At 43.9% G+C, this 57,671-nt stretch carries 44 protein-coding genes (1 of these 44 cut by a window edge); 25 read left to right on the top strand and 19 right to left on the bottom strand.

The features are described from left to right. Together IOD06_RS02035 and IOD06_RS02030 are read left to right on the top strand one after the other, a co-directional pair. Positions 1-595 carry the 3' portion of a CaiB/BaiF CoA-transferase family protein gene (locus IOD06_RS02035; protein ID WP_194618848.1) on the top strand. Its footprint begins 479 nt before the window's first position, so only the last 595 of its 1,074 coding nucleotides appear in the window; its start codon lies beyond the left edge, outside the window; it ends in the stop codon at positions 593-595. Between the two features lie 72 nt (positions 596-667). Further along, complete coding sequence (locus tag IOD06_RS02030) at positions 668-2,356, top strand: AMP-binding protein (protein WP_265087650.1); 1,689 nt, start codon at positions 668-670, stop codon at positions 2,354-2,356. Positions 2,357-2,401: 45 nt separating this feature from the next. Here the strand turns inward: IOD06_RS02030 and IOD06_RS02025 are convergent, their stop codons facing one another. Together IOD06_RS02025 and IOD06_RS02020 are read right to left on the bottom strand one after the other, a co-directional pair. Beyond that, positions 2,402-3,283, bottom strand: a complete 882-nt coding sequence (locus tag IOD06_RS02025; RefSeq protein WP_194618846.1) for an alpha/beta fold hydrolase — start codon at positions 3,281-3,283, stop codon at positions 2,402-2,404. Positions 3,284-3,289: 6 nt separating this feature from the next. Continuing rightward, positions 3,290-4,057, bottom strand: a complete 768-nt coding sequence (locus tag IOD06_RS02020; RefSeq protein WP_194618844.1) for a class II aldolase/adducin family protein — start codon at positions 4,055-4,057, stop codon at positions 3,290-3,292. A 510-nt stretch (positions 4,058-4,567) separates the two neighbouring features. On the opposite strand from IOD06_RS02020, the gene IOD06_RS02015 reads away from it, so the two are divergent. The 4 genes from IOD06_RS02015 (at position 4,568) to IOD06_RS02000 (ending at position 8,930) form a co-directional block, all read left to right on the top strand. After that, positions 4,568-5,215 (top strand): glutathione S-transferase, encoded by a 648-nt coding sequence (locus IOD06_RS02015; protein WP_194618843.1) that lies wholly within the window; start codon positions 4,568-4,570, stop codon positions 5,213-5,215. A gap of 376 nt (positions 5,216-5,591) precedes the next feature. Then, positions 5,592-6,911 (top strand): short-chain fatty acid transporter, encoded by a 1,320-nt coding sequence (locus tag IOD06_RS02010; RefSeq protein ID WP_194618842.1) that lies wholly within the window; start codon positions 5,592-5,594, stop codon positions 6,909-6,911. A gap of 271 nt (positions 6,912-7,182) precedes the next feature. After that, positions 7,183-7,887 (top strand): hypothetical protein, encoded by a 705-nt coding sequence (locus IOD06_RS02005; protein WP_194618841.1) that lies wholly within the window; start codon positions 7,183-7,185, stop codon positions 7,885-7,887. 329 nt (positions 7,888-8,216) lie between these two features. Beyond that, positions 8,217-8,930 (top strand): hypothetical protein, encoded by a 714-nt coding sequence (locus tag IOD06_RS02000; protein WP_194618840.1) that lies wholly within the window; start codon positions 8,217-8,219, stop codon positions 8,928-8,930. 179 nt (positions 8,931-9,109) lie between these two features. Here IOD06_RS02000 and IOD06_RS01995 read toward each other — a convergent pair whose 3' ends face one another. Beyond that, a complete protein-coding gene (locus IOD06_RS01995) occupies positions 9,110-9,883 on the bottom strand; it encodes an IclR family transcriptional regulator (RefSeq protein ID WP_227669842.1) in 774 nt (257 codons plus the stop codon). A gap of 230 nt (positions 9,884-10,113) precedes the next feature. On the opposite strand from IOD06_RS01995, the gene IOD06_RS01990 reads away from it, so the two are divergent. Beyond that, positions 10,114-11,298 carry an acyl-CoA dehydrogenase gene (locus IOD06_RS01990; RefSeq protein WP_010198628.1) on the top strand — a complete coding sequence of 395 codons (1,185 nt, stop codon included), beginning with the start codon at positions 10,114-10,116 and terminating at the stop codon, positions 11,296-11,298. A 216-nt stretch (positions 11,299-11,514) separates the two neighbouring features. Further along, entirely contained in the window at positions 11,515-12,705 is a 1,191-nt protein-coding gene (locus IOD06_RS01985; protein ID WP_320157422.1) for a CaiB/BaiF CoA-transferase family protein, read from the top strand. Between the two features lie 68 nt (positions 12,706-12,773). On the opposite strand, the gene IOD06_RS01980 is transcribed toward IOD06_RS01985, so the two are convergent. Then, entirely contained in the window at positions 12,774-13,544 is a 771-nt protein-coding gene (locus IOD06_RS01980) for an IclR family transcriptional regulator (protein ID WP_194618838.1), read from the bottom strand. A 329-nt stretch (positions 13,545-13,873) separates the two neighbouring features. On the opposite strand from IOD06_RS01980, the gene IOD06_RS01975 reads away from it, so the two are divergent. The 3 genes from IOD06_RS01975 (at position 13,874) to IOD06_RS01965 (ending at position 18,488) form a co-directional block, all read left to right on the top strand. Continuing rightward, positions 13,874-15,340, top strand: a complete 1,467-nt coding sequence (locus IOD06_RS01975) for an NAD-dependent succinate-semialdehyde dehydrogenase (RefSeq protein WP_010198637.1) — start codon at positions 13,874-13,876, stop codon at positions 15,338-15,340. Positions 15,341-15,528: 188 nt separating this feature from the next. Next, a complete protein-coding gene (gene gabT, locus IOD06_RS01970) occupies positions 15,529-16,791 on the top strand; it encodes a 4-aminobutyrate--2-oxoglutarate transaminase (protein ID WP_194618837.1) in 1,263 nt (420 codons plus the stop codon). Positions 16,792-17,045: 254 nt separating this feature from the next. Continuing rightward, positions 17,046-18,488 (top strand): APC family permease, encoded by a 1,443-nt coding sequence (locus IOD06_RS01965; protein ID WP_010198643.1) that lies wholly within the window; start codon positions 17,046-17,048, stop codon positions 18,486-18,488. Between the two features lie 96 nt (positions 18,489-18,584). Here the strand turns inward: IOD06_RS01965 and IOD06_RS01960 are convergent, their stop codons facing one another. From IOD06_RS01960 to IOD06_RS01935, 6 genes are all read right to left on the bottom strand, one after another. After that, positions 18,585-19,958, bottom strand: a complete 1,374-nt coding sequence (locus IOD06_RS01960) for an NAD-dependent succinate-semialdehyde dehydrogenase (protein ID WP_194618835.1) — start codon at positions 19,956-19,958, stop codon at positions 18,585-18,587. A gap of 83 nt (positions 19,959-20,041) precedes the next feature. Next, complete coding sequence (gene aguA / locus IOD06_RS01955) at positions 20,042-21,169, bottom strand: agmatine deiminase (protein WP_194618833.1); 1,128 nt, start codon at positions 21,167-21,169, stop codon at positions 20,042-20,044. A 52-nt stretch (positions 21,170-21,221) separates the two neighbouring features. After that, entirely contained in the window at positions 21,222-22,094 is an 873-nt protein-coding gene (aguB, locus tag IOD06_RS01950) for an N-carbamoylputrescine amidase (protein ID WP_320157421.1), read from the bottom strand. Positions 22,095-22,211: 117 nt separating this feature from the next. Continuing rightward, entirely contained in the window at positions 22,212-23,705 is a 1,494-nt protein-coding gene (locus IOD06_RS01945; RefSeq protein WP_189581273.1) for a Na+/H+ antiporter NhaC family protein, read from the bottom strand. A 195-nt stretch (positions 23,706-23,900) separates the two neighbouring features. Then, positions 23,901-25,277 carry an FAD-binding oxidoreductase gene (locus IOD06_RS01940; RefSeq protein WP_194618830.1) on the bottom strand — a complete coding sequence of 459 codons (1,377 nt, stop codon included), beginning with the start codon at positions 25,275-25,277 and terminating at the stop codon, positions 23,901-23,903. A gap of 1 nt (position 25,278) precedes the next feature. Next, complete coding sequence (locus tag IOD06_RS01935; RefSeq protein ID WP_194618829.1) at positions 25,279-26,622, bottom strand: glutamine synthetase family protein; 1,344 nt, start codon at positions 26,620-26,622, stop codon at positions 25,279-25,281. A gap of 464 nt (positions 26,623-27,086) precedes the next feature. Here IOD06_RS01935 and IOD06_RS01930 point away from each other — a divergent pair, with 464 nt between their 5' ends. Beyond that, positions 27,087-27,827 carry a gamma-glutamyl-gamma-aminobutyrate hydrolase family protein gene (locus IOD06_RS01930; RefSeq protein ID WP_194618828.1) on the top strand — a complete coding sequence of 247 codons (741 nt, stop codon included), beginning with the start codon at positions 27,087-27,089 and terminating at the stop codon, positions 27,825-27,827. Next, positions 27,802-28,551, top strand: a complete 750-nt coding sequence (locus IOD06_RS01925; RefSeq protein WP_194618827.1) for a cupin domain-containing protein — start codon at positions 27,802-27,804, stop codon at positions 28,549-28,551. The genes IOD06_RS01930 and IOD06_RS01925 overlap by 26 nt, the downstream gene beginning before the upstream one ends. Before the next feature lie 127 nt (positions 28,552-28,678). Here the strand turns inward: IOD06_RS01925 and IOD06_RS01920 are convergent, their stop codons facing one another. The 8 genes from IOD06_RS01920 to carA all read right to left on the bottom strand — a co-directional run bounded on the left by IOD06_RS01920 (position 28,679) and on the right by carA (position 40,174). Beyond that, positions 28,679-30,001 carry a glycosyltransferase gene (locus tag IOD06_RS01920; protein WP_227669841.1) on the bottom strand — a complete coding sequence of 441 codons (1,323 nt, stop codon included), beginning with the start codon at positions 29,999-30,001 and terminating at the stop codon, positions 28,679-28,681. Between the two features lie 151 nt (positions 30,002-30,152). Continuing rightward, positions 30,153-31,025: a TIGR03915 family putative DNA repair protein gene (locus IOD06_RS01915; RefSeq protein ID WP_194618826.1), complete on the bottom strand. Its 873-nt coding sequence runs from the start codon at positions 31,023-31,025 to the stop codon at positions 30,153-30,155. Between the two features lie 42 nt (positions 31,026-31,067). After that, the gene (locus IOD06_RS01910) at positions 31,068-32,336 is read right to left on the bottom strand and encodes a putative DNA modification/repair radical SAM protein (RefSeq protein ID WP_194618825.1); all 1,269 of its coding nucleotides are present in this window, start codon (positions 32,334-32,336) and stop codon (positions 31,068-31,070) included. A 122-nt stretch (positions 32,337-32,458) separates the two neighbouring features. Continuing rightward, entirely contained in the window at positions 32,459-33,079 is a 621-nt protein-coding gene (locus IOD06_RS01905; protein WP_194618824.1) for a hypothetical protein, read from the bottom strand. Between the two features lie 199 nt (positions 33,080-33,278). After that, a complete protein-coding gene (locus IOD06_RS01900) occupies positions 33,279-34,193 on the bottom strand; it encodes a hypothetical protein (protein WP_194618823.1) in 915 nt (304 codons plus the stop codon). A gap of 510 nt (positions 34,194-34,703) precedes the next feature. Further along, entirely contained in the window at positions 34,704-35,180 is a 477-nt protein-coding gene (greA, locus tag IOD06_RS01895) for a transcription elongation factor GreA (protein ID WP_189581294.1), read from the bottom strand. Positions 35,181-35,532: 352 nt separating this feature from the next. Then, positions 35,533-38,811: a carbamoyl-phosphate synthase large subunit gene (gene carB / locus IOD06_RS01890; protein ID WP_194618821.1), complete on the bottom strand. Its 3,279-nt coding sequence runs from the start codon at positions 38,809-38,811 to the stop codon at positions 35,533-35,535. 130 nt (positions 38,812-38,941) lie between these two features. Next, positions 38,942-40,174 carry a glutamine-hydrolyzing carbamoyl-phosphate synthase small subunit gene (gene carA / locus IOD06_RS01885; RefSeq protein ID WP_194618819.1) on the bottom strand — a complete coding sequence of 411 codons (1,233 nt, stop codon included), beginning with the start codon at positions 40,172-40,174 and terminating at the stop codon, positions 38,942-38,944. A gap of 503 nt (positions 40,175-40,677) precedes the next feature. Between carA and IOD06_RS01880 the strand changes: the two genes are divergently transcribed. From IOD06_RS01880 to IOD06_RS01865, 4 genes are all read left to right on the top strand, one after another. Further along, the gene (locus IOD06_RS01880; RefSeq protein ID WP_194618816.1) at positions 40,678-41,214 is read left to right on the top strand and encodes a gamma carbonic anhydrase family protein; all 537 of its coding nucleotides are present in this window, start codon (positions 40,678-40,680) and stop codon (positions 41,212-41,214) included. 178 nt (positions 41,215-41,392) lie between these two features. After that, complete coding sequence (locus IOD06_RS01875; RefSeq protein WP_194618814.1) at positions 41,393-42,094, top strand: HAD family phosphatase; 702 nt, start codon at positions 41,393-41,395, stop codon at positions 42,092-42,094. A 125-nt stretch (positions 42,095-42,219) separates the two neighbouring features. After that, positions 42,220-43,315, top strand: a protein-coding gene (gene prfB / locus IOD06_RS01870) for a peptide chain release factor 2 (protein ID WP_197177230.1) whose coding sequence is annotated in 2 segments (ribosomal slippage) — positions 42,220-42,291 and positions 42,293-43,315 — 1,095 coding nt in all. Because the reading frame shifts where the segments join, the coding sequence is not laid out codon by codon here. Positions 43,316-43,376: 61 nt separating this feature from the next. Beyond that, a complete protein-coding gene (locus IOD06_RS01865) occupies positions 43,377-43,661 on the top strand; it encodes a pyrimidine/purine nucleoside phosphorylase (protein ID WP_194618812.1) in 285 nt (94 codons plus the stop codon). 148 nt (positions 43,662-43,809) lie between these two features. On the opposite strand, the gene IOD06_RS01860 is transcribed toward IOD06_RS01865, so the two are convergent. Continuing rightward, positions 43,810-44,262 carry a GNAT family N-acetyltransferase gene (locus tag IOD06_RS01860; RefSeq protein WP_194618810.1) on the bottom strand — a complete coding sequence of 151 codons (453 nt, stop codon included), beginning with the start codon at positions 44,260-44,262 and terminating at the stop codon, positions 43,810-43,812. A gap of 181 nt (positions 44,263-44,443) precedes the next feature. Here IOD06_RS01860 and IOD06_RS01855 point away from each other — a divergent pair, with 181 nt between their 5' ends. The 8 genes from IOD06_RS01855 to IOD06_RS01820 all read left to right on the top strand — a co-directional run bounded on the left by IOD06_RS01855 (position 44,444) and on the right by IOD06_RS01820 (position 57,622). Continuing rightward, positions 44,444-45,562: a DNA topoisomerase IB gene (locus IOD06_RS01855; RefSeq protein ID WP_194618808.1), complete on the top strand. Its 1,119-nt coding sequence runs from the start codon at positions 44,444-44,446 to the stop codon at positions 45,560-45,562. 188 nt (positions 45,563-45,750) lie between these two features. Continuing rightward, positions 45,751-47,466 (top strand): AMP-binding protein, encoded by a 1,716-nt coding sequence (locus IOD06_RS01850; protein WP_194618806.1) that lies wholly within the window; start codon positions 45,751-45,753, stop codon positions 47,464-47,466. A gap of 297 nt (positions 47,467-47,763) precedes the next feature. Next, complete coding sequence (locus IOD06_RS01845; protein ID WP_194618805.1) at positions 47,764-48,558, top strand: SDR family NAD(P)-dependent oxidoreductase; 795 nt, start codon at positions 47,764-47,766, stop codon at positions 48,556-48,558. A gap of 130 nt (positions 48,559-48,688) precedes the next feature. Next, on the top strand, positions 48,689-49,258 hold the full coding sequence (locus tag IOD06_RS01840) for a murein L,D-transpeptidase family protein (protein ID WP_194618804.1): 570 nt from the start codon (positions 48,689-48,691) through the stop codon (positions 49,256-49,258). 329 nt (positions 49,259-49,587) lie between these two features. After that, entirely contained in the window at positions 49,588-52,185 is a 2,598-nt protein-coding gene (gene clpB / locus IOD06_RS01835) for an ATP-dependent chaperone ClpB (protein WP_194618803.1), read from the top strand. 469 nt (positions 52,186-52,654) lie between these two features. Then, on the top strand, positions 52,655-53,923 hold the full coding sequence (locus IOD06_RS01830; RefSeq protein ID WP_320157418.1) for a PQQ-dependent sugar dehydrogenase: 1,269 nt from the start codon (positions 52,655-52,657) through the stop codon (positions 53,921-53,923). Between the two features lie 167 nt (positions 53,924-54,090). Further along, the gene (locus IOD06_RS01825) at positions 54,091-55,734 is read left to right on the top strand and encodes a BCCT family transporter (RefSeq protein ID WP_194618802.1); all 1,644 of its coding nucleotides are present in this window, start codon (positions 54,091-54,093) and stop codon (positions 55,732-55,734) included. Positions 55,735-55,966: 232 nt separating this feature from the next. After that, entirely contained in the window at positions 55,967-57,622 is a 1,656-nt protein-coding gene (locus IOD06_RS01820) for a BCCT family transporter (RefSeq protein ID WP_010198721.1), read from the top strand. The last annotated feature ends 49 nt before the right edge of the window (positions 57,623-57,671 follow it).

Genomic DNA, 57,671 nt, shown 5'->3' with positions numbered 1-57,671 from the left:
TCAGCTAAAGACTGCCACTGGCGAGCAGGCGATGCCTAACGTGCAATTCGCAGATTTGGCAGGCGGCAGTGATACCGCTGTGATTGCATTGCTCGCTGCTGTGTTCGCCGCCCAGCGTACCGGCAAAGGTCGTCATATTACCGTCAGTATGACGCACAGCTTGTATCAGCATCTGGTCATGCCAAAGGCAACGGGAGCGCTGGTGAAGAGCTTCTCAGGACAAAAGCCAGCACCGCAGCATGATTTTTTGGGTGGTCTATTACCCTGCTACCGATTGTACAAAACAGCAGACGAGCGTCATATGGCCGTTGGCTCGCTAGAGCTAAAATTTTGGCAAGGATTGTGTGAAGTATTGGATTTGCCTGCGCTAAAAAATAGCCATTGGCAACTTGGTATTATGCCTAACACTTCTGAAAGCCAAGCGGCGGCTAAGACGGTAAGCGATAAATTTGCCAGTCAAACACTTGAGCATTGGCAACAAATTTTTGCGTCAGCAGATGTCTGCGTGACCCCAGTACTGACCTTAGAAGAAGCCCAAGCGCATCCCTTATTTGCACATCAAGATGAGCATGGTGCTACATCCGGCTGGCAGTAAGAGAGGATATTAATGTTATAGCCAATAGATAGCGCTCTCCAAAAAATTAATGACCAATGACCAAGGAAGGTTATGATGAAAAAAATTTGGATAGATCACTATCCGAAAGGCGTCGTGTCTGATATCTCAGCGACAAACCAGTCATTACTAGAACTGTTTGAATGCTCTTTTGCAAAATTTTCTCAACAGGAATTTATCACCAACATGGGTGTCACTTATACCTATGCACAGGTCGATGAAACCTCTAAAGCTATTGCTGCTTGGATTCAAGGACTTAATCTTGAAAAAGGATCAGTGATAGCCATTATGATGCCGAACGTCAATCAATATCTGCCCATCGTCATCGGTGTACTACGGGCAGGAATGGTCATTACCCTCGTTAATCCTTTGTACACGGCACGCGAGTTGAGGCATCAACTGAACGACTCTGACTGTAAAGCGATATTTATTTTGACCCCATTTTGTTCAACCCTCGAAAAAATTGTCCATGACACGGGTGTAAAAACCATTGTCTATAGCGATATTGGGGATATGCTGGGCACTGTCAAAGGCAAAATCGTCGACTTGGCTGCCAAGTATATTAAAAAAGCAGTCCCGCCACACTCACTCAAATCTAATGCTCAGTATCAAGTACAAAGCTATAAGTCTGTCCTAAAAAAGGGTAGAAATATGAGCTATACCCGACCTGACGCGGATACTAAAGACGTGGCGCTGTTAACGTATACAGGTGGCACGACAGGCAAAGCTAAAGGTATTATCGTCAGTCATCACAACATAGAGATTGCAACCTCGCAGTTTGAGGCATGGTTTCAGCCTGTGTATGATGATGTGGACGATGATAAGCAAATGAATACCATTGTTGCTTTGCCGCTTTATCATATCTTTGCTTTTGTGGTTGCTATGCTAGGTTTCAGAGTGGGGCAGCACCTGACGCTCATTACCAATCCGCGTGATATTGATGGTTTTATAAAGACTTTAAACTCGCGGCCATTCCATCTTTTACCAGCAGTAAATACGCTATATCAGGCCTTGATGGCACATCCGCAGTTTAAAACGATTGACTTTTCTGAGTTAAAACTCTCTTTGGCTGGGGGCATGGCCGCGACGCCAGAAACCGCCAAAAAATGGCTCGACTCAACTGGTCATCCCATCTTAGAAGGTTGGGGGATGTCAGAAACCATTGGCGTGGGCACGGCCAATCCCTTTACCAACAAAGCGTTCAACGGCAGCATCGGCATGCCACTACCTGGTGTAGATATCAATATTCGTGATGAGGATGAGACAGTTTTAGAAATCGGTGAGGTTGGGGAAATATGTATTAAAGGTGACAATGTCATCGCAAGCTACCACAATATCGACAATACTGGGTTCTTCACCGCTGACGGTTATCTAAAGACCGGTGATATCGGGTCTATGGATGAGAAGGGCTACGTAAAAATCTATGATCGCAAAAAAGACATGATTATCGTCAGTGGCTTTAATGTCTATCCCAATGAAGTGGAAAACGTGATCGAGCGACATCCTAAAGTAGCTGAATGTTCCGTCGTTGGTATGGATGATGAGTTACAAGGACAGTCGGTCAAAGTCTTTATCGTTAAAGCTGATACCAGTCTAACAAAGGATGAAATCATGCAGTTCTGTAAAGAAGATCTGACGGGGTACAAACGTCCCAGACAGATCGAATTTATTGATGAATTGCCCAAGTCGACAGTCGGTAAGATATTGCGTCATGAGCTTAGAAAATCGGCTAACAAAACATGATTAGCGAATGGCTTATCACGTTTATCAACACTTATCACTAATGCTTTATCCCACACTTTTCCTAAATGTCAGATATTCGGCGCTGATAGCGTCGGCATCTTCGATTTGCGGATAATGTCCCAATGCTGACATTTCTGTGGTATTGGCATTGGGAATCAATTCACGATAACGATGAATCATATGTTGACCTGAGATAGGGTCTTTGGCACCCGCGATCAGTTTAACTGGTACGTTGCTATTGATAATCGCGCCTACCCAACGTTCACGGTATTGTTGACGTTGAGGGATATAGTCAATCAACTTGTGCATCACTGCTAAACCATTATTGTGCGTTAACAGCTGCCATAATGTGTCGATGACTTCAGGGGTTGGCGGTGTTGCAGGTCCAAATATGTGTTGTAAATTTTTCGCGAATTTGTTTTTGTTAATAAATTTGGATAGCAGAGGCCCTAATGGCGACAACAACAGTTTTTGAATCAGAATGGGTTTGTGAGTTTCAGGAAATAAGCCACCATTTAAAAAACAAACACTGGCTATGTGCCTGCCGCTGCTATCAATACTGTCATCAACTTGTCTCGCCAATAATTCTTGTGCAACCGTATCGCCATAATCATGCGCCAAAATATGATAGTCCTTGACACCAAGACGCTGCAAAACAGTCTCAAAAATATCGGCTTGCTCACTGATTAAGTAGCGTGCGTTTTTGGGTTTATCAGACAGGCCAAACCCCAACATATCCAGAGTAATCACATAATAATGCTCAGTGAGCTTATCCCACATACCTTCCCAGTCCCAACTGGCGCTAGGGTAGCCATGAATCAACAGTAAGGCTGGCGTGTCTTTGTCTCCGCCTTGACGGGTAAAAATCTGCTGACCGTTAATAGATTCAAGCTGTCCCTGCTGTTGCCATTCGCTCAGTGTTATCATCGAAGGTTACTCCTCAAATGACGGATCAGTGCGGCGGAGTTTTCTTAATAAGGCGGGCCACGCAATGTCACCATTGGCCTCTTTAGTCACTTGCTTGGATGCCGCTTGGATACCAGCCAATATTTGCGGTGATATCAAGGTTAATTCACTGCCGCCGCTTTGTGCCTTGATTTGAACCTCGCAGGCTCTTTGCATGATATACATATATAAAAAAGCATCTGCCACGCTGCTGGCACAAGTGAGTAAGCCATGATTACGTAAAATCATAAAATTGGCCTCGCCAAGGTCAGACACTAAACGTACTTTTTCTTCAGGGTTTAAGGCGACACCTTCGTAATCGTGATATGCCAAGTTAGATAATGGAAATAAGGATTGCTGTGAGATAGGCAGTAAACCCTGCTGCTGAGTAGACACGGCGACACCATCGCTGGTATGCAGATGAATCACGCAGTGGGCATCGTTACGGGCTTCATGGACGGCGCTATGAATGGTAAATCCGGCAGGATTGATATCGAATGCTGATGAAGACACTTTTTCACCAGCTTGATTGACTTTGACCAGATTAGAGGCAGTAATCTCTTCGAATAATAAACCATAAGGGTTAATTAAAAATTCATCTTCAGTATCTGGTACGCGTGCCGAAATATGAGTAAAAACCAAATCATCCCAACCATACGAGGCAATCAATCGATAACAAGCCGCCAGATTGACTCGCATCTGCCATTCTTGTTCGGTTACATGGTCTTTTACATTCGGCGTTGAATTATTGTTCATTAGGTCATCCTTGACTGTTTTGAAGGTGATGAATACATCATTTTTTTCGTAAAGTTTCCTTGAATCTATATCCTAAAATAAATAAAAGCAATTGAATTCTGTATTCAAGATGCCTGAGACTCGCTCATGACATGTTTAAAACAGATATAGTCAGTGAAAAGTAATATCGATACATCACGCACTGCTGATATTGGTTTTGCTTGCTGTGCCTGTGCAGACAGAGGCTGCAAAAAATTGATATCAGCCGTGTCGTAGCGTTTTGGGGTATTTTGACTATATTTGAAGGCAATAGGTTTCATTTGGTTTTTTAGCTTGATAGAGAGATGAAACGTTTGTCTCCTATCATTGAGGATTAGTGTTCGCATTGTTATCATAAGCAGGTAAAAGATATTTTTCATACTATTTATCGTGGAAGGCGACAAGTAGTTTATCGTGGAAAGCAATAAGTAGTAAGATAATAGTCTTCCAAATCTGAGCACATTGACCTCAATTCAACTGCGAAAAATATCCATGACTTCTTCACTGCATTGCCTATACTCTTTTCGTCGCTGTCCTTATGCCATGCGCGCCCGACTCGGTATCTTATTTGCTGAGTTGCAGGTAGAGCTGCGAGAGATAGCTCTGAAAAATAAACCATCTCAAATGCTGGCTATTAGTCCGAAAGGCACCGTCCCTGTTTTGCAGCTTGCTGATGGTGTGGTGATTGAAGAGAGTCGCGACATAATGGTGTGGGCGCTTGAGCAGACAGATCCGCAGGGATTACTCAATGCAGCGGTCTTGCATCAAAGCCATACTTTGCTCGATCAAAACGACAATGAGTTTAAGCATTGGCTGGATCGCTATAAATATGCTGACCGTCATATTGAGATGACCCAGACAAAGTATCGACAACGAGGTGAAGAATTTTTACAGGTTTTAGAAGAGCTGTTGACTAAAAACTCATATTTACTGGGGGATAGCCCGACCATTGCCGATATTGGTATCATGCCTTTTGTCCGCCAATTTGCCCATGTGGATCGCGATGTCTTTTATAGCTTACCTTACCCGAATCTGCAGCGATGGCTACAACACTGGCTTCAGCAGCCACTTTTTTTGCAAGCCATGACCAAGTTTCCCCTTTGGCAAGAAGAGAGTGATATAGTGGTCTTTCCTTCTTGATACCAAGAGCGTAAAACTTCTGGTTTTCTTAACATTAGGACTTTAATAGACTTATCTGAAAAACTTAGCATATAGCTTCTTATAGCAATAAATTATAGCAATAAATTTTTAGACGATACCTGTTCATTGACTCTCTCTAATAGATTCACAAAGGCTCTCAATGATTTGTGCAAGAGGTTTCATGACTGGAAGTCTTTGTGGGGCGATACGGCTCTACAAAGACTTTTTCTTTTGGAAAATAATAAAGAAAATGTAAAAAGCTGACACAGAATAATAAAAGCCGATTGTTGCTGAATGAGTAAGAATACAAAGCAATAATGCGGTAACCTTAGGGTTATGGACGACGTTCGAATTTATATACAAAGGGAGTTGTAAAATGAAAGGAATTACACGTTTTTCGAACAGTTTGATGGAGAGGTATTTACCGGATCCGTTTTTGTTTGTGATTATCTTAACTGTCGTCATTTTTGGTATGGGCTTAGGGCTGACTGATTCTTCGCCTGTACAGATGGTGGCATATTGGGGTGAAGGGTTCTGGGCATTACTCGCGTTTTCAATGCAAATGGTGCTGGTGCTCGTCACTGGTTTTGTCTTGGCAAGCAGCCCGATATTTAAACAAGGGCTGGGCAAGCTTGCCGGTTTTGCACGGTCGCCAGGTAGTGCGATTATTTGGGTAACCTTAGTTTCTCTGGCAGCGAGCTGGATCAACTGGGGATTTGGGTTAGTCATCGGTGCGTTATTCGCCAAAGAGTTGGCAAAGCGTGTTGAACATGTTGATTACCGTTTACTAATTGCCAGTGCCTATTCTGGGTTTATTATTTGGCACGCTGGATTCTCTGGCTCGATTCCTCTATCGATTGCCACAGAAGGCCATCCTTTCGTTGACAAAATTGGTATTATTCCGACGACTGCGACTATCTTTGCGGGTTATAACTTAATTATCGTTGCTGCGCTGGTCATTATTGTCCCGTTATTAAACCGTTTAATGATGCCAAAAAGAGAAGATACCGTTACCGTAAATCCAAAGGTTTTGGCTGATCCCGTCATTGAAAAGCTTCCGGAAAAATCGGACATGACACCAGCAGAACGTTTAGAAAACAGTTGGATTTTATCGATGGTCATAGGCGCATTGGGGCTTGCCTTTATCGTCTATTATTTTGTACAAAATGGCTTTGCGTTAACGCTAGACTTGGTCAACTTTATGTTTTTGTTCCTTGGCATCATATTCCACGGAACGCCTCGCAAGTATTTGATTGCCGTTCAAGAAGCGGTCAAAGGCGCAGGCGCTATCATCGTTCAGTTTCCGTTTTATGCAGGTATTATGGGCATGATGACGGCATCTGGTTTGGCAGCCGTTATGTCAGAAGCATTCGTTAGCGTTTCGACAGCAGACACGTTGCCACTTTTTGCATTCTTAAGTGCAGGACTTGTCAACTTTTTCGTCCCTTCGGGTGGTGGACAATGGGCAGTGCAAGCGCCAATTATGCTGGAAGCTGCGGAAATGCTTGGTAGTGACCCCGCGAAAGTTGCCATGGCCGTCGCATGGGGCGATGCGTGGACAAATATGATTCAGCCATTTTGGGCGTTGCCTGCACTGGCAATCGCTGGACTAAAAGCCAAAGACATCATGGGCTTTTGTGTCATTGTTTTGGTCGTCAGTGGCGTTGTGATCGGGTTAGGGTTGTTGTTTTTATAATTAAAAAATAGCCTTAGCGTGACAGCTTAATGTTTAGACCTTGCCTGATTGATGGGCAAGGTCTTTTTTTATGAAAATAATTCAAGTGGTATATCTATCGCTGCCTATCTAAAATTGTTCAAATAAGCGACAATACCCGCATACATTCTAAGCATATATTGAGAGGTTTATATGCCCTTAGAAGCGCATATAGAAACATATATCGAAACGCATATTATTTTTTAATAGTAGACATCTATTACTGTTAACCCAAATGAAAAGGCAATCCTAAATGACCAATAGTAACCCGTATGATTTTGCACCTTTACAGCCCACAGGTAGAAACGAGACTGATACTGCCAATACCTATGCGCCTGAAGATATGATTAAAATATACGAGCAGCAGTTTTTGATCCCAATACCTGAAGACAAGCTAACTGAGTTTTTACCCGCGCTAAAAAGATTTTATGACATCGATAATAATACGCTGGATGTCAGTGCTATTATTTTCGACGCAATCGCAGACTCCTCTATCATTTACAATCATAAAATTAAAGTAGGCGACTATCAAATACTGGGCGGATTGGTAGAGGAAGCGATCGAATATGATGAAGATAATAAAAATGATGAAGGTGTTGAAGACAAAGAAATCCAAGCCTATACTTTAGAGTGTCAGCGTACTTTTTTTATCAATGATATAGAGATACTTTATCATTTTAATTTATTTATTTATGGCGATGGTTATTCTACTTTAACCAAAAAAGACACTGTACTAGAAAAAATGTATTGGTTCGTGAGAGGCAGATTCGAAGAGAATTTATTGGATGACTCTGAAGACAATGACAGTTTAGACTCTATTAATGAGCAGCTAGCCAGCTTAGGTATTCGGGCAATGGATCTGACGACCATAGATGAGATCGTAAGCTATGTAGAAGACAGCATCATAGATGATGCCATGGTGGACGAGCTTAATAAATTATTGGATAATGCGGAATAGCCTGAAAGATAAGTCTGGTACTTCCGATCAAGTTGGTTATGATTTGTACCAAGACAGTGGTAATCTGGCAAAGTTATATATTCAGACCCCTATAGATGATAACGTTATTTAATAATAAGGTATAATTAATGATAAAAGCGCTCCTAAAGGGGGCGCTTTTTGATACATAAAACCAGTGTTATTCAGGCTATAGTTGAGGCAATTCAAAAGTTTATGGTGTGTTAAATAGATTACAAATACTCACGGTTAGCGCCATGGTCAAAAGATCAAATACGCCCTAATACAAAACCATTAGCCCTAATACAAAATCATCAATAAGGCACATCGCTATGGAACAAGCACAAAACGCTGTAGAACACAGACCTGTATTCATGCCCAAAGTCAACAGTGACAATTTGGTAAAAACGGATATGGTTAGGTTTGAGCGGCATGTGGGATTTGCAACTAGACAGAAGAAAAAGTCCATCAATGACCTGCAACAAGTCATTCGTAAAAAATATGGATTTAAGCAAGTGTTAGAGCTGTCTAGCAAATCTGGCAATAAGTTAAGTTTTCCACTAAGCCCGTTCAGCTTAAAGATCACTGATGAGCATGATGGCAATCAATACAGTGTCGAAAATGCCTTTCAAGCCAGCATGGTTTTTGAGGACGGTGGGCCTTACCTTGACTTGCTGACAGTACCGCCAAGACAAGCCAGAAAGGACGAGCGATTAACCACCTCAGGAGAACTCACTGGCTATAATTATTTTGGTATGGAGTGGGGTGTAGAGCCGTTAACTGTGTTTTATGATTGGCTGTATGTAAATGCCCTAAAGCAAAATCCTCAGCTGCACGAGGAAGTGATGCAATATCAGGCCTTTACTGACATCACCTTTAATCCCAAAAAATCTATCCATTGTGCCGCTTATGCATTGGCTTTGTTTGTGGCGCTCAATAAACGAGAGTTGCTCGATAATATTGAAGACCCAATAGCGTTTTATAATTTATGTGATGAGTTCAAAATCAGTAATACTGAGCAGCTTTTGGAAGAGGGTTGGGTCTAATGGCTAGACAGAATATGCTTTAGTACGCATAGTCAAAAGACCCTAAAAATGCTACGGCACTGCTGATCTCAGTTTTTCTTGCTTGCTGTGCTTGCGCAGACAGAGGCTACAAAAAATTGATATCAGCAGTGCATGATGTATCGATATTACTTTTCACTGACTATATATAGTTCAAATGTTTAAACACCACTCCCAATCCGCTCAGCCAATGCCTGCAACTTAGGCACTATCATCGCCGCATAGTCGGCGCTTTCCCAGTTGGCGCTTGGCACACTGGCATTGAGCGAATAAGCGTATTGTCCCGTTGCGACATCATACACCCCAACAGCGACTGCTAATATATCAGTAGAAAACTCCCCATCTGACACGGTATAGCCATGCGTCACATAATGCTCTGCCGCGTCGGCTAGGGCAGTTTGCGCGTGGTTATAATCCTCTATAGACAAATGCTCTTTTAGATTGCTACTGATCACAGCCTGTCTCGCTTGCGTACTTGCCGCATAAAAAGCACGCCCGATAGCAGTACGTGCGACGGGTACGGCTGAGCCAACTTGTAAATTGACCGATAAGCGTGCAGGGCTACGACAGCAGGCGTGATAGCGCATCTCACCTTCGACTTCAGTTGCCAAATTCACCGATACTTCATTGCTACTGGCGAATTGCCGTAATAGTGGCTCAGCATACGAGACCATGTCATGGCGACTCCACGCGGTGGCGCTTAGCCGTACAGCACTACTGCCCAATTGATACTGTCCGTATTCATTCGTACGTAAAAACCCAAGCGAGGTTAACGTATGGATAAGGCGAGTAACGGTCGCTTTTGGCAGATTTGTCATCTGACACAATTGCTGATGAGTGAGCCGCTCATGATGCTCAAAAGCGGCCAGCAATATCAATCCGCGACCCAGTGCCGTTACAAATTGTCGGTCATTATCCTCCTTGCTTTGGCTCATTATTCCATGCATTCGTCTCAGTAGCGGCGTAGCTGTCGATAAGGGTGTTGTCATTTTATACTCATCTTTTTTTTATAAAGGTTTACAGCGTGGCTAAATTTTGCTTAAATGGTTTTAAATTATGAAACTAAGTTTCGCACAGCGGAATAACGAAGTCAATGACTTGTTAAACCAATTGATGTATCAATCACTACTCGTCAGTCAGGATGACTGATACCAAGGAGATCCACATGGCAACATCTACCAGCCCACGCTTTGATTGGGAAGATCCTTTTTTATTACGCGACCAGCTCACTGAAGAAGAGCGCATGGTCACGGACAGCGCCCGTCAGTTTTTTCAAAAAGAGCTGATGCCGGGCATCGTTGAGGCCAATCGTAATGAGAATTTTGATCGTAATATCATGCGTCAAATGGGTGAAATGGGCTTACTTGGCGTGACTATCGAAGGTTACGGCTGTGCTGGTTTATCCAGTGTTGCCTATGGTCTGATTGCCAAGGAAGTGGAAGCAGTTGACTCCGGATACCGCTCTGCGATGAGCGTGCAGTCAAGCCTAGTGATGCATCCTATTTGGGCATATGGCACAGAGGAACAAAGAGAGCGTTATTTGCCTAAGCTTGCTTCAGGCGAATATGTCGGTTGCTTTGGTTTGACTGAGCCAGATTCGGGTTCTGATCCGTCATCGATGTCGACGCGTGCGCGCGCAGTGGACGGTGGTTACGAGCTGACAGGTAATAAAATGTGGATCACCAACAGCCCAATCGCTGACGTGTTTGTCGTCTGGGCAAAAGATGATGCAGGCGAGATTCGTGGTTTTGTTTTAGACAAAGGCATGAAAGGTCTGTCAGCGCCGAAAATTGAAGGCAAATTCTCATTACGTGCCTCAGTCACGGGCGAGATTGTCATGGACAAAGTATTTGTTCCTGAAGCCAATGCTTTCCCAGATATCCGTGGTTTAAAAGGGCCATTTGGCTGCTTGAATAAAGCCCGTTATGGTATCGCTTGGGGTTCAATGGGTGCCGCTGAGTTCTGCTGGAAAGCGGCTCGTCAATACACGCTAGATCGTAAGCAGTTTGGTCGTCCATTGGCAGCAACGCAGCTGGTACAGCTAAAGCTGGCCAATATGCAGACTGAAATCACCTTAGGTCTACAAGCTGCGCTACGTGTTGGCCGTTTGATGGATGAAGACAACGCAGCGCCTGAGATGATTTCACTCATTAAGCGTAATAACTGCGGCAAGGCACTTGATATCGCTCGTATCGCGCGTGATATGCATGGCGGTAATGGTATCTCTGATGAGTTCCATATCATTCGTCATGTGATGAACTTGGAAGCTGTCAACACTTATGAGGGCACGCATGACATCCATGCGCTTATCCTAGGCCGTGCACAGACAGGTATTCAAGCATTCTTTTAAACTGATTTTAAGTTAAAAGTGTTTGGTACACCTGTATTTTATTACGTACGTTATTGTTTTGCTTTTTACGAAGCATTTATAGGCAGTAGCGTACGTTTTTCAGTTGTTCTTCATGATTTAACCGTTAAGCAGCTAAATGATAAAGAACAATTTTATGATCAAAAAATCAAAGAACACACGACACAATAAGGGATTATTATGACTGATATGGCTAATATGCCAAAGGGCGCATTGCATGGTATCAAGGTGCTCGATTTATCGAGAGTGCTGGCTGGCCCTTCTTGTACACAAGTGTTAGCTGATCTTGGTGCCGAAGTCATTAAAGTTGAGCGTCCTCATATCGGTGATGAAACGCGCCATTGGGCACCGCCAACATTCAGCGATGATACGTCCGCTTACTACGCCACTATTAACCGCAATAAAAAATCACTGACGGTAGATATCACCACGCCAGCAGGGCAGACCATTATTAAGCAGCTGATAGCTGACAGTGATATCTTGGTCGAGAATTTTAAAGTCGGTGGTCTTAAAAAATATGGCTTGGATTATGACAGTCTCAAACAAGACCATCCACGTCTGATTTATGCGTCATTGACGGGTTTTGGGCAGACAGGACCAGATGCCAAACGCCCAGGTTACGACTATATTGTCCAAGGGTTGTCAGGGCTAATGAGCATTACAGGTCCGAGTGATGGCGAACCGCATAAGGTTGGTGTGGCAGTCGTCGATTTATTTGCAGGCTTGCAGCTGACGATTGGCATTCAAGCAGCACTGCTAGCACGTCAAAATACTGGACTTGGTCAACACGTTGATGTAGCACTGCTTGACAGTGCGCTGGCGATGTTAGCTAACGTCGGTATGAATCATTTGGCCTCAGATAAGATACCGCCAAGACTGGGCAATCAGCATCCTAATATCGTGCCTTATCAAGTATTTGCAGGTCAGGGTGAAGCACATTTTATCTTAGCGTGTGGTAATGACAGCCAGTTTGCCAAATTGTGTGAGGTGCTAGGTGTAGATTGGCATAGCGACAGCCGTTTTGCGACCAATCCACAACGTGTTGCCAATCGTGAGCTGCTGTGCGGTGAGCTAACTAAACAATTTGCCAAGCAACCACGCAACTATTGGTTAGAGGTATTAGATCAAGCAGGCATTCCGTGCGGGGCGATTCATAACGTGGCTGAAGCCTTGGCCATGCCGCAAGCACTGGCACGTGAAATGATAGTTGATTTCACCGCGCAAGGCAGTCCAGTACGCGCACTGGGCAATCCTATCAAACTATCCGCATCACCTGTTAGCTATCGTACGCCACCACCACAATTGAGTGAGCATACTGACAGTACGCTTGCTGATTTAGGCTACGACAGCGAGATGATTGCTAAGCTAAAAGCGGATGGGATTGTTTAAGGCCCATCCTCAATTTAAACGACATCGACCAAATGCCAAGTAAGATTTTTGATTTTTTGCTCAAAAAGCTAAGCCAAATTCTCCGCCTTCAAACCCAAACGCTGCTCAATTTGTTCAGCCAATTCAATCAGCACAGCACTCACCTCAGCATACTTAGACTCGTATTCTGCCTGCAAAAAGCTAACCGCCATACCTGCAACGGCATTGCCTGAAGCATTGCGAATATAAGTACCCAAACAGTACATACCTTCGCGTAATTGCCCGTCATCGAGTGAAATACGACTGTCATGAATGGCGCTTAGCTCAGCAGATAAGCTTACAAAGTTATCGACACCATTTGGTGTGAGCGGCTGAGGAAAGATACCTTCGTACAAAGATTCGATGGTTTGCATTGAGAGCGTAGACAACAGCGCTTTACCAGTCGCTGAAAATACTGCCGGTACGCGCACACCAGCACGGAAAGTAAAACCAAGCGGGGCAGGCGTTTCGTGACAGGCTAAAAAAACAACTTCGCCCAAGTCCAATTTAGACAAGGTCACAGTATGTTGTAGCAAAACAGGATGTTGGACGATGAGGTCTTTAAATAACTGTATAACGCCTTGCTGCTGCTCATACTTGCCAGCCCAATACATCAAATACGAGCCTAAGTGAAAGCGGCTGTCACTATCTTTATAAATGACATGCTTGCCCAATAAGCTTTGCAATATATTGTGGGTTGAGCTACGCGGCAGTCTTAATTGCTTAGCGATATGAGCGGCAGTCAAGGGTTGTTGACTTGCCGTAATTAAATCTAAGATTTGAAAAGTTTTGTCCAATGCTGGAACGGCTGTTGTGCTCATAAGTTGCCTATCAAAAAGTAAAAATAGAAATAGTGAAGATAATATTCAAAATAATCTTAATAAAGGTTGCAAAGAGTGGCTCATCATTCTTATAATGATGTCTCATATATAGAATTAACGTTCAGTATATTGAACAAATTACAGATGAGCAATAATTATTACTGACTGACCGTTTTGATTTTATTCTCTTGTAATGAGCTATTCAACAATGGATGGTGTTGCCGTTTTTTTTAAATGGCATCGTTTTTAGTTGCCATTTTGAATTGCCACATTGTTCAATAGCTTACTCATAATAAATGCGCAAATCACGACCAACATGGAGTGTTACGATGCCAAAAAATACGCTAACCCTATCAAATCCAGATTTACTCAAACAATCTTGCTTCATTAAAGACGGCTGGCATGCTGCTAGTGATGACGCTGTGCTTGATGTAAACAATCCTTTTAATGGCGACCTCATCGGTACCGTACCAAGTCTCACCACAGAAGATGTCAACGAAGCTGTTGCTTATGCTCATGACGTCCAAGCAGACTGGGCAGCAAAAACAGCCAAAGAGCGTGCAGAGTTATTGCAAAAGTGGGCTGATCTGATCGATGCCAATAAAGAAGATTTGGCCATCATCATGACCGCTGAGCAAGGCAAGCCGCTGACTGAGTCACGCGGTGAAGTAGGCTACGCCAATAGCTTTATCCGTTGGTTTGCCGAAGAAGGCAAGCGCGTTTACGGTGATGTGATTCCTGCCAATAGCACACAGCTACGTCACGTCGTCCTTAAGCAGCCAGTCGGTGTTTGTGCCGCTATCACGCCTTGGAACTTCCCAGCTGCGATGATCACGCGCAAAGTTGCTCCTGCACTAGCAGCAGGCTGTACGATTATCGTCAAACCTGCTACTGAGACACCGTATTCTGCATTGGCGCTAGGCGTATTGGCTGAGCAAGCGGGTATTCCAGCTGGCGTCATTCAAGTAGTGACTGGCAAATCTTCGGTCATTGGTGAGATCTTAACGGGTGATGCCCGCATTCATAAATTGTCATTTACAGGCTCTACAGAAGTAGGCCGTACGCTGATGGCACAATGTGCGCCGACTATCAAAAAGCTATCGTTAGAGTTAGGTGGCAACGCACCATTTATCGTCTTTGATGATGCCGATCTCGAAAAAGCCGCTACCGGCTTAATCGCTTCCAAATATCGTAATGCTGGTCAGACCTGTGTCTGCGCCAACCGCGTATACGTGCAAGACAGTATCAAAGATAAATTTTTAGACGTCTTTGTCAAAAAAGTCGCTGAGTTGAAGGTCGGTAACGGTTTAGAAGAAGGCGTCGATATCGGCCCTCTTATCAACAAAAAAGCGTTAGATAAAGTACAGGCCTTGCTCAAAGATGCATTAGATAAAGGGGCAAAACTGGTCACTGGCGGTAGTGTCAACGCTGCTTCAGAACTGACTTATAACCCAACGGTTATTACAGATATTAGCAGTGATATGGATATCGCCTCTGAAGAAATCTTTGGACCGATTGCGACCATCTTTACGTTCAAGGATGAAGCAGAAGTTATTCGTGCTGCTAACGATACCATCTATGGCTTGGCCGCTTACTTCTACAGTAGCGACTATGCACGCTCATGGCGCGTTACCGAAGGTCTGGAGTACGGCATCATCGGTCACAATACTGGTTTGATTTCTACCGAAGTTGCCCCATTTGGCGGCGTGAAGCAGTCTGGATTTGGCCGCGAAGGTTCAAAATATGGCATCGAAGACTATGTCACGACTAAATACTGGTGCTCTGATATTAGCTAATAGCCCATAACATAGGTTAGTTGGCTCAATAATCAGCAAAACATCAATTAGCACAAATTTTTAGATATCTGTGGTGTTTTATGTCAAATAAACACCATTCGATCTCTACTGAGTACAAAGACAAACATCAAATAAACCGCCAATCACTAGATGGCACTTATGTTACGAACAAAGAAAAGGACATTTCTATGACGACTACCAATCAATCATTACTTGAGCGCCGCAAAGCTGTTTTACCAACAGGGTTGGGTGTTGCCTTTCCTATCTTTGCAGAAAGAGCAAAGAACTCAGAAGTTTGGGACGTGGAAGGCAATCGTTATATCGATTTCGTTGGTGGTATTTCAGTATTGAATACCGGTCACAGCCATCCAAAAATCACCCAGCGTGTCCATGAGCAGCTCGACAAATTTACCCATACTGCTGCACAAATGATTAACTATGAGTGCTATGTTGATTTGGCTGAAAAGCTGTGCGAAAGAGCCCCTATCAGTGGTGATACTAAAGCTTTCTTTTTAACCACTGGCGCAGAAGCGGTTGAAAACTGTATCAAGATTGCTCGTGCTAAAACCCGTCGTCCAGGCATCATCTCTTTCGTTGGTGGTTGGCATGGTCGCACCATGATGTGTATGAGCTTGACTGGTAAAGTCTTGCCATACAAAAAGAACTTTGGCCCGATGCCAGGTCCTGTGTTTCATGCGTTATTTCCCGCAGAAGAGTTGAACGTCACCGAAGCACAAGCGCTACATAGTCTTGAGATGATTTTTCAAGCAGATATCGACCCTAGTGAAGTGGCTGCGATGATTATCGAGCCAGTACAAGGTGAGGGTGGTTTCCATCAAGTGACACCATCATTTGCCAAATCTTTGCGTGATATCTGTGACGAGCATGGCATCGTCTTGATTTTTGATGAAGTACAGTGTGGTTTTGCGCGTACGGGTACGTTGTTTGCCACTGAGCAACTAGGCGTTGAGCCTGATTTGATGACTGCTGCCAAGAGTTTGGCAGGTGGCTATCCTATCTCTGCGGTCATCGGCCGTGCTGACATCATGGATGCCCCGCAAGTAGGCGGCTTGGGCGGTACTTATTCTGGTAATCCACTTGCTTGTGTGGCAGCGCTTGCGGTCATGGAAGTCATCGAAGAAGAAAACTTGCTTGAGCGAAGCATTGAGATTGGTGACAAAATCGAAGCTTTCTTAAAGGACTTAAACTTAAGCAGCATCGGTCATATTCGTCATAAAGGTGCAATGCTAGCATTTGAATTAATCGATAGCGAAGGCAAGCCTGATGCCGCAGCCGCAAACAATCTGAAAGCAAAATCATTCGAGCAAGGTTTGCTACTAGCGTCTTGTGGTATGTATGGCAATGCCATTCGTGTGATGGTGCCACTGACGGTCGAAGATGAAGTGCTACAAGAAGGTCTTGATATCATTAAAGGCATCTTAACGGCTTAATAAGTATCGAGCCAATAGTTGATAGAGCAGCAAGATTGCCCCTATGGCACTCGCTTTGAGTACATTTTTTACAACGGCGCCTTGCAAGTCAAGACGCCGTTGCTGTCTCTGCTATTTGAATATCAAACAAGTAGTACGTAACAGCTTGGATCAAAAGGTATATATGATAATTATGATGGGTGCTATCCCACTAAACAAAACATAGTGTGGCCGTAAAGGGTTAACACGGATGACACACAGACAAGGAGCAAGTTATGTCTGAATTAAAAAAAACGTTAGGGACGCTAGATATTATCGCCTTAGCATTTGGTGCTATGGTTGGCTGGGGCTGGGTGGTTTTAGCTGGCGGCTGGATTTTATCTGCCGGTACGTGGGGCGCAATGCTGGCGTTCTTTATCGGTGGTTTGGCAGTGATACTGATTGGCGTGACTTATGCTGAGCTGGCAGCCTCCATGCCGATTACGGGCGGTGAGCATACTTATACCCATCGAGCGCTGGGGGTAAATGTGTCCTTTATTTGCTCATGGAGTATTCTATTTGGGTATTTCTCAGTGGTCGCCTTTGAGGCGGTTGCCTTGCCGACAGTCGTAGAGTATTTTATCCCCAACTATAACCAAGGCTATCTCTGGACGATTGCAGGTTGGGACGTCTATGCTACTTGGGTGGGCGTCGGGATGTTGGGTTCAATCATTGTGACTTGGCTCAATATTCGTGGTATGGAAGTCAGTGCATGGTTCCAAAAAACGGCGGTATTGGGCATTTTATTCGTTGGTACATTACTGTTCATCGGTGCCGTCTTATTCAATCCTGAGAGTTCAAATTCTATACAAGCGCCAGCCTTTATTGGCGGTGCCGCAGGGGTCATGGCTGTTATCGTGATGGTACCCTTTATGTTTGTGGGCTTTGATGTCATTCCACAAGCAGCAGAAGAGATTGATTTGACTCGTCCTAATATTGGCAAGTTTTTGATTCTCTCTATCGTTGTTGCGGTGATGTGGTATGTGGGTATCGCTTGGAGTGTGGGCACGACTTTACCACTGGTACAAGCAGAAAACTCAACCCTCGCTACTGCTGATGCGATGACCAATGCGTGGCAAGGAAAATGGGCAGGTATCTTGTTGGTTATTGGCGGTGTACTGGGTATCTTATCAAGCTGGAATGCTTTCTTGATCGGTGGTAGTCGTCTGCTTTATGCCATGTCAAAAGCACGTATGTTGCCAGCCTTCTTAAGCAAGCTGCATCCAAAATATAATACGCCATCCAATGCAATCTTATTAATCGGTGGTTTGGCGACACTAGCGCCATTGTTCGGTCGTAAAATGCTGGTGTGGATCGTGGATGCAGGTGGTTTTGGTATCGTGATTGCTTATACCTGTGTGGCGATATCATTCTTAGTTCTACGCTACCGCGAGCCTGATATGGTACGTCCATTCAAAATACCCGCAGGCAAGCTGGTCGGTATGGTCACGATTGCGCTTAGCATTGGTATGTTGATGTTGTATATGCCAGGTATGCCATCGGCACTAACCGCCATTGAGTGGTGGATTTTCTTTGGTTGGACTGTTTTAGGTATTGCATTATATGGCTATGCAAGAGTGAAATATCCAGGCATTAGTGAGTCTATTATGGCAGAAGAGCTGCGTGAATTAAAAATCGTCAATCAGTTGTGGTTAAAAGACAATCCACCTAAGCGCTAAGTTTTTCGATAAAATATTTTTTAATCAATGATCACTCAACAAAAAGCCTAACATTCAATGTTAGGCTTTTTGTTTATCTAAGAAAAACACTATCGATTACGATTTGTCACGAATCAACTTATAGTTTAAAAACTCAGTGATACCAAGGGTACCAAGCTCGCGACCAAATCCAGAGCGTTTAACGCCGCCGAATGGGGTATTGGCCTCACTACCAGAAGGCGCGTTGATAGTCACCATACCGACATCTAATTGCTCAGCAATCTCTGCTGCCAATGCTGCGTCTTGAGTTTGAATTGAAGCACCTAGACCAAATGGTACATCATTGGCAATTTTGATAGCATGCGCAATATCATTCGCTTTGTAGATAACGGCGACAGGACCAAATAGCTCCTGACGATAGACATCCATTGAGTCATCAACATCTGCCAATACCGCAGGGGCAAACCAAGCACCTGGCTTGTCTTTAACGATGCCACCCTCGACTAATACCGTTGCACCGGCTTTGACAGCACTGTCTAACTGCTCTTGCAAATTGTTTGCTGCCGCCTTCGAAGACATCGGGCCAATGAAAGTATCTTCATTTTGTGGATCAGCTAGGGTCATGCCACGTACGACATCGGTAAAGCCTTTAACAAACTGGTCGTACACGCTTTCAACGATGATTAAGCGTTTAGCAGCATTACAAGCCTGTCCAGTGTTACCAAAACGACCTATGATTGCACCTTGTACGGCCTGCTCGATGTCAGCATCCGCCGCAACGATAAACGCATCAGAGCCACCAAGCTCTAAAACGACCTTTTTGAGGGCGCCACCAGCTACTTTTGCAACTGCTTGTCCTGCACGTTCAGAACCTGTCAACGAGACGCCTTGCACTCTGGTGTCTTCAATAATAGTCGCTGCTTGATCGTTGGTAGCGAAGACATTGTTATACACGCCACTAGGTAAGCCGGCGTCTTTTAGAATATCAACGATAACTTCTGCGGTGTTAGGGCACTGCGGCGCATGTTTTAAGATAATGGTGTTACCTGCCATCACGTTTGGTGCCACAAAACGAGCTACCTGATAATGCGGGTAGTTCCATGGCATGATGCCAAGTAAAACGCCAACTGGGAGCTTTTCTACTGAGGCAGAACCTTGATCCACATCAATGGTATTTGGTGCTAATAGTTGCTCACCGTTATCTGCATAATAGCGATAAATTTGAGCAACCAGTTGGAGCTCACCCTTTGCTTGTGCGAGAGGCTTGCCCATTTCGTTGGCAACGATACGTGCTAGCTCATCTTGGCGCTCAATATAGATGTCAGCTATTTTATTTAATAATGCACTACGTTCGCTAAGCGAGGTCTTTTGCCAGTCTTGATAAGCATTATTTGCTTGCTCAATAGCGTTTTGGATATCTTGTTCAGTGGCGGTAGGGTAAGTGGCTTCTACTTCACCAGTGGCTGGGTTATTAACTTGATAATCGCTCATAGTTATGTCCTTTTTTAAAATATTATTGGGTTCAAAATCCATTTGGGTCTATATTTTTATGCGGCTGCTTTTAGTTAATACTTTTAGTTGCTGCTTTTAATTGATGATTTTGGTTGCTGCTGCGTAATGCAATGAATATTGCCGCCACCAAACACAATCTCTTTCGTTCGTACTCCCACTACCTGATGTTGAGGAAAGACTTTTTCAAGCTGCTCGATAGCGAGTGCATCATTTATATCATCATATTGCGGTACGATGACAGCGTCATTACAAATTAAAAAATTGGCATATGAGGCAATACAGACGTCACCCGTTAAGCGCGCCTTGGCATCATCAGATTGTTCAATATCATAATGTTCAGGCAAGGTGACAGAGTTTTTGGTACAGCAAAGCTTATGGACTTTTAAACGTCTGCCTTTTGCATCAGTCATATTTGAGAGCTGCTCATAGGCTTTTTGCGTGGCTTCATAAAACGGATGCTTAGGGTCGTCAGTAAACAAGCAAACCACTTCACCAGGGCGCGCAAAGCAAGCGATATCGTCAATGTGACCTGTAGTCTCATCAGGATCAATACCGTCATCAATCCACAGCACTTTTTGTACATTGAGATAGGCTTTTAGCTTGTCTTCAATTTGAGCTTCGGTTAGGTGCGGGTTGCGCCCTGGGCTTAGCAGACACATGCGTGTAGTCAGAACCGTGCCTTCACCATCGACATGAAATGCACCGCCTTCCATCACAAAGTCATCCGTTCGATAGCGTTTGATATCTAAATGGTCACATAAGCGTTCAGCCAGCTTATCATCGTCATCCCACGGCGAGTATAGCCCGTCATAGTCGCCGCCCCATGCATTGAATGTCCAATCACAAGCGCGTAGCTCACCTGCTTCATTGATTAAAAATGTCGGGACAGTATCACGCGCCCAAGCATCGTTGCTGGGCATGGATATGACGTCGATGTCAGCAGGTAGACTATCGCGGCATGATTGATAATCATCAGGATTGACCAGTACGCCAACCTCACAAAATCTGTTGATTGCCAATGCGACATCAGCATAAGCTTTCTGAGCAGGAGTGGCTTGTTGTCGCCAGTTATCAGCACGGTATGGCCATACCATCCATATTTTTTGTATAGGCTCAAATTCTGCTGGCATGTAAAAGCCGTTTTGTTGTGGTGTTGAGCCAGTGATTGATTGGTTCGGTAATAATGACATATAGAGCACCTTATTTGACGATAGCGCGAGTGAGCTTGCTTGTTAACAAACCTTATCCATGAGTTAGCAACGTGCTATACATCGATGGACGACGATCACGGAAAATGCCCCATTGCTGACGTTCGATAGCCAGTTGATCTAAGTCAAAAGTCGTACTAAGTATCTGTTCTTTATCTTTAGATGCTTCTTGGATGATCTCACCGCGACCATCCGTGATAAACGAGCTACCATAAAACTGCATGGTACTGTCATTTCCGTTTTGAGTAATCGTCTCAGTGCCAATACGATTGGCTGCTACGACTGGCATGAGATTAGCGGCAGCATGACCTTGCATACAGCGTTGCCAATGGCCTTTTGAGTCGATGTCCAATGTTGGCTCATCACCAATCGCAGTCGGATAAAACAGTATTTCTGCACCCATTAATGCCATGCTACGAGCACACTCAGGGAACCATTGATCCCAGCAAATACCGACACCGATTTTGGCATACTTGGTTTGCCAAACCTTGAATCCAGTATCGCCGGGGGTAAAGTAGAATTTTTCGGCATAAGGAATGCCATCTGGTATATGCGTTTTACGATAAGTGCCAATTATCTCGCCATCGGCATCAATCACGGTCACGCTATTAAAAAAGGTATTGCCTGATTTTTCATAGAAGCTAATCGGCAATACCACTTGCAGCTCTTTAGCCAACTGTTTGAAGTGATTGATAGCCGCATTATCCTCAACTGAAGTCGCCAGCTTAAAGTAATCAAAGTCATGAACTTGGCAGAAGTAGGGCGTCTCAAATAACTCTTGTAGCAAGATGATATTGGCACCCGCTTTGGCGGCTTTGGTGACCAAATCAGTTGCAGTGGCAATATTTTGTTGTATATCCCAACCACATGCCATTTGAGTCGTGGCAACGGTAACATTTCGCATGATCTAAATCCTTATCGTATTTATTAGTGAGTACCATATAAAAGGCTTGTTTTGACTGATTAACGAACCATCTCTCATTGCCCGCTAATCAATGATTAAAATAATAGCGTTAAGGTTGGCTTAAGCCATCATATAACCCAAGCCTAAGAAGGTGACGACGGATAAGCCCGCACCGAGCATGGCATAGGGGAACTGGGTAAAAGCGTGCTGCATGGGGGAGCAGCCAGCACCTTGCGCGGCAAGTAGCGATGAATCACTAAAGAAACAAGCATGACTACCAAATGAAGAAGCAGATAACAATGCGCCAATCATAAGGGGAGTGCTAACGCCTAGGGCGAGCGATATCGGGAATACGATGGGCATCGCAAGGACATACAGACCCCAGCTTGATGATGTGGCAAAAGTTAAGAAAGCCATGACGGCAAAGATGACGGCAGGGAAAATAATAATGGTCATATAAGGCGTGATAGCCTCAATCACATATGAGGTCATACCAAGCTCATCATTAATGGCTTTTAAGAAAAAACCACCAATAACAGTTGAGAGTGGATAGAGCATGACTTTAAAGCCTTTAAAAATGGCTTCAACTTGCGTCTCAAAACTTAAAATTCCTTGCATCCAATAGACAACGACGGTCACAAAACAGGTCAGTAATGCACCGCGTAATAGATCGACTTCGAAGTAGACCGTAGAGACAATCAGTAAGATCATTGGGAAAGCAAAGTTTGCGATATTGGCTTTGAACGATAGCTTACGTTTGGCTTGGACGTTTGAGATCAGTTGCTCCTCGACAAAGGCTTCCGGAACAGGATTACCGGCTTTGGCACGTGCCTCTGCTTTTTTCATCGGACCCCAGTCACCCAAAATGCCATACGCTACCAAGAATACAATCAAAAGTGCAAACCAAGCATACGCCATATAAGGAATCGCGCTGATATAAAGCCCAATACCTTCACCATCGCCAGCCACGCCATTTTCTTCTAAAAGACCTGCAAAGTAGACTGCCCAAGTAGAAATAGGCACGATAATACACATAGGAGCTGCGGTTGAATCGACGATATAAGCAAGCTTCTCACGAGAAACGTTATAGACGTCAGTGAGTTTTTTGACGGAGGTAGATACTGCTAGACAGTTTAAATAATCATCAATGAAAACCACCACGCCCAAAGCAAAGGTGGCCAATAATGACTGACGGCGCGATTTAATGATTTTTTGTAGCCATTCACTAAAGCCATCTAGACACCCACTAATCTCAAGCAGTTGAATGAGACCACCCATCAGACCACAGACGAGAACAATCCAAATAATGGTCTCATTACCTAGCACCATCGACATGTTGTCTGCAAAAGGGGAGACCAAATCAAAAGGATTGAGCATCACGAGGCCAGCGACACAGCCTGCGATCATGGATTCAAATGGTCGCCTAGAGACAATGGCAGTGACTAATACCAATAATGTTGGTAATAAAGATAAGGCACCCCAAGATTGGTCTGGGGCACGGCTGGTAGATAGCCAAGCAAAAGCCAGATAGATGACGACGGCTACTATGACGGTGAGAAATACTCGCTTATTATGATACTGTCTTTCGACAGCATCATTGAGCTTCATGTTCATATTTACGCTCCCTGTAAAACCTCATTGTTTTTTTAAACAAGCTCTATTCTATGGTTGACGCGCGACAGACAGTAGCGAACCAATTTTCTATCGCGCCCTATCACAACAATCCGTTGCTATGATAGGTCAATGTAACGACAGCTTTTAAAATAAAAACACTTTGTTCAATGTTTATTATTCAAGGCTTTCATGCGTTTACATGCCAGTGGTATCTTTTAGCGCATACCACCATGAGCCCATAACCGAGTAAGGGACTCGCAGCGCTCGACCACCTGGGAACGGAATCCAAGGGATTTGTGCAAAAGCATCGAACTCTTTGGTTTTACCATTGATGGCATCAGCCAAGATTTGTCCAAACAAATGCGACCCTGTTACGCCATGACCACTATAACCATGGGCGAAATATACACGCTCATGTAGTTTGCCCATTTGTGGTACGCGAGAAAAAGACAAAGCAAAGTTCCCACTCCACGCATAGTCGATTTTGACATCACGTAACTCTGGGAAAATCTTATTCATGTTTGGTCTGATTTTAGCTGAGATGTCAGCTGGGTCTTGACCACCGTAGACTGTACCACCGCCAAATAACATGCGCTTGTCTGCTGAGAGACGATAGTAATCAAGAATATAGCGAACATCTTCGACACAAACATCGGTTGGGAGGAGCTGATCAGCTAAATCACCCAGCGGCTCGGTGGCGATAATTTGCGTCGATACAGGCATGACACGGTCAGTCAGTTTAGGGATGACTTTATTGAGATAGGCATTGCCGCACAGCACCGCTTGCTTACAAGTGACGGTGCCAAACTCGGTGATGACTTTGATAGCATCGTCCGCATACTCAATATCCACCACTAAGGTATTCTCATAAATCGTGCCGCCATTTTGTTCGATAGCTGCCGCTTCACCCAACGCAAGGTTTAGTGGATGAAAGTGTCCACCAGAGTGATCGATGACGCCGCCTACATAAGCATCTGATTTTATATGCTCTTGAATGCCATTTTTGTCCAGCATTTCCCGATCATGCATACCATGGCTTTCCCACAGGGCATGCGTTTCTTGCAAGTCTTTTAATTGTCCGTGGTTTAAAGCAGCAAAAATATTCTTTTCTTTGAGATCGCAGCTGATATCGTAGTCTCTAACAAAACGGCGAATGATTTTGCCACCGCGAGTCACGAGCTGACCGACGAAATCTGCATTTTCTTGACCGTAAGACTTTTTGATCTTTTGCAGGCTAGCATTTAGACCGTTGACGATTTGCCCGCCATTGCGGCCTGATGCGCCCCAACCAATCTGCGCACCTTCAAGCACGACGACTTCGTGGTCGGTTTCAATGAGATGCAGAGCAGTTGATAGGCCACTGTAGCCGCCACCTACCACACAGATTTCTACTTGAATATCATTTTTTAGCGTCGGTCTATCAGGCTTTGGATTACGACTGGCCGCATAATAGCTATCAGGATATTGCCCTTTGTCTGAATAATGCGGGATGTTGCGTGTGTTATTAGAAGGTGGGTTTTGGTTCGTTACTATGTTGCTATTTGGGTTGCTACTCGAGCTGCTATTTGACATATCAAACATCCTGTAAATAGGTGAGGTATTCAAGGTTGGTCACTTGCTGAGCAAAGCGTTTGGCTTCTTGCTTTTTGACCGCGATCAACAGCTCAATCATCTCGCTTGGGAACAGCGAATCAATGATATCACTGCTTTCAAACTGACGGATGGCCGAGAGCCAGTCTAGTGGCAAGGTCTTAAGTTCTGCTGCGTCGTAAGTAATGCTATTAATGGGTTCAGGCGCTTCTAGCTTGTTTTCGATGCCATACAGCATGCCTGCCAGTACCGCGCTACAGACCAGATAAGGATTGGCATCTGCCCCAGAGACACGGTGCTCGATACGGCGCGCTTTTGAGTCACCACCAGGGATACGCACGGCTGCGGTGCGGTTTTCATAACCCCACGACACATTGTTTGGCGCTAGCGTACCGGGTGTAAAGCGGCGATAAGAATTCACATGTGGGGCAAATAATAGAGTGCAATCTGACATGGTTTTTAGCAGACCAGCGACCGCGTGACGCAACATATCTGAGCCTTCATCTGATCCATCATCGAAGACGTTGTTGCCGTCTTTGTCTAATAAGCTGCAATGCACATGAAAGCCATTACCAGACTGTAGACCAAAAGGTTTTGCCATAAAGGTAGCGGTGAGCTTGTGACGAGCTGCCACGGCTTTGACCACTTGTTTAAATAAAATCGCATCGTCAGCGGCTTTTAATGGGTCGTCCACATGTAATAAATTGATTTCAAATTGACCACAACCATTTTCGGCCAGTGCTGCATCAGCAGGAATATCGAGTTTATTACATTGCTCATAGACTTCATCTAAGAATTCATCAAATTGCAGTAAGTCATTGATACTTAAAATAGAAGTTTTATTTAGTCTTAATCCACTTTTGGGGCGAATGGGAGGCTTAGGTGTCTCTCCCTCGGTATAGTCAACCAAATAAAACTCTAGCTCGGTTGCCATCACTGGCGTCAGTCCCAATGCTTTGAATTTTTTGCTGATATAGTCCAAAACATGGCGGGCATCACCGTAGTAAGGCTCATTGTCTTCGGTATATAACCAAATAGGTAGCAGCGATGAGGGTGCACTGGTATTGAGAAGGGGATAGGCAGCACGGCCAGTTGGACGGGCAATGGCATCGATATCGCCATTACATTGGGAAGACTCGATAACATCCGCGCCCCATATATCGACACCCAAGATTGACAGAGGTAATCGGATTGCCCCGTTTTCTGCTTTTTCCATTTGATCAAAAGGGATGCGCTTACCACGAAGCAAGCCATTGATATCACCTGCTGCAACATAGACGTATTCTGTGTTGTGTGCAGATTTGACCATTCCATTGGTTGTCATCATGTCTATTCTTCCTATGAATTTTTAGAATTGCTGGATTTGTTGCTGCTACATCTTTGCTATTAGGTCTGAGTGCGCTGTTAGTGACATTTATAACGAATACTTAATAAATAAGCGTTTGATAAATGGTCAACTGAATATGATACGTTTTCACCAAAGCCGACATTTTTTATCAATGGTATTAGCCACTTAGAGATAATTTTTTTAATAGTATTATTAAAACTAAAAGTTAATCTCTGTTTAGTAATATCGGTAATGACTTCCAATATATGGATGAAAACTATAGTTGTCAATTTTTATTTAAAATTATCTTAAAATAACCCAAAAAGGCCTTTTTAATACTAATATCGATATTAATGAAGTTTATAGTTTACATTTTGTGAGGCATTGTGTTAAATTTTAGCTAAATAAAGGATATGAATAATATGAATGGATTAAGTCTATTCATTATAACTAGGAAAGATAATATGAAAAATCCCAGACCTATTATTGCTATTGTGTCCTGTCATAAGATGGTTGATGGACAGCCAGCACAGGCGGTATATCAAAAATACATCGATGCAGTAAACTTCTACGGTGGCAATCCCATACTGCTACCAAATACGGCTGCCGATAGCGAAAACTTTGATGCGTTGCTCGAAATGGTAGACGGGATTTTATTGACGGGCAGTTACAGCAATGTCGCGCCAACTCGTTATGGCGCGACGCACGTCGAGGCAAAACAAGACTTAGGCCGTGATGAGCTAAGTTTCAAATTGTTGGCTTATGCAGATGAAAGAAACATGCCTCTGTTGGCAGTTTGCCGAGGTTTGCAAGAGATGAATGTTCATTTTAATGGCACGCTACATCCTGACTGGCGTGAAGTCGATGGGTTTTATGAACCACATTTAGAAGACAACACCCAACCGCTTGAGGTGCAATATCAGCCAGTACATGATGTGATCATTCATCCTGAGGGGAGACTGGCTGCATTTGGTAAAAAATGGCACGTCAATTCATTACACAAACAAGCAATCTATAAAGTAGGCGCGCGTTTATTGGTTGAGGCGTCAGCGCCTGATGGCTTGGTCGAAGCGATCAGCTTATTGCAACATCCATTTATGATTGGTGTACAATGGCATCCTGAGTTAAATTATGTGCAAGATAACTTGTCCAAATTTCTATTCACGGAATTTATTCACCATGCCAGAGAACCACAAACCAAATAGCACGACTAAAAGTAAGGCAGAAACTGCCGTCACTGACATTGATAGTATTGAGAGCGATGTTAATAGTATCGATGACAAAGATATAGTTGATATCGAAATAGATGATATCGATATCGATGATGAACTGATGGATTCTGACACGGCGTCATCTTCTGAAACAGATGAGCCATTGAAGGAAGACATTGGCAAAAAGATTAACCAGCTGCGTCTAGCGAAAGGTTACTCGCAACGTAAATTGGCCAAAATGTCTGGATTGACGAACACGTCTATTAGCTCTATTGAACGCAATAAGGTCAGTCCAGCGGTCAATACGTTAAAGGCTATCTTGACAGTACTAGGTTCTGATCTGACCACGTTTTTTAGCGACGAGTGGAAGGAGCCTAGGGCTAGAGTCATTGTGACGCCAAAGGATTTATTAGAGCTCAATGAACCCAATAGCAGAGTGTCGTTAAAACAAGTATATAACTGCAGTACGACAAGAAACCTAGGATTTTTGATTGAGACCTATCAACCCAATAGCTCAACGGAAGAAAAAATTGCTCACGAAGGGGAGGAGATTGGTACGGTTATCGAAGGTAAGATTATTATCCGTATCGAAGAAAGTACTTATTTGTTAAATCAGGGCGACAGCTACGTGATTGATACCACTCAGCCGCATACCTTTATCAATCCCACCGATAGCGTGACCCGCATTGTCAGCGCACATACACCAACGACGTATTAAACCCATTTTATATACTTTATTGGTTTTGATAAGGCTACTTCTATTTTTGAAGTGGCCTTTTTTTAATTAAAATGTACTGTCAAAAAGAGCATGTCCACTTTTACACGTATTGAATGATACATGGCGTCTATGGCTCTTGATGGTCTTCGGCTATCTCTGCTGTGTCCACTATTTTAGACGTTTCTTTGCTCAGTTTGACTGTTGCATTTTTATTGACGGGTTCGACGTTTTTGACGGCGACACTAAGAATAGGCTTAGCAGGTTTTTTGAGACTTTTTTTGATTCGTCGTACTGCTATAGCATCGGCTTTCGCTTGTTCTTCTGCAAGTGAATCATCATACAGACCTTGATATACCGCCAGCGTTTCTTCGATCATCTCGCGCATGGTAAATTTGTTGGTCATTTCTGGACGCGTTACGCTTTCTAGCTGGTTCCTAACAGCTTTGCATAGGGCATTGGCATTGTATTTTTTTACCAAGCCTTGCGGGTAGAGTGGCTGTAGAATTTCACTAAATGCTGCCTGATCCCAGCCAATAACGGGCGTGCCTAGGTGGATGGCTTGTAGGGCATTAATACCAATAGATTCAGGCTCATTTGCAAGCGCCATGACGATGTTGGCCGCCGATAGCCATTCCCGCATATCATTACGCTTACTACCCACATAAGTAATGCGCTCAGCCAGCTCCAATGTATTACTACGTTGGCGAAAATCTTCATGCGCGACATCACCATCTCTAAAATCATCGTCCATAATGATGGCATGAATATTAGGAAACTGTTCCTGCAGATTGCCCAATATATCGATGAGCCATTCTTGACCGTACTCGTTACCAATCACTGTCGGAAACACCAGCCACTTTTTATGCTCAAGCTCAGGATATTCAGCGAAAGTGTGCCGTAGCCAATAGACAGATGGATTGTGCCGATAAGGATAGCGACGGGTGTCGATACCGCGGTAAATGCGCTTAATGATCGTAGGATCGACATCTTCGCGGCGCAGTCCCTTTTTTAGATAGTTGGTGACACTATCAGATACCGTAATAATCGTGTCGACATCGAGCAACGCTTGTGAGTATTTATTAATAGGATAAAAACCATACATGGTCGAGACCAACTTTGGCAAACGCCTGACTCGTGCGCGGCGCAGTGCCAAATGTAATATCCATGCAGGTGTACGCGAATGTACATGAATCACATCAGGCTCGTACTTTTCAATCAGATGTCTAAGCGATGAGACTTGCAGCAACGACAGCCAAGATTTTTTATTCATGTGTAGCTGATGGTATATATTGCCATCACGTTTGAGACGCCTAACCAAATCATTATCTTCATCAGCGCTTGAGACAATGATAGACGTGTGCTCATTTTTGACCAATGCACGCCCAAGATGAAAAATGCCGCGCTCGGATTCATCATGCTTCAAAGACGACAGTAAGCGCATAACTTTCATAATAGCGTGGGTCACCGGTTAGTAATATCAATTTGCTATTGTCAGTTAAAAGCGCTAAAAACTCAACCATCAAGATAAAAAGATGATGACAGACAGCTGGTTTTTAAAATATATAAGTATAAATGTTGGGATTAAAAGCCTATAAGAGTCGTTAGCGTCGTTTTCGCAAGTGCTCAGCATTGGGCAGTACTTGCTTTTCGCTTAGGTATTTCCAATAGCGCTGCGGTAGATACTGTTTATGCAACTTAGGGTTTTTGCGCTCTTTGATATTGACGTTGGTAAAGTAACCTTGCCAAAATCTTTGATAACGCTGCTCGTCAGAACTATGGATGCTGGCAGGATTGCGTAGTACCGCGTCATCAAGGTCAGTGATCGTTTGCAGGGCAGCGGGGCGTTTGGGCATACTATTACTTTTATCATAATAGATGCCATAGTTACGAGTCAGGTCATAAATCGCCCAATGCTGGTCTTGATAACGCTGACGAAAATGCTCTCCGATGAGGGGCAACACATTAAAGTCAGGCTCAACACGGGCAAAATAAATATCATCGGTCGTATGCTCAAAACGCACAAAGGCTTCCATTCGATGCTTCTCACGACCGACGGATTTGACGGTTTGTACTAACTCTAAGACACTCAGGTTACCGAGGTCTTCCATAATATGGCGGCTAGGGTAGTCAATGGCATATTTAATCACCTGAAACAATGTCGTACCGATATTGTCTTTTTCTGATAAAAATCCCCACAGAATATTCCGCATACCTGAACGCCCCAATAGCTTATGTAGCTTGGTTAATACGCGTTCAGCATGGTCTTCATCTGTAGCAACACTGCTCGCTTCAGAAATCAATGAGGGCGCATAAGAATCTTGAGCAATTAACTGTAAGGATTCATCTTCTTGTAACCGATTGGCATAGACATAAAAAACGGCACTTAGCCAACCTTCAAAACTTGGCTCATAAAGCACAATACTGGGCGTTAAGTGACCGACAATATAGTCATGGCTTTGCATCAGCTGTGACATTTATGTTCCTATTTAAAATAGTGGCAATCAAAACCGTACTCATTAAAACAGCGCCAACTGACCACTGCGCTGATCTTTATATTTGGTTTGCGTTTGCGCCAGTACGTATTGGCGGAAATTATCACGGGTTAAATGGGCGAGGTGTTCATTTTTACCGGTGGTGGCAATAAAGTATTTGGCACGGTTGACCGCTGCGCCCATTTTTTTCAGATGATAAAGCGTCAATTGATTAAACTTGCGTGCTTTCACTATCTTTTTAGCCGTCTTAGTACCAATACCTGGGATGCGCACAATCATCTCATAAGTCGCGGTTTGAATATTAACCGGAAAATGCTCACGATGGCGGATTGCCCAAGCTAATTTTGGATCGCAATCTAAATCCAAAAATGGTGAGTCTGGTTCGACGATTTCATGCGCGCCAAAACCATAAAAACGCATCAGCCAATCGGCTTGATAGAGACGATTCTCTCGCACCATCGGCACTGGTGTCCCAATCGCTGGCAAGCGGCTGTCAGACAGCATCGGTACATAACCAGAATAATAAACACGCTTGAGATCATATTGTTTATAAAAATGACTCGATAGCTGAATGACCTGCAAATCGGTCTCATTACTGGCACCAACAATCATTTGACTGGTTTGACCTGCGGGCACAAATTTCGGTGCTTTTTTATGCGTTTTACGGCTCTCACGAATAGTAATAATTTCTTCTTTGACCGTCTCCATCGGTGCTTTTAATTCATCATGCGACTTCTCTGGAGCGAGTAAAGCTAAGCCCGATTTAGTCGGAATCTCGATATTGACGCTCAAACGATCAGCATAGAGCCCTGCTTCTAACAGCAATTCTTTTGACGCGCCCGGAATGGTTTTTAGATGGATATAGCCGTTAAAACGCTCACGGGTACGCAATATCTTGGCGACCTCGACCAAGCGCTCCATCGTATAATCGCCACTTTTAAAGATACCTGAGCTGAGAAACAACCCTTCGATATAATTACGGCGATAAAACTGCATGGTTAAATCAACGACTTCTTCGACACTAAAGGCTGCGCGTGGGGTGTCATTACTTTTGCGCGAGGTGCAATAAGCGCAGTCGTAAATGCAATGATTGGTCAGCAGAATTTTGAGTAAACTAACGCAGCGCCCATCTTCGGTGTAGCTGTGACAAATACCCGTTGCGGAGGCATCACCAAGACCACCGCCTTGGTTCTTACGCGTACCAGCGGAGGATGAGCAAGAGACATCATACTTAGCAGCATCCGCTAAAATATTAAGCTTACCTTGCAGTCGTTCATAATTGATGGTTGCCATAAGCGCTATTTACCAATTCATTTATAGGTTGTTATTTTAACAAATTGGTTTGCAAGTCACTGTAATTATTAGGGAAATATCGATTTCATACGACAACTGTTGTCGTGCTATTCATGAGATTTTTAATTAGAGGAGCAGGGATTAGGCAACGTTTGAACCACTTCCTCTGAGAAGTTTTTTTTAACAATCAGATGTCCTTTTTTATCAAATTCAACATCGTACTTGGGATAAATCGCAGATTCACTATTGCCATGAGTTGAAGGTAAAGCTACTTCTTTATCGGAGAAAAAATGACGGGCAACCCATAGGTTCTTGTCATTATCATATTCAACAGTACATCTGCTTTTTGCATCGATATCAAAATACAAATCAAAGTATTGTTCCTCACCGCCACGACCAAATAGCATATTAGCACCGCACGGATTGCCGCAGCCAACATAAACATAAACATGATAAGTATCTTTATCGATTTTTTTAAGTGAAGTATGATTCCAACCGTAGCCACCCATTCCATCCATAAGCATCGTTTCTTTTACTTGACCGTCTTCAAAGGTTTCGCTTTTAAGGATATAACCATCATTGCAATATTCATGACCATCTTTACTCATATATGCAGTACAAATTTTCGACATATAAAAGCTAGTGTCAAATTTTGGTTCGGCAGCTTCAGCCCAAGATATAGAACTCAAAATACAGCCGTAAATGATAAAAGCCAATGAATAGAGAGGAGTAAGTTTATACATGCAAATAATTACCAGATATTTGTTTTGAATTAATAGCACTATAGCAAAAGGTCGGTTGCTAAGGAATAAGGTACGGATATAAAAAAAGCCTCACAGGCTAGAAAAATAGCGCGTAAGACCTTTATTAATTCTTAACTTTTATAATGCTGTACCACAATATTGTCAATGCGTTATTGATGGTGATTTTTATGGCATACTTTTACTGAACCTTCGCACGTATAACGACAGTTTGGGCTGCATTAGAACCAAGGTTGACCAAGTTCCATTTAAGTCCAGAGTAGTTTTTTTTGATAACGACAGTATTGCCCACTTGTTGAATGGTCTGATAGCTGTCGCCACCCGTTGTCGCAAGCGTTGGTAGTGGGCTGTTTAATGACACCAGCTGCACACCATTTGGTAATGACACCATCGCATTGATGTCATTGACTGGCTGCGCGGTGGTGTTGGTATAAGTAGTGTGGTATTCGATGACGTCACCGGGGGCGATATGATTGGCAGGCACGGCCATTTCACGACCGTCTTTATTTTTTAATATCTTCATGACTTTGGTTTGTGCATTAACGACATCTGGTGTACTAAACGTTGGTGTCAGCTGTAAAGTGTCTAAAGTAGTCGTCGTTATTTGATTGCTTACCGGTTGATTGGTGATGACTGTCGTCGCTGGTGCATTAAGAACAGGCAATTGAGTAGCAGTTGCGACAGGTAATACTTGGGTCACGGTACTGATGGGCGTAGTGATAACGTCGACATTGGAGATGGTATTGGTCGCTCGATTGGTCACAGGTACGCTAGTGACGGTTGTGCTGCCCTGAGTAATGACCGTATTGTTTATACCATTACTAACACCTTGGCGAACCACATAGCGTGGTACAGTCGTTACTTGAGTCACCGCATAAGGCATGCCATCCTGCATCGTAATACCGTTCGGTGTCGCAGTGATAGTGGCTGTTTTGCCATCAGAGTATTGCTCGACCACAGTGGTGCTACCGCCAGCAGATGCGTTAATAGTCAATTCAGGTGCGGCATGCGCTGAAGATGCAGCAAGTACTATACCTGCTAATAGTGCCGATACAGTAGGGGTTATTGCGGTTGGTGTACAAAATTTCATGGTCATAATAGACTCCTCAAAAATAACAGTAAGTATAGTCACTTCACTATAAAAGTATTACTGCGTTAACCTCGCTTGAAGCATTAAATATACCTCTACACTCGGTTGCCTTGTAATACTTTAAATTGAATCAACTACAAGACAACAATAAATCACATCTAAATAAAAAACCCCCGTTAAATGACACCATAAAGTATGCCAAATAACGAGGGTATCAGTACTGACGATAGCCAATATTAGCTATCAATCCATCATTATTTTCAGAAAAAGTGCAGCAAAAATGAGCCACACTGCAAACTCAAACAATTATGCGCTAAAACAAATAGACTAGAAAAGCGGCATTGTGTAACCGGCATTGTGTGAGTCGTATCGTTTTTGGCGGATCGATGGATCTATTCAGTTGGTGATTATTTTAATAATTATTTCAGTGGTTATCTCAGTCGTTATAAAAAGAGCTGCTGTCTAAAAGTGACGGTTAATAAAGGTAGCAATAGACTTTTATCATCACGACTGCTATTAGTCGTAGATAACTTTCATCAATTCGTACTCGACCACACCTTTTGGCGTTTCGATACGTACTTCATCGCCTTCAAACTTACCGATCAGACCACGAGCAATCGGTGAGTTGACCGAAATCTTGCCCGCTTTAAAGTCGGCTTCATCATCACCAACGATTTTGTATTGCTTTTCTTCTTCGGTGTCCATGTTTTCAATCACCACGGTCACACCGAACACCACACGACCTTCTTGCGTTAAAGTCGCTGGGTCGATGACTTGAGCACCGCCAAGCTTGGCTTCAATATCACGAATACGGGCTTCACAAAATCCTTGCTGCTCGCGAGCGGCGTGATATTCAGCATTTTCTTTGAGATCGCCGTGTTCGCGTGCTTCAGCAATAGAAGCGGTGATGCGTGGACGGTCGATGCTTTTTAACTGTTTCAATTCGGCTTCTAAAGCCGCGTGTCCTTGCGGAGTCATGGGATAACGTTGCATGTTTTTTCCTTAAACCAATAACACCACACCACCTCCTACTCCTAGGGAATAGTGAGATGGTGTTGGGATCATTGCAATGGGTATAAAATATAAAAGGGTGATGTTGAGCGTGTTTGACAAATACATTATCTGTCAATTATAAGTCATTAATTTCAATACCATACGCACTTAAGCTTACGTAATAAAAAGCATAGTCGCAGTTTAGCCACTATGCTTTTGGGTCTATCATGTTGCTTTTTGGTTCTACCATGTCAAAGGTATCGTCTTTAAGCACTGTTGTCATGTTAAAACGATTAATCAGTCTCGAATAAGCGATTGAGTAAGCCTAACGGTTATGCTTAATCTACTGAAATTATTCAGCCACGTCAATAGTCTTTGCTTGCTCATGCAAATCTTGCAGTTTGTAAACTTCAAATGGCAAGTCAATCGCATAAGATTTACAAACCGCATCTGCCGCACCCAAGGTGGTGACATAGAATACTTTGCCTTGTAGCGCGCTACGGCGAATAGAGAACGAATCCTCTTGTGCCTGCTTACCTTCAGTCGTGTTGATGATAAGGTCGATCTTGCCATTTTTCAAGGCGTCAACGATATGCGGGCGGCCTTCAGTGACTTTGTTAATTTGCTTGCACTCAATACCAGCGTCGCTCAATATCTTTTGCGTACCCGTGGTTGAGACGATGTTAAAACCAAAACCTGCGAGCTGACGAGCGATAGGGGCGATTTGCGCTTTGTCGCTATCACGTACAGAGATAAAGACGGTTTTGGTTTCGCCTTCAGTCGGCAAGCCTGGCAGACGCTCATTACTACCGATGACCGCTTTGTAGAATGCTTCGCCAAAGGTTTTGCCCACACCCATGACTTCACCGGTTGATTTCATCTCAGGGCTCAAGATTGGATCAACACCAGGGAATTTAGCAAACGGGAATACCGCTTCTTTTACTGCAAAGAATGCCGGAACAATCTCAGTGGTAAATCCTTGGTCTTTTAGCGAGGTGCCAGCCATACAGCGCGCAGCAATCTGTGCTAACGATGTACCGATACATTTAGAGACAAACGGTACGGTACGGGCGGCACGTGGGTTTACTTCTAAGATATAAACCGTTTCGCCTTTTACCGCGAACTGTACGTTCATCAGACCGATGACGCCAAGCTCTTTTGCCATGGCAATCGTTTGCGCGCGCATGACATCGCATAACTCTTTAGATAACGAGTAAGGCGGCAATGAACAGGCTGAGTCACCAGAGTGAACACCCGCTTGTTCGATATGCTGCATGATACCGCCAATCACCACATCGGTGCCGTCGCTGACACAGTCAACATCGACTTCGATGGCATCATCCAAGAAGCGATCGAGCAATACTGGCGCTTCGTTAGAGGCTTGTACCGCGGTACGCAAATAATGTCTGAGCTCATCTTCGTTGTAGACGATTTCCATCGCGCGACCACCAAGTACATATGATGGGCGTACAACTAATGGATAGCCAACGTCTTTTGCCTTGACCAAACCATCTTCTAAGCTAGTCGCTAAGGCATTGGTTGGTTGAATAAGATTCAGTTGCTGAATCATGTGCTGGAAGCGTTCGCGATCTTCTGCGCGGTCAATCGCATCAGGGCTCGTACCAATAATTTTGACGCCAGCAGCTTCAAGAGCACGAGCAAGTTTCAAAGGTGTTTGACCACCAAACTGTACGATAACACCATCAGGATTTTCGATACGGACGATTTCTAGCACATCTTCAAGCGTAATTGGCTCAAAGTAGAGACGGTCAGAGGTGTCATAATCGGTTGAAACCGTTTCAGGGTTACAGTTGACCATGATGGTCTCGTAGCCGTCTTCGCGCATGGCAAGGGCTGCGTGCACACAGCAATAGTCAAACTCGATACCTTGACCGATACGGTTAGGACCGCCACCGATGACCATGATCTTTTTGTTATTGGTTGGGTTGGCTTCACATTCACTATCGTACGTTGAGTACATATAAGCGGTGCTGGTGGCAAACTCTGCCGCGCAGGTATCGACACGCTTATAGACTGGATAAACGTTTAAATCCCAACGCTTTTTGCGTAGCTGCTTTTGTGAGATACCAAGCAATTTAGCCAAACGTAAATCTGACAAACCTTTACGCTTAAAGCTGCGTAGGTTTTTCTCATTTAAGCCGCCAAAACCTAAAGCTTTAACTTGCGCTTCGGTTTTCACGATGTCTTCGATTTGTACCAAGAACCATGGATCGATTTTGGTTAAGTTAAAGACCTCATCGACGCTCATACCGATACGGAAAGCATCAGCAATATAATAAATGCGTTCAGGCGTTGGAATGGTTAAGCGATTATGAATCTCGCTACGAGCTTTGTCAGTACTAAGGCTACCGTCTTTGATAGCGGCAAAGTCAATTTGCTCATCAAAACCATCATTGCCGGTTTCCATACCACGTAATGCTTTTTGCATCGATTCTTGGAAGTTACGACCAATCGCCATGACTTCACCAACCGACTTCATCTGCGTTGATAAAACACTATCGGCTTGCGGGAACTTCTCAAAGTTAAAACGTGGGATTTTGGTGACGACATAATCAAGCGCAGGCTCAAAGCTGGCTGGCGTTTTGCCACCAGTAATGTCGTTTTGCAATTCATCTAGCGTATAACCAACGGCTAATTTGGCCGCGATTTTTGCAATCGGGAAGCCAGTGGCTTTTGAGGCTAGGGCAGACGAGCGTGACACGCGTGGGTTCATTTCGATGACGACCATGCGACCTGTATCAGGGTTGATACCGAACTGTACGTTTGAGCCGCCTGTTTCCACACCAATCTCACGCAGTACGGCTAATGACGCATTACGCATGATTTGGTATTCTTTGTCTGTCAATGTTTGTGCTGGTGCAACCGTGATAGAGTCGCCTGTATGCACACCCATTGGGTCAAAGTTCTCAATCGCACAGATGATGATGCAGTTGTCGTTTTTGTCACGAACCACTTCCATCTCATATTCTTTCCAACCGATTAACGACTCATCGATCAGTAATTGATGGTTTGGTGATAAGTCAAAGCCGCGCTCGCAAATCTCGATGAACTCATCGCGGTTATAAGCGATACCGCCACCTGAACCACCCATCGTAAATGAAGGACGAATGATGCACGGATAGCCCATTTTTTCTTGGGTCGCAAAGGCTTCTTCCATGGTTTCAGCGGTTTCAGCACGTGGACACTCAAGGCCGATACGCTTCATGGCTTTATCAAATAAGTTGCGATCTTCTGCCATCTCGATTGAGTCTTTGGTCGCGCCAATCAACTCGCAGTTGTACTTGGTCAATACGCCATGCTTGTCCAACTCTAGTGCACAGTTTAGAGCGGTCTGTCCGCCCATAGTTGGCAAAATAGCATCAGGACGTTCTTTGGCGATGATTTGCTCAACCGTTTGCCACGTGATCGGCTCGATATAGGTGGCATCCGCCATGGTAGGGTCAGTCATGATGGTCGCAGGGTTTGAGTTGACCAAGATGACGCGGTAACCTTCTTCTTTTAGTGCTTTACACGCCTGCGCGCCTGAGTAGTCAAACTCACATGCTTGGCCGATGACGATAGGGCCTGCGCCAATGATAAGAATGCTTTTTATGTCGGTACGTTTTGGCATAATTAGGGCTACCTTCGTTTAAGTGATGTTTTAATGGAGGTGTACATAATGGTTTTATATGCTGCTGCTTGAACCATTATTAACGATCCAAGCCTTCAGGCAGCTTGCTTATCTTTTTTTCAGTAATGGCTTAAGCTTTAGCAGTTGCCATCATCTCAGCAAATTTATCAAACAGTGGCGCACAGTCATGCGGACCAGGGCTGGCTTCTGGGTGACCTTGGAAACTAAACACTGGCTTGTTGGTCAGCTCAATACCTTGGTTAGTACCATCGAACAATGAGCGATGGGTAGATTTAACGTTATCCGGTAGCGTGTCTTCATCAACCGCGAAACCATGGTTTTGACTGGTAATCATAACCGTGCCAGTTGCCAAGTCTTGTACTGGATGGTTAGCGCCATGATGACCTGTTTTCATCTTGATGGTGTTTGCACCGCTGGCAAGTCCAACCAGCTGATGACCTAAGCAGATACCAAACGTTGGAATGTTAGTTTGTTCAATAATGTGACGTACCGCATCGATGGCATAATCACAAGCAGCAGGGTCACCAGGACCGTTCGATAAGAAGATACCGTCTGGATTTATCGCCAACACATCTGCGATAGGCGTTTGTGCTGGTACAACGGTCACATGGCAGCCGCGATCAACCAGCATACGTAGGATATTGGTTTTGGTACCAAAGTCATAAGCGACCACATTGAATTTGTGCTCAACGTGCGTGTTTAATTGCTTAAAGAAACCACCTGTACCACTATCGTGGCTGCCAACAGCATCACGGTTAAGTAGGGTGTCTGATAAATCCCATGAACCCGCTGTCCATTCGAAGCTCTCTTTAGTACAGCACTCTTTTGCCAAGTCCATGCCTTTTAAGCCTGCAAACCCTTGTGCCAGCTCAATCGCTTTTTGCTCATCAGCAGCGCTGATCGTCTCGCCGTCTGAGGCAGTCATGATACAGCCGTTCTGTGCACCTTTATCACGTAATAGGCGAGTCAGCTGACGCGTATCAATTTCAGCGATAGCCACTGTTTCGTTACGTTGTAGATAGTCGCTAAGTGACTCTGAGTTACGGAAGTTAGAGGTTGCCATGGTGGCATCACGGATGATAAGACCATCTGCCCATACTTGATGACCATTGCCAGATTCGGTGTCCTCAGCGTTGGTGCCTGTATTACCGATATGAGGGTAAGTCAAAGTCACCAGCTGGCGGGCATAACTTGGGTCGGTTAGGATTTCTTGATACCCTGTCATGGCTGTGTTAAATACCACTTCACCAATACGATGACCTAGGCTGCCGATACTGACACCGCGAAAGATTGTACCGTCTGCTAGTGCCAAAATTGCTTGTATTTCTGCCGATGAATTCAAGGATTGCCTCCGCTGTTATTGGTGAGTGCCATCGTGTTTTATTGGTCTAAAATTGCTCCGTATCCTTTTATTTACGGTATTTGACTGTCGTCATATAAAAGTAAAAAAAGGGCGATACACAAAAATTTTCCACAAAAAAGCGAGAAGACATTATTGATGAAAACTACAAAACCCACTAGATAGTGAATAGGTAACTTGCATCATGTCCGCTCGCTTAGGCACAGATTTTGCGTATTATATACAAAATAGACGGTTATAGCTAGCCGATTTACTGGATTAATAGTCATTTCATGGCTAATAACAAAGACTTTATAAAGATACTTACTTTATAAAAATAGCCTAAGCAAGTATAAACTATCTTTTCTTTTATCGAATTCGATATCGAGCGTATATTAATAGCGCTGGATTTTCACAGTTGGCTTTGCCACAATGGACAGCGCAGCGCTAAACCCAATTTTTATGATCGTTTGTTATAACAATAATGAAGATAACAAGGAGTCGTTATGATTTATCAGTATTTAGACAAAACCCCTGAGTTTGCTGTGCCATTCAACGGTTGGGTGGCAGATTCAGCGCAAGTGATGGGCGATGTATATTTAGGTCATCAAGCCAATGTGTGGTTTGGTGCGGTGATACGCGGTGACAATGATCGTATTCATATCGGTGACTATAGTAATGTCCAAGAAAACAGCGTGATTCATACCGATGCAGGTGTCAAGGTGACCATTGGTAACTACGTGACTATCGGCCATCTGGCTATGCTACATGGCTGTGAGATTGGTGATAACAGTTTGATTGGTATAGGTGCTGTGGTACTCAATAATGCCAAGATAGGTAAAAATTGCCTGATAGGGGCGAAAGCCTTGATTACTGAAGGTCAGGTTATCCCAGATAACTCACTGGTGATGGGCGCACCTGCAAAAGTGGTCAAGACGCTGACCGATGAGCAAGCCGCCATGCTAAAAATGTCAGCGCTACATTATGCTGAGCGTTGCCAAAAATTCAAAACAGGCTTAACAGCAATAGCGATGCCTGAATAAGGGTAAGCAAACGAGTTGATTTTAAACGGACAAGCTACAAGTTTAAATAGATAGACGATAGGGCTCATACTTGTTTCATTGATACACTATTCAATTAATACCGTCAGCCTTAATACATAACCTACCTAACTTTATTAAACGATTCATATTTTTTTGCAACCAACGATAAGGTCTCATCATGCAGGCAAATCAAGCACAAACACAACAAAAGCAACTGGCATTATTTGATTTAGATCATACGTTACTTGATGTCGATAGTGATTATCTCTGGGGCGAGTATATCGTAAAGCATGACCTTGTCGATGAGGCGCAGTACCGCACTGCCAATCAGAAGTTTTATAATGACTATATCGAAGGTACGCTAGACGCGACAGAGTACAATGAATTCGTCGCACAGTTTTTAAGCAGTTTGCCGCTTGATAGACTTGATGAGCTAAGAGAAGACTATATCAAAAGCGAAATCGAGCCACATATTCGCCCAAAAGCGATGGAAGTATTGTGTCAGCACATTGAGCAAGGACACGAAGTCGTGATTATTTCTGCGACCAATGATTTTGTGGTCTCTGCCATTGCCAAACGTTTTGGTATAGAGGCCGCCAATGTGTTATCAACACCGCTCGAAATAAAAGACAATCGCTATACAGGTAAGTTAGCGGACAAGCCCAATTTTAAAGAAGGTAAGATATATCATCTAGACAAATGGGTGAATAAGCAGCAGTTAGCTGGTGTTACCTTTGAAAAAACGTATGCGTATTCAGATTCTAAGAACGACATCCCATTGCTCGAATGGGCAGATGTGGCCGTTTGCGTGTCACCTGATGACGCGCTTCATGCGCATGCTCTGGCGCATCGCTGGGCAGTAGAAGATTGGTCAATATAGATTATTTAATCCAGTAATAGTAGCAACATTAGCAATAGCGATAATTAGCGAACCATTTAGCCTCAATCTCATTTAAAATAGCGCGTTATTTATTATTTATTTTTATTAGAAAAACAGGAATATTTATGGAAATCAATCCGTATCAAGAACAGATTAAAGATTTATCAGAGCGTGGGCAGGATTTGCGGAGGTATCTTTGACTTCGATGGTAAGCAAGAGCGCTTAGAAGAAGTCAATTTGGAGTTAGAAAACCCAGAGCTATGGAACGATCCAGAGCGTGCGACTAAGATTAACAAAGAAAAAAGCCATCTTGATGGTGTCATCGATGTAGTGGTCTCTCTTGAAACTACGCTAGAAGATGCATCTGCTATGCTAGAGCTGGCGGTAGAGGAAGACGATGAGTCATTGCTCGCCGATGTGCAGACTGAGCTGGACAATGCTGAAAAACGTGTGGCTGACCTAGAGTTCCGCCGTATGTTCAGCGGTGAGATGGACCCAAACAACTGCTACCTAGATATTCAGTCGGGTAGTGGTGGTACTGAAGCGCAAGATTGGGCAGAGATGCTACTTCGCATGTATACACGCTGGGCAGAAGCACATGGCTTCAAAGTAGACGTGATTGAAGTGTCGTCTGGTAGCGTGGCTGGTATTAAGTCGGCAACGATTGAGATCAAAGGCGACTATGCGTTTGGTTGGTTGCGTACCGAGATTGGCGTTCACCGTTTAGTGCGTAAATCACCATTTGATAGTAATAATGGTCGTCATACCTCGTTTGCTGCGGTGTTTGTCTCGCCTGAAATCGATGACAACGTCGAGATTGATATCAATCCAGCAGATTTGCGTATCGATACCTATCGCTCATCTGGGGCTGGTGGTCAGCACGTAAACACGACAGATTCTGCGGTACGTATTACTCATGAACCATCGGGCGTAGTAGTGACCTGTCAGAATGAGCGTAGTCAACATGGTAACAAGGCCACGGCGATGAAGATGCTACGTGCTAAGCTCTATGAGCTAGAAATGCAAAAACGTATGGAATCACAGCAAGCAGTTGAAGATGGTAAATCTGATGTCGGCTGGGGCAGTCAAATTCGCTCGTACGTGCTTGATGACTCACGTATCAAAGACTTGCGTACCGGTGTTGAGACCTTTAACACGGGTGCTGTGCTAGATGGTGACCTTGATCAGTTTATTGAAGCGAGTCTAAAAGCAGGATTGTAAGCAGCAGTTTTAAACAAGCAGCCGTTTTAAAATAGTAACCAATATTTAATTAAGGAAAATTATGCCAAGCGTTAATAATTATTTTGATGATAAAGTGACTTCTATTGCCTTTCAAACGGCTACTAAGCCTGCGACTGTCGGCGTCATGGAAATTGGTGAGTATGAGTTTGGCACTAGTGAATTTGAAATCATGAGTGTGGTGAGCGGTGCATTGACGGTCAAGCTGCCAGAAAGTGACGAGTGGCAGACTTTTAATGCTGGCGAGCAGTTTACCGTTGAAGCCAACCAAAAGTTCCAAGTAAAAGTAGACGTCGAAACCGCTTATCTATGTGTATACGGTAAATAACGACCTCTAAGTTATAGCAGTATTAGAACAATGAACGCCAAGTATTTATGCTTGGCGTTTTTTTATAAGTATTTTTTGAGAGAAGTTTAGCCATTTTTAGCCTATTTAAATGACTATTAAGTGAATTGAAGACACGTCCTAATCAATATTATAAGTTTTTACGGTATTGCACCATATCCGTTTGGGTGGCGATTGCATCATAGAGTTTACGCGCTGCAATGTTGCCTTCTTGAGTGGTCCAATAGACACGGTTACAGTTTTTCTGGCGTGCAAAGTCATAGACCTGTTCAATCAATGCGCGCCCTAAGCCTTGCCCGCGAACAGATTCATTAACGTACAAGTCCTCCAAGTAGCAACATTCGGTACTATTCCAAGTATTGGGATGCAGCACCACATGGGTAATACCTACCAGCGTATCATCCTGCCATGCTCCAAATCCATAAATAGGTACATTGCTATCTAGCAAATTGCGCCATGTTGTGTCAGTCGTACTCATGGGTAAACTGGTCTCGTAAAATGTCAGATAGTTTTGCCACAAGTGTAACCAACTATCGTAGTCAGTATTAGATAATGGCGTGATTTTTATAGAAGAGTTTTTCATGATTTTTTACTCAGCTTTATTAATGAACAGGTGCTTAAGTATGACTCAATAAATCATAATTGATAACCCTTCTATGCTGCAGATTTTACACAGGATTACACTTTATCTGTGTCAAATAAACAGCAAAAATCATCGCAGTTAATTATGCTAAAACAATTACTTTTCAAAGGTGTAGGACTCTATGACTAAGGTAGGCGAGCAGACAATGATAAGAGATGTGCGCCATGATTATGAGTATCTTGCCAGCCGCGCTAATCTGCGTTATGTGAGTGACGATGAGCCCGGTTATGCGCGCAGACGTTGGGGTCGTGGTTTTACTTACCGTGATGCAACGGGCGCAACGGTCAAAGATAAAGCGCTGCGCCAGCGTTTTGATGCGTTGGTGATACCGCCAATGTGGTCAGAGGTTTGGATCTGCCAAGACGAAAAAGGCCATCTACAATCGACAGGACGAGATGAAAAATCCCGTAAGCAGTATTTGTATCATCCGTCATGGAATAACATTCGTGATCAAGCCAAATTCGATGCGATGATCGGCTTCGCAGAGGCGCTACCCAATTTACGAGCACAGGTCGAAAAAGACTTAGAGGCAGAATCATTGTCTCGTACCAATGTGCTCGCCGCAGTGGTTAAGCTACTTGAGACCACCTTGATTCGTATTGGCAATAGTCGCTATGCCAAGCAAAATAAAAGTTATGGGCTGAGTACGCTACGTAGTAAGCATGTCAGTGAAACGGACACTGGATTGGCGTTTGATTTTGTCGGAAAAAGTGCAAAGGAGCATCATATTGAGCTGCAAGACGAGCGTTTGATAGATATTGTGCAGGCATGTTCTGAGTTGCCGGGTTATCAGATATTCAAATACTTAGATGACGATGGACATAAGCAAGTCGTCGATAGTAGCGATATCAATGATTATTTGCGAATGCATACTAGCGGTATGGACTGCGAGAGCAAACTATATAGTGCAAAGGATTTTCGCACATGGATGGCAAGTGTGCTCGCAGCAAGCTATCTACATGACGAGCTACAAACGATAGCAGGCGCTAGCATACTTGCCAGTGCACCAGAAAGCGCAGAGCGTCAACAGCTGGTCACTGATATGGTAAAAAGCGTGGCAGCAGAGCTGGGTAATACACCGACCGTATGTCGTGCCTCGTATATTCATCCCATTGTCATTGAACGTTTTTTGGCAGGGCAGTTTTTTGAGCCTTACAAACAAGCCCGCCGTGGACGGACGAAAAAATATCAAAGTTGTGAAGAAAAGGCCTTGATTGGATTTTTAAGCACACTAAATTAAATTAATAATGATTAAACACTCCATACCTAAAAATAAAAATGATACGTTATGTATTGAAATAAGTGCAAAAATGCGTTACTAATAGAGCATAATAAATACGAACCTATGAAACGGTCTATAGGATGTGACCGTTTTACAATCATAAATACCATTTTACCCGTTACCTGCTATTGCTAAAGGATTAGCTTATGAACACCGCCTCTCAAACCGCTACGATCGCTGATACAGACGCCTCAGTCACGCCAAAAAATTATACCGATTATTATAATAACTTCGACATGAATACACTGCTGTCAGAAATCTTTGGCGAGCATGTTGATGATCGTTTAAATGCCTATATGGCCTGCTGTGGTCGTCATGTACGTGATGGCCGCGCTGACAATGCTGCGCTAGTACACGAAGACGCCGCAGGCAATATAACGCGCATGAGCTTTGGTGAGCTTGATAAAGCGAGCGCTCAAATTGCTAACTTACTACAGTCGTATGGCGTAAAAGCGGGTGATAAGGTAGCGACTATGCTACCACGTACGCCTGAGCTGCTCACTGTCGTATTGGCAACATGGCGCATCGGGGCTGTATACCAGCCACTATTTACCGCTTTTGGCTATGATTCGATCAAATATCGGATGGACAAGGCCGACACCAAGGTTGTATTTACCAATCTAGATAACCGCAGCAAGTTTGAAGATTTGGCTGAGCAAACCAAAATGGTATTGGTCGGCAGTATAGAGGATGCTCAGACATGGGGTGACGATCATTATAGCCAGTCTATGGAAGCACAGCCACAGACGATGGAGCCAGTATCCCTCGATACCGATGCGCCATTTTTGCAGATGTTCACCTCAGGTACGGTTGGTAAATCAAAAGGTGTGAGCGTCCCGTTAGCAGCGTTACCTGCCTTTTACTTGTATATGCGTTATGCCATTGATCTACGTGAAGATGATCATTATTGGAACATGGCTGATCCCGGCTGGGCGTATGGATTGTACTATGCAATCACAGGGCCTTTATTACTTGGCGTTACCACGTATTTCAATGAAGCGGGCTTTGATGCTGCCAATACACGTGATTTTATGGTGCGGCATCAGATCACCAATTTGGCCTCTTCACCAACCGCCTTCCGAATGATGAAATCTAGCGGCATTTTCGACAATGTTGATGAAGACGCTCATAAGGATACCAATGCCAAGTTATCTCTACGCTGTGCCAACTCAGCAGGGGAAACGCTCAATACCGAAGTCGTAAGCTGGGTAGAAACCTATCTGACGTGTCAAGTGAAAGACCAATATGGGCAAACAGAAACAGGCATGACGTGCTGTGCTCATCATGCACTGGCACATGAATGTCCAGTTGGCTCTATGGGTATGGCGTTACCAGGTCATACGTTAGTGGTATTAGATGACGATATGAACGTGCTGCCGGATGGTGAGCAAGGGCAATTAGCCGTTGTGGTCAGTCAGTCGCCCGCGTTTTATTTCCAAGGGTACAGCTGGAATGAGAAGCAAGCCTTTGCAGATGATTATTACTTAACAGGCGATGTGGTTGAGCGTCATAGTGACGGTAGCTATTGGTTCTCAGGACGTGATGATGACATCATTATTACCGCAGGTTATCGTGTAGGACCTACCGATGTCGAAAATACCGTATTAGAGCATGAAGCGGTTGCAGAATCAGCAGCAGTTGGCGTGCCAGATGAAGTGCGTGGACATACAATCAAGTCTTATGTGGTGTTAAAAGATGGCATCGAAGGCTCTGAAGAAATCGCTCAGCAAATTAAAGATTTGGTGCGCAAGCGTCTATCGACTCATGCTTATCCGCGTGAGGTCGAGTTCGTGAGCGAACTACCAAAAACCCCAAGTGGTAAGATTCAACGCTTCTTGCTGCGCAGTCTATCTGCCGGATAAGGGCGTTTTGCAATATATAGTATTAGGGCGCGTCATCAATTAGCACATGAATACATTTAGTGGTCTTAAAATGGCTAAATTTAGCCAAACATCGTCAGAAATCTTGTCAATATGTTCATATTTACGGCAATTCCTTCCTTGTTTGGCTGCAATTTTCCTCATTTTAAGCCGCACAATCTAAATGATGACACGCCCTAGATAGCATTTCGTTAAAATAGAGATTCTTTATGATGAGACTATTTAACATAAGCTGATTAACAATGAAAATATCAAATAATAAATAGTTAAGGAACATTCATGCAAATTCAAAAAAACAGCTTTTTGGTCACAGGTGGTGCATCAGGTTTAGGCGAAGCAGTGGTTCGTGCGCTAGTCGCTCAAGGTGGCAACGTTATCATTGCTGACTTGAATGAATCAGCTGGGCAAGCACTGGTCAACGAGCTGGGAGATAACGCACGTTTTGTACGTTGTGATGTCACAAGTGGTGATGAGGTGCAAGCGGCTGTTGCTGTTGCTGAAGAAGCGTTCGGCGGTCTCCACGGCTCGATCAATTGCGCAGGTATCGCTGTCGTACAAAAGCTGCTAGATCGCGAAAACAATCCAGCAGATCTTGAGGCTTTTAGCCGCGGGGTTAATATTAATCTGGTCGGTTCATTTAACGTAGCGCGCTTAGTCGCGTCTAGTATTGCCAAAAGAGTGGCTAATGCCAATAACGTAGAAAAAAGCAATAGAGAAAAGAACATAGATCAAGGTATTATTATTAATACTGCGTCTATTGCGGCCTTTGACGGGCAAATGGGGCAGGCGAGTTATGCATCGTCCAAAGCTGGCGTCGTCGGTATGATGTTGCCACTGGCTCGTGAGCTGGCACGTCACGGCATTCGAGTGATGACTATTGCACCCGGTATTTTTGCCACGCCAATGATGGATTCGATTCCCGAAAAGGCGCGTGAGCAATTAGAGTCTGGCGTGCCTTATCCTAAACGTTTGGGTGATCCTAATGAATTTGCCAAACTGGTCACCCATATTATTGATAATGCCTACCTAAATGGTGAAGTCATTCGTCTCGATGGTGCCATTCGTATGGTCTAATGATATTAGTTTCTTATAAAAAAATAAGATTTTTGCGATATGATTCACGAAGTTTTCACAAAAATTGGCATGGTGCTTTGATATATTATGACTCACTGTTATTGAGCGTTGGTTATAAGGATTAAAGCCTATGTCATTTTTTCTTCCACATGCTAGCAAGCGTGCAAATTGGTTACTGATTGCAATAGGAATTAGCCTTGCTGCTATTATTAGCACTAGTGCCATTGCTGCGGTTAAGCATATTGTAGAAAAAAAGCAACCCATTGCTAATAACGTTATTATCGATAAAGTCTTTGTCGATAAATCTGAACGCCGTTTGCAATTATTGAGCGGCGATGATGTGATTCGTACTTATCATATTGCATTGGGCGACAGTCCAGTAGGTCACAAGCAGCAACAAGGCGATGAACGTACACCCATAGGCAACTATACTTTAGATTATAAAAATGAAAACTCTATTGCCCATCGCTCCATTCATATTAGTTATCCAAATGCGGCTGATAAAGCGCAGGCCAAATCACTTGGTGTCAATCCGGGCGGTGATATTATGATTCATGGTCAGATGAATGGCTTTGGTCATTTAGCATGGCTCAATCAAAAACGCGACTGGACGGATGGTTGTATCGCCGTGACCGACGATGAGATGGATGAAATCATGGCTGCAGTCAAAGTAGGCACCACGATTGAAATCGTAGAGTAGAGCGATTGAGTTTTCGATGACACGTCCTAATTTTACATAAATCAGATAGGGTGTCGGACTCGCTTATTCTATTCTTTGTCGTACTTTTATGCGCCTTCTGCTCGCTTTTTTATAGCACTGTTTCCCCTTCATACCTTTTAATTCCTCTTAAAAATACACTTAAATGGTATTAATCAATAGTCAAAGCTAAATATCATTGCTTATAGTAAGGTTTTATTCGATAATTGGCTTGAAATAAGAACATATATACCTTATATAAATGACAGATAACAGTAGTCGCTAGACTATAAAGCATCTGCTGTAAATACTAATTATAAAAGGATGTGAATATGAGATTTGAGAAATTTACCCAAAAACTGCAATCCGCTATTCAAGAAGCACAAAGCCTAGCCCTAGGTCGCGATCATACAGGTATCGATCCTGTGCATCTGCTTGCCATATTGCTGCAAGATGAATCTAATTTGTCTATCTGCCAACAAGCAGGTGCGTCTATTCCAGCGTTAAAGAACGGTGTCGCAAAGGCATTGGACAATCAAGCGACCATTTCGGAGCCGACAGGTGACGTTAACTTAAACCCAAATTCAGTCAAAATCTTGAACTTGGCCGATCGGCAAGCGCAAAAAGAAGGCGACGATTTCATCGCCACTGAATGGGTGATGTTGGCGCTCGCTGAACAAGGCGAAACCAAAAAGATATTTGAAAGTGCTGGCGTAACAGCAAACAAATTAAAAGTCGTGATTGAGCAGCTACGCGGTGATGATACGGTGAATAACCAAAACGCAGAAGATCAGCGTGATGCGCTGAATAAATATACGATTAATCTGACTGAACAAGCAGAGCTTGGCAAGCTAGATCCAGTGATTGGTCGTGACGAAGAGATTCGCCGTACCATTCAGGTGCTCTCACGCCGTACCAAAAATAACCCTGTGCTCATTGGTGAGCCGGGTGTTGGTAAGACGGCTATCGTCGAAGGGTTAGCCCAAAAAATTATCAATGGTGATGTGCCAGAAGGTTTACGCCGCAAAGAAGTACTGTCATTAGACTTGGGCGCTTTGATTGCAGGGGCAAAATTCCGCGGTGAGTTCGAAGAGCGACTCAAAAGCGTGTTGAGCGATTTGGCCAAGCAAGAAGGCAACGTCATCTTATTTATCGATGAGCTGCATACCATGGTCGGTGCGGGTAAGTCTGAAGGGGCGATGGACGCAGGCAACATGCTAAAACCAGCATTGGCACGCGGTGAGCTACATTGTGTCGGAGCGACGACACTGGACGAGTATCGCAAGTACATCGAAAAAGATGCGGCACTTGAGCGTCGGTTCCAAAAAGTGTTGGTCGATGAGCCAACGGTCGAAGACACCATTGCGATTTTGCGAGGTCTTAAAGAGCGTTACGAGCTGCATCATGGGGTTGATATTCAAGACAGCGCCATTATTGCTGCTGCGCGGATGAGTCACCGTTATATTACTGATCGTAAGTTGCCCGATAAGGCGATTGACTTAATCGACGAAGCCGCGAGTCGCTTGCGGATGGAGATGGACAGTAAACCTGAATCGTTAGGTAAGCTTGATAGCCGTTTGATTCAGCTAAAAATGCAGCGTGAAGTGCTCAAAAACGAAGAAGATGCAGGTGCGCAAGCAGAGCGTAAAGCACTCAATGCGCAAATTGAAGAGCTAGAAAAAGAGTACGCTGATCTCAATGAAATTTGGCAAGCAGAAAAAGCATTGGTCAAAGGTAGTCAGCAGCTAAAAGACGAGTTGGATAAAGCCCGTATTGCATATGACAAAGCCAGTCGTGAGGGTGACTATGAGACCATGAGCAAGCTGCAATACGAAACTATTCCGCAGCTAGAGCGCCGTATCACTGAGTCTGACTTGGCAGAACAAAAAGAGCAAATAGGCGAAGGTAGTGGGGTAAAACTGCTACGTAACAAAGTCACAGACAACGAGATTGCGGAAGTGGTTGCGGCTGCGACAGGCATTCCAGTCAACAAAATGATGCAGGGCGAGCGTGAGAAAATGCTGGCAATGGAAGAGAAACTCCATGAGCGCGTGATTGGTCAAGATGAAGCAGTTGAAGCGGTAGCCAATGCGGTACGCCGTAGCCGAGCTGGCTTGTCTGATCCGAATCGTCCTTCAGGCTCGTTCTTATTCCTTGGACCTACGGGTGTCGGTAAGACTGAGCTGACCAAATCATTGGCTAACTTCTTGTTTGACAGTGAAGATTCGATAGTGCGTATCGACATGAGTGAATACATGGAGAAACACAGTGTCAGTCGATTGGTTGGTGCGCCTCCAGGCTATGTGGGTTATGAGGAAGGCGGTGCGTTGACTGAAGCGGTACGCCGCAAGCCTTATAGTGTGATTTTGTTCGATGAAGTCGAAAAAGCGCATCCTGATGTGTTCAATATCTTGCTACAAGTATTGGACGATGGGCGTTTGACGGATTCACAAGGTCGTGTGGTGGATTTCAAAAATACCGTGATTATCATGACCAGCAACTTGGGTTCGCATAAAATCCAAGAAATGGTCGGTGAAAGCTACGAGGATATCAAAGCGGAGGTCATGGATTCAGTTGGTCAGCATTTCCGACCAGAGTTCGTCAACCGTATCGATGAGATTGTGGTCTTCCATCCGCTTGGTATGTCACAGATGGCAGGTATTGCTTCTATCCAGTTAGATCGTTTGCGTCAGCGCTTGCATGAGCGTGAGATGGATATCGAGCTATCAGCGGATGCGATGAATAAATTGGTCGCGGTCGGTTATGATCCTGTGTATGGTGCGCGTCCGCTCAAACGTGCCATTCAGCAAGAGATTGAAAATCCACTGTCATTGAAGCTATTATCTGGTGACTTTGTCGCTGGTGATATCATCAAAGTCGATGTTGGCTCTGATGACAAGCTGACCTTTGATAAGCTAAGAATGAGCTAATCAATTTAGCATTAAAGTTTTTATGAGCTAACTATACTCTCAAACTCAACCCCTTATCTGCGAGCGTAGATAAGGGGCTTTTACGTTTAGGGGCGCGTTTTGCGCTACTATTCTTTTACTATTTAAATATCAGGACTATGCTATAAATAAGTGACTAGGGTCTGTTGAACATTCAAATATTAGGACTGCTGATCGCTAAAATTGCCCCAAACTAGGCGTAAACCGATGATAATGTCGAGACCTTAGCTAGGTTTGCAACAACATTTGGGGTGATTTTAGCATCAGCCCCCAGTATACAAGCAGGGGCAGGACTATTTTTTGCCAATACATGGCGAAATTGTCTAACCTAGAACGACTAGGCATCAAAAATTTCACTGCGTATTGTCTAAAAAATAGCCACTGCCAGTTCCATGTTTGAATGTTCAACAGACCCTAATAATATAAGTGCAAATTTGTATAAAGAGGAAAAATGATGACAACCAATATTGAACGTCTAGGCAAACCTTTGACATCGCCCTTAATCATCGCGGCTCTATTATTCAGCACCTCGGCTTGCTCCAATCCTTCATCGGTAAATACCAGCAACGATGCGGCAGAATCCAAAGAGACGCAAACCTCTGAAGCCGATGTAAAAGTTAGTGATGCTCAAATCAGCGTAGACAAGCCTGACTTTATTACTGCCGAGATTGCAACCTTTGATGAGCCTTGGGCTATGGCTGCATTACCCAGCGCAGATAGCAAATCTCCTAGATTGCTGGTGACCCAAAAAACAGGTGAGCTGTTCATTGTAGATACCTCGACGGGTGCCAAAACGAGGGTCGATGGTGTTCCCGAAGTCGCTTATGGTGGCCAAGGTGGATTGGGAGACATAATAGTAGCACCAGATTTTGCTACTTCTAATACAGTTTATCTCAGCTATGTGGAAGCAGACACGGGAGGTGACAGCAATACATTTGGTGCTAAAGTCATCAAGGCAACGCTCTCAGGACTAGAGACAGATACGCCAACGTTACAAGCCATTACGCCAATCTGGGAGCAATCTCCAAAAGTAAAAGGGCAAGGACACTATAGCCATCGATTGCTGTTTTCACCTGATGGACGCTATCTATATATCAGCTCAGGCGAGCGTCAAGAAAAAACCCCAGCACAAGATATGAGTGTCAACTTGGGTAAGATTATACGCCTAAATGCTGAAGGCTCTATCCCAGCAGACAATCCATTTTTGGACAATACGAATGACATCGCCAAGCAGTTTTGGACGATAGGTCATCGTAATGTGCTTGGCATGACATTTGATGACAGTGGACAGCTTTGGGCACATGAGATGGGGCCAAGGGGCGGTGATGAGTTTAATCTGATTGAAAAAGGTAAAAACTATGGCTGGCCAGTTGTATCCAATGGACGCAATTACTCAGGTCTTGATATCCCTGATCATGATACTCGGCCTGAGTTTGCTGCACCCAAAATCACTTGGACGCCAGTCATATCTCCATCTTCCATCAGCATATACGCGGCGGGTAGTCATAATGACTTTCCTAGTTGGCAAGGCAATGCGCTGATTAGTGGCTTATCTTCTAAAGCACTTATCGTAGTCGGCTTCAATGAAGGCAACACCGCTGCTGAGCGCTATCGCTACGATATGGGCGAACGTATCCGCAGTGTGCTGGCAGTAGATGGGCAAGTGTGGGCATTGGAAGATGGTAATGGGGGGCAGTTACTTAGATTACTGCCTAAGTAATATCGTAATAAAACCAATTTTGATTTTATATTTATGTAGTTATTCTAAAAAAAATTGTTAAGTCTTTTAGAGTAAATTAAAGGTTTTATCAAGTTTTATTTTGTAATTGATTGATAGTTAAGGCCTATTTTGTTAAGGTAATGTTCCTTGAATTTTGAGACTTGCACATGGAAGAAGTAAAAGTAGGCAGATTAGGACCTTTTCCACGGGTGAGTAAACCTGTGTTTATAACATCGACGTTGTTAATTGTCGGATTTATTATTTTTGGCGCTTTGTTTACGGAAACAGCAGGGGCGCTTTTTAGTTTTTTACAAAATTTTATTACTGATAAATTCGGTTGGCTATTTATTATCCTAGTCAATACAGCGCTTGCCCTCTGTATTTACTTAGCAATGAGTCGCTATGGTGATATTCGGCTAGGCAATCAAACGGAGCGACCACAATACAATCTGTTTTCGTGGATTGGTATGTTGTTTTCTGCAGGTATTGGTATTGGTCTAGTCTACTGGGGTACAGCGGAGCCGTTGTATCACTTTATGGCACCACCAATGGGCGAGGCCGAAACGGTTGAAGCCGCAAAGCAAGCGATGAATATCTCATTTATGCATTGGGGATTACACGCTTGGGCCATTTATACGATTGTGGCGCTGTCTTTAGCCTATTTCCATTTCCGTCGTGGCTTGCCATTATCGATTCGATCAACCTTGTATCCTTTGCTCGGCAAAAGAATCTATGGCCGATGGGGACATACTGTCGATATCTTGGCCGTGTTTGGTACGATGTTTGGTGTGGTCACCTCGCTTGGGCTTGGGGTGATGCAGATCAATTCTGGACTCGAAAAGCTGTTTGGTACGCCTAACAGTCTTACGGTTCAGTTTGGCTTGATCGCTTTCATTACAGCGCTTGCAGCGGCTTCGGTCTTGATGGGTCTAGATAAAGGTATTAAGCGACTTAGTGATATCAATATTGGTTTCACCATCGTCTTATTAGCGTTTATGGTTATTTTAGGACCGACACTTTTCATCTTTGATAGCTTTATTGAAAACATCGGCAACTATCTGACAGTGATTGTTCCTTTAGGTACGTGGGGTGAGTCTTATAGTGGAACGGATTGGCAGAGTGGTTGGACGATATTTTATTGGGCATGGTGGGTTAGCTGGGCACCATTTGTTGGTATCTTTATTGCCCGTATCTCTCGTGGTCGTACGATTAGAGAGTTTGTACTTGGTGTACTGCTCATTCCTATGATGATTTTGTTTTTTTGGTTTACGACCTTTGGCGGCGTTGCTGTTCACATGGAGCTTGCCTCTGCTGTGTCCGGTATCAGTCCAGGATTGGTTGAAGCGGTACAAGCGGATACTGGTAGTGCGATCTTTAAATTGGTTGAGTACTATCCATTAGCAAAACCAATTACGCTACTGATTGTAGTGATGATTATGCTGTGGTTCGTAACCTCATCAGACTCAGCCAGTTTTGTCATTGACATGTTGACTGCTGGTGGCGATACCAATCCACCAAAAATACAGCGCTTGTTTTGGGCAACCACAGAAGGCGTTATCGCAGCTATCTTGCTGGCGGCTGGTGGACTGTCTGCCTTACAAGCGGCGGCTATCGTAGCAGGACTGCCATTTGCCTTAGTGATATTCGTCATGATGTATGCATTGTTACGTGGTCTTAGTCGTGATCGCTTGATTCTATATCGAGCGCAGCAGCAATTCATCACGGATGAATCAGCAGACCATAATTCAGCGAACGAATTCGTTGATGAGCATTTGCTAAAAGGGCCACCCAAGATAGTGGAGGGTGACTAATAAGTAAAATAGTCATTTGAGCCGTTTTAATAGGAGCCCCAATTTATTTTTAAATTGGGGCTTCTTTATTGGATAAAGATATTTAAATTTATTCAGTATAAATTCTAATTGTTGAAAATTATTACCGAAGTGTTACTACCATTTCTATACATTTGGCAGTGTTTACAAGGTGTTATATTTGATAATTCGTTCATACCTTGGTATGGTTACGCACTTTTTTGGGGATATACTTATGGATCATGTAAAAGTTGGCCGATTAGGCCCTTTTCCGCGGGTAAGTAAACCTGTATTTTTGACTTCAGCGATTTTGATACTTGCCTTCATTATCTTTGGGGCATTATTCAACGAACAAGCAGAAGTGGTATTTAACCAAGCAAAAGCATTTGTCTCTTTACGCTTTGGCTGGTTCTTTATTGTGGTGGTGAATTTAACGTTGGTCATGAGTATTTATATGATATTTAGCCGCTATGGCGATATCAGGCTTGGTCATCAGAATGAGAGACCAGAGTACAACCTGGTTTCTTGGATTGGTATGCTGTTTTCAGCAGGTATAGGTATTGGACTGCTCTATTGGGGCACAGCCGAGCCGCTGTATCATTTCATGGCTCCACCATTAGGCGAGGCGGAAACAGTCGCCGCTGCTAAGCAGGCGATGAACATCTCGTTCCTGCATTATGGTCTACATGTATGGGCGCTTTATGGCATGGTCGCGCTATCCTTGGCTTATTTTCATTATCGAGTAGGATTACCATTGGCCATCCGCTCCACCTTGTATCCAATATTGGGTAAAAAAATCTACGGTGGTTGGGGTCATACGGTCGATACGCTTGCCGTATTTGGTACGATGTTTGGGGTAGTGACCACGTTAGGTCTTGGTGTTTTACAGATAAACTCTGGTCTTGAGACATTGTTTGGTGTGCCCAACAATATTACGGTGCAGATTATTTTGATCGGCTTTATCACTATGCTAGCAGGGTTATCCTTGTTCATGGGACTAGATAAAGGCATTAAGCGTCTAAGTGATACCAATATATTCTTCACGGTGATATTGCTAAGTTTTGTGATTATCTTTGGGCCTACTCAATTCATCTTTAATAGTTTTGTAGAAAATATCGGCAACTATTTGCATGAAATTGTGCCATTAGGTCTGTGGACAGAGTCTTATAGTGGAGAGGAAAACTGGCAATCCTCATGGACGATTTTTTATTGGGCATGGTGGATTAGTTGGTCACCATTCGTTGGGGTGTTTGTTGCCCGTATCTCTCGAGGTCGTACCATCCGTGAGTTTATATTAGGGGTGTTATTAATTCCTATCACGATATTGTTCCTGTGGTTTACTGCTTTTGGTGGTTCTGCGGTGAATATGGAGCTGATGGCAGCGGCAGATCCTAACCTTGTCAGTCCGGGTCTTATCGAAGCCGTTAAAGCGGATACCGGGAGTGCCATCTTTAAACTGATGGAGTCTTATCCACTAACAGAGGCGGTCAACCTACTCATTGTAGTCATGATTGTACTGTGGTTTGTGACCTCATCAGATTCAGCCAGTTTTGTTATTGATATGCTGACCTCAGGTGGTGATACCAATCCACCGAAGATTCAGCGTTTGTTTTGGGCAGGTGCTGAAGGCGTTATCGCCGCTGTATTATTGGCAGCAGGTGGTTTAAGTGCACTGCAAGCAGCCTCTATTGTCTCAGGCTTTCCTTTTGCTATTGTGATCGTCGTGATGATGTATTCATTGCTACGTGGATTGAGCCGAGATCGTTTGATACTTTATCGTAATCAGCAATGGTTCACTACCGAAGAATCAGCAGAGCACAATTCTGCTAATGAATTCCGTGATGAAGACCTACTTACAGGTCCACCAAAAATCGTAGACTCCAATGATTAACACGTTTTAGATATTTGCTAAAAATCCCAGCCTTGTGCTGGGATTTTTT

It is taken from the genome of Psychrobacter sp. N25K4-3-2, from assembly GCF_015351755.1.
Taxonomy (GTDB): Bacteria; Pseudomonadota; Gammaproteobacteria; order Pseudomonadales; family Moraxellaceae; genus Psychrobacter; species Psychrobacter glaciei.
This window is presented reverse-complemented; position numbering and strand designations above follow the sequence as displayed.

Excerpts from the sequence above, each read along its gene's own strand:
- IOD06_RS02030 (WP_265087650.1), top strand. The coding sequence starts at position 668 with ATGATGAAAAAAATTTGGATAGATCACTATCCGAAAGGCGTCGTGTCT.
- IOD06_RS02025 (WP_194618846.1), bottom strand. The coding sequence starts at position 3,283 with ATGATAACACTGAGCGAATGGCAACAGCAGGGACAGCTTGAATCTATT.
- IOD06_RS02020 (WP_194618844.1), bottom strand. The coding sequence starts at position 4,057 with ATGAACAATAATTCAACGCCGAATGTAAAAGACCATGTAACCGAACAA.
- IOD06_RS02015 (WP_194618843.1), top strand. The coding sequence starts at position 4,568 with ATGACTTCTTCACTGCATTGCCTATACTCTTTTCGTCGCTGTCCTTAT.
- IOD06_RS02010 (WP_194618842.1), top strand. The coding sequence starts at position 5,592 with ATGAAAGGAATTACACGTTTTTCGAACAGTTTGATGGAGAGGTATTTA.
- IOD06_RS02005 (WP_194618841.1), top strand. The coding sequence starts at position 7,183 with ATGACCAATAGTAACCCGTATGATTTTGCACCTTTACAGCCCACAGGT.
- IOD06_RS02000 (WP_194618840.1), top strand. The coding sequence starts at position 8,217 with ATGGAACAAGCACAAAACGCTGTAGAACACAGACCTGTATTCATGCCC.
- IOD06_RS01995 (WP_227669842.1), bottom strand. The coding sequence starts at position 9,883 with ATGAGCCAAAGCAAGGAGGATAATGACCGACAATTTGTAACGGCACTG.
- IOD06_RS01990 (WP_010198628.1), top strand. The coding sequence starts at position 10,114 with ATGGCAACATCTACCAGCCCACGCTTTGATTGGGAAGATCCTTTTTTA.
- IOD06_RS01985 (WP_320157422.1), top strand. The coding sequence starts at position 11,515 with ATGCCAAAGGGCGCATTGCATGGTATCAAGGTGCTCGATTTATCGAGA.
- IOD06_RS01980 (WP_194618838.1), bottom strand. The coding sequence starts at position 13,544 with ATGAGCACAACAGCCGTTCCAGCATTGGACAAAACTTTTCAAATCTTA.
- IOD06_RS01975 (WP_010198637.1), top strand. The coding sequence starts at position 13,874 with ATGCCAAAAAATACGCTAACCCTATCAAATCCAGATTTACTCAAACAA.
- gabT (WP_194618837.1), top strand. The coding sequence starts at position 15,529 with ATGACGACTACCAATCAATCATTACTTGAGCGCCGCAAAGCTGTTTTA.
- IOD06_RS01965 (WP_010198643.1), top strand. The coding sequence starts at position 17,046 with ATGTCTGAATTAAAAAAAACGTTAGGGACGCTAGATATTATCGCCTTA.
- IOD06_RS01960 (WP_194618835.1), bottom strand. The coding sequence starts at position 19,958 with ATGAGCGATTATCAAGTTAATAACCCAGCCACTGGTGAAGTAGAAGCC.
- aguA (WP_194618833.1), bottom strand. The coding sequence starts at position 21,169 with ATGTCATTATTACCGAACCAATCAATCACTGGCTCAACACCACAACAA.
- IOD06_RS01945 (WP_189581273.1), bottom strand. The coding sequence starts at position 23,705 with ATGAACATGAAGCTCAATGATGCTGTCGAAAGACAGTATCATAATAAG.
- IOD06_RS01940 (WP_194618830.1), bottom strand. The coding sequence starts at position 25,277 with ATGTCAAATAGCAGCTCGAGTAGCAACCCAAATAGCAACATAGTAACG.
- IOD06_RS01935 (WP_194618829.1), bottom strand. The coding sequence starts at position 26,622 with ATGATGACAACCAATGGAATGGTCAAATCTGCACACAACACAGAATAC.
- IOD06_RS01930 (WP_194618828.1), top strand. The coding sequence starts at position 27,087 with ATGAAAAATCCCAGACCTATTATTGCTATTGTGTCCTGTCATAAGATG.
- IOD06_RS01925 (WP_194618827.1), top strand. The coding sequence starts at position 27,802 with ATGCCAGAGAACCACAAACCAAATAGCACGACTAAAAGTAAGGCAGAA.
- IOD06_RS01920 (WP_227669841.1), bottom strand. The coding sequence starts at position 30,001 with ATGAAAGTTATGCGCTTACTGTCGTCTTTGAAGCATGATGAATCCGAG.
- IOD06_RS01915 (WP_194618826.1), bottom strand. The coding sequence starts at position 31,025 with ATGTCACAGCTGATGCAAAGCCATGACTATATTGTCGGTCACTTAACG.
- IOD06_RS01910 (WP_194618825.1), bottom strand. The coding sequence starts at position 32,336 with ATGGCAACCATCAATTATGAACGACTGCAAGGTAAGCTTAATATTTTA.
- IOD06_RS01905 (WP_194618824.1), bottom strand. The coding sequence starts at position 33,079 with ATGTATAAACTTACTCCTCTCTATTCATTGGCTTTTATCATTTACGGC.
- IOD06_RS01900 (WP_194618823.1), bottom strand. The coding sequence starts at position 34,193 with ATGACCATGAAATTTTGTACACCAACCGCAATAACCCCTACTGTATCG.
- greA (WP_189581294.1), bottom strand. The coding sequence starts at position 35,180 with ATGCAACGTTATCCCATGACTCCGCAAGGACACGCGGCTTTAGAAGCC.
- carB (WP_194618821.1), bottom strand. The coding sequence starts at position 38,811 with ATGCCAAAACGTACCGACATAAAAAGCATTCTTATCATTGGCGCAGGC.
- IOD06_RS01880 (WP_194618816.1), top strand. The coding sequence starts at position 40,678 with ATGATTTATCAGTATTTAGACAAAACCCCTGAGTTTGCTGTGCCATTC.
- IOD06_RS01875 (WP_194618814.1), top strand. The coding sequence starts at position 41,393 with ATGCAGGCAAATCAAGCACAAACACAACAAAAGCAACTGGCATTATTT.
- IOD06_RS01865 (WP_194618812.1), top strand. The coding sequence starts at position 43,377 with ATGCCAAGCGTTAATAATTATTTTGATGATAAAGTGACTTCTATTGCC.
- IOD06_RS01860 (WP_194618810.1), bottom strand. The coding sequence starts at position 44,262 with ATGAAAAACTCTTCTATAAAAATCACGCCATTATCTAATACTGACTAC.
- IOD06_RS01855 (WP_194618808.1), top strand. The coding sequence starts at position 44,444 with ATGACTAAGGTAGGCGAGCAGACAATGATAAGAGATGTGCGCCATGAT.
- IOD06_RS01850 (WP_194618806.1), top strand. The coding sequence starts at position 45,751 with ATGAACACCGCCTCTCAAACCGCTACGATCGCTGATACAGACGCCTCA.
- IOD06_RS01845 (WP_194618805.1), top strand. The coding sequence starts at position 47,764 with ATGCAAATTCAAAAAAACAGCTTTTTGGTCACAGGTGGTGCATCAGGT.
- IOD06_RS01840 (WP_194618804.1), top strand. The coding sequence starts at position 48,689 with ATGTCATTTTTTCTTCCACATGCTAGCAAGCGTGCAAATTGGTTACTG.
- clpB (WP_194618803.1), top strand. The coding sequence starts at position 49,588 with ATGAGATTTGAGAAATTTACCCAAAAACTGCAATCCGCTATTCAAGAA.
- IOD06_RS01830 (WP_320157418.1), top strand. The coding sequence starts at position 52,655 with ATGATGACAACCAATATTGAACGTCTAGGCAAACCTTTGACATCGCCC.
- IOD06_RS01825 (WP_194618802.1), top strand. The coding sequence starts at position 54,091 with ATGGAAGAAGTAAAAGTAGGCAGATTAGGACCTTTTCCACGGGTGAGT.
- IOD06_RS01820 (WP_010198721.1), top strand. The coding sequence starts at position 55,967 with ATGGATCATGTAAAAGTTGGCCGATTAGGCCCTTTTCCGCGGGTAAGT.